Genomic DNA, 57,671 nt, shown 5'->3' on the forward strand with positions numbered 1-57,671 from the left:
GCCCTACTCAACTGTGCGGAGGTGGGACGACGAAATCGAATTCTAACGAATTACCGATTTCTGTCCCACTCTCTTTTTATAGTTTATTCCTCTTGGTTTGATGACGATGAACATGATAAGACATTAATCCGATTCCTAGGAGAATCAGGAGGCCCAGTCCAATCATAGGGTATAAGAGAAGATTGTTGCTTTCTTTCAATAGTGACTCCGTATCGTGCTTGGTATCAATCGTATTAAAGCTATCTCCTGCCTTTTCAATGATATCCTGTTTTAGAGCTTTGAAGGATTTGACAAGGTTTTTATCAGAGTTTAGCTTACTATTCGCAAGCTTGCTAGTGAAATCAACTAATTGTTTGGTTTGTTTATCCGTTATAGCGCCATTTAATTGGTAAGTTTCTAGAATCCTTGTTACCAGCTTTTGAAAATCTTTTTTCTCAAGCTTTTTATCTTGATTGCTTCCCTTTAGCGCTGCGATTTTAAGATCGATGACGGCTACATTGAGTTTATCTTCATGGAAGTTATTTTTACGGGCATTTTCTTTATAGATAGCTGCAAGCAGAGATAATTCTTCTTGGGCAAGTATTTTGTTTTCATCAGAAATTTTACTACCGCTTTGCTCAAGGGAGTATGCAACTGCTGCAAGAGCACTCAGGCCTGATGCTTCTGTTGGAGAGGCAATTGTGATATCGGCGTGTTCGAGCCCAAGAGTGGTCAGTGCATTGCGATGCATATCTGCTGTTACTTCTGTGATATTTTGAGGAGTGACAATGTGCACGCTAACTGGTGCTTTTTTGGCTTGTTTCTGTAGTTTAACGGAGGAAGAATGATCTCCATTCTCATCGAACCTAAAACTTGTATAATCAGAAGGGTTCATGGTTTTCCATTCCTTCTCTTGTTCCTCGTTATACATCAAGAGACTGAGGGTTTGCTCGACTTCGAATTCATTCAATGATGATCCGATGACATAGTCAGGTTGCTTGTATTTTTGATCAATAACTTTCTGAATGCTTGAGTTGGCAAATGCCGTCGAAGAGCTTGCAAGAAGTGCAAACCAGCTAGCGATAAAGATTCCAATAAATTTCCTGACTGGTTTCATACTTTTTCTTAACTCCTTCTAGGATATTAATACGCTATCGGACAATAAAAAGGAAGCAGATTTTATCTCTTTGCCTCCTTTTTAGTTTACCCTTTTTATCTTAAGACTGGCTTACAGCTTCTTTAAAAACAGATGACAGTTTGATCTATAAAAAGAGAGTGGGACAGAAATCGGTCATTCGTTAGAATTCGATTTCGTCGTCCCAGCTCCGCACAGTTGAGTAGGGCTTTAAAAGATGATGAAATCAGCATAGTAGAGCCCACTCAACCACTGCATCTTGCTCGATAATCCAAAGGCAATTAAGAGGCTAGGACTTTTGTCCCAGCCTCTTAAAGTGCTGTTTATATTAAAACCAAGAAAATAATTTCATGATGAACTGATTCATTTCAACGAGACGTGAATAATAATAATTTCCCCCATTAACGTAGAGCTCTGAGCCGTGTAAAAATGAGATAGGATGGAGATAAAGATAGGTCTTACCTGTGACATTTCCAAGACTCGGTGCAACCACTTTTTTTGAATATTGACGGGCTAATTCTAGCGTATTTTTTCCGCCATTTTTAGCTACATATTCAATGTAATCCTGTCCAAAATTATAAGCTTGGACAGCGGTCCAGGGATCAACCCCCTTCTCTTTTGCTATTCTCAGATTCTCAGAGAGCGTTTGAATCCCCTGGCGAATACTTTCTTTGTTATTGGTGATAGAATTTGTCTGGCCTGTTGCACTTTCACTGGCCTGCATGACATCATCTTCCTTGCCCTTGGTCTCGGTATAAATCATGGCAAGGATCAGATCTTCATTGGTACCAGTGTCTTCCTCAGCCAGTACTTCACGCACTAAGGTGCGATAAGTCATGACCTGCTTGACATCCCGGTGTATCTGATAGCCCTTGTATATGAAAAAGACGAGCAAGAGGCAAAAGAAAATTTTTATTATTCGTTTCATCATTATTTATTCTGAATGTCCTCTATATTTTTGATGAGGATCGAGTAGGTCCCATTCTCATTCTGGATAAACTCTACCGATTCAGCATCTTCGTAAACATGGTTAGGAACTAAAAGCTCAATCCCGTTTGAAAGGGAGAGTTTTTGGTTCTCAAATTTTTTTAATTGGCGACTGGCATCTATTTCATCAAATCGAACAGGATCAGGAATGGACTCTTTTACTTGATCGACAAAACTGAGTCGAGCTGTTAAATTGTTATCAAACAAATCATTCGCTAATTTCTCTGGAGATAGCTCATTCTCTTCTTCCAGTTGGTTGAAAATAGCTGATTTAACCTTGGATTGGAACTGAAAATCGTCTTGTTGGAAATTCTCAGCAATCCGTTGGGCAGTTTTCTCTATTTCTTTGATTGACTTTTTAGGAGAAATCTTCGGTTGGGCCTGGAGGAGATTCTCAGAGAAATAGTTCAAGAACGTTCCGTTGTACTTGATCCGTTTTTCAATCAAGTGGTACTTACGGCTTTGAAGATTGATGACCAAGGCTTCATCGGCACCCGTACCAAAACCAGGCAGATTGTTTTGCGTCAGCTTGATCGGATTATCCACTTCGCCACCTAAGTGTGTCAAGGTTTCACGCAATGCAATTCGGAGGAAGGCAAAGTGGTCCACCCCTTCTTTTGAGAATTGAATAAACACCAAATCATTGGTTTTTTGATTCTCAGAGATAACAAATTCTTCCTTCCAGCGGTTCGCAACTACTACTGAAGTTTCTAGCAGATCATCCGAAATCATCTCAAGAAAAGGGTTGTCCTCTTCAAAAATACCGGTCTTGGCCTCATCGGAGTATACCCGTTCAATCTTTTTGCGCAAATATTCCTCAATTTTAGGTGTGATATTGAGGAATTTGTCCGCCAGGTAGAGATCGGTATCATCTGGGCTAAATTGATGAATGATGGCTTTTTTTACATAAATGTCCATAAAATGGTTTAGTCCTCGTAAAGTGGGAAGGCATCTGTCAAGGCTTTGACTTGAGCACGTACTTCTTCTAATGCAGCTGGGTTATCCGCATTTTTCAATGCTTTGATGATCAATTCAGCTACCGTACGGCTTTCTTCTTCTCCAAAACCACGGGCTGTGATAGCTGCTGTCCCAATCCGAATCCCACTGGTCTTAAATGGTGACAGGGTTTCATATGGGATGGAGTTCTTGTTGAGGGTAATGTTGACCTCATCTAGTATGTTTTGAGCCACTTTTCCATTTTCAACGACTTTCGTCACATCGACAAGGAAAAGGTGGTTCTCTGTTCCGCCTGAAATGACACGGAAATCTGGATCTTGCAAGAAGACATCAGCCATAGCCTGGCTGTTTTTAATCACGTTAGCTGCATACTCTTTAAAGGCAGGATCGAGGGCTTCTTTGAAAGCAACAGCTTTGGCTGCAACGACATGCTCTAAAGGTCCTCCTTGAATACCAGGGAAGATGGCAGAATTAATCTTTTTAGCCAAGTCTTCATCATTGGTCAGGATCAAGCCACCACGAGGTCCACGAAGGGTCTTGTGAGTGGTCGTGGTCGTGATATGTGCATAAGGAACTGGGCTTGGGTGAAGGCCAGCGGCTACCAAACCAGCAATATGGGCCATATCGACCATGAGTTTGGCTCCTACTGCATCCGCAATCTCACGCAATTTTGAGAAATCAATGATGTGAGAGTAGGCTGAAGCACCTGCTACAATCAACTTTGGCTTCACTTCTTGAGCTTGTTTCAAGATAGCATCAAAATCCAAGAGTTCAGTTCCCGGATCTACACTGTAAGATACAAAGTTGTAGGTTTGACCTGAGAAGCTCACAGAAGCACCGTGAGTCAAATGTCCACCGGCAGCTAGATCCATCCCCATAACCGTATCTCCTGGCTCAATCAAGGCCATATAGGCAGCACAGTTAGCCTGACTACCTGAGTGGGGTTGAACATTGGCAAACTTAGCCCCAAAGATTTCCTTAGCGCGTTCGATGGCGAGGCTTTCGACGATGTCTACGACATCAGTCCCACCGTAGTAACGACGTCCCGGATATCCTTCTGCGTATTTATTGGTCAGGATAGACCCTTGGGCAGCCATAACCGCCTTGGAGACGACGTTTTCAGAAGCAATCAACTCAATGTTATTTTGCTGGCGCTCTTCTTCTTTCGCAATGGCATCCCATAGAGCTGCATCATATGCTTTGTAATCTTCTTTGTCAAAAATCATAGGTCTTCTCCTTAAATAAATTTTATAAAACGTTTTTGTAGCTTGTCACAGGTATAACCGACCTGTTCGTAGAAGGCATGAGCGCCAATACGATGTTCTGCAGAGTTTAAACGTATAAACTTGTAGCCACGTTTTTCGGTTTCCTGTTCTAGTCCTTCAAGCAAAGCTTTTCCGATTCCCTTCCCTTGACTTTGAGGTAAGACTGCTAAGGCCAAGATATTAAATCCAGCATTGGAATAGAGGGATTCGTAGACTTCAGCGTGGACATAACCAAGTAAATCATGATTGGTTGAATCCTCATAGCCTAGTAGGAAGTGATGGGGGTCTTGAGACAACTTGGCTAGTTGTCTAGCCGTTTCCTCTGGACAAAAAGCATAACCTAAAGCCTCTTTGTTAATCTCGTAAATAGATGCAGTATCTGTTGGTTTCAAAGCACGTAGCATATCATGCCTCCTCAAAAGGGATTGCAGGTATCTTGGTAAGGATATCTTCTCGTGTAATCGCTCCTTGACGTAGAATCTTCACCTTGTCGCCAGATAAGTCTAAAATAGTCGAATCTTGACCAGTTAGAAAGCTATCGTCTTCAAGTCCTATCACTCCATGACCAAGTTCCTTAAGAATCTGCTGACACTGGGTTCCACTAGCTTTCCCAGAGAGGTTGGCAGAAGGTCCGATCAAGGGACCTGTTTTACGAATTAATTCCAATGTTTTTGGATGAGCTGGCATCCGAAAACCAACCGTAGCCATCCCAGAATTAATCCAAGCTGGTACCTCCTCATTGGCTTCGAGAATAATGGTTAAGGGTCCTGGTAAAAAGGTTGCGATTAGTTTTGATAGATAAGGTGGTTGATTTTTCGAATAAAATCGAATGTCTTCTTCACTGGAAATATTGAGGTTCATAGCCTTCTCACGAGGGCGCTGCTTTAGAGTGTATACTCGATCAACCGCTGCTTCATCCAGTGCCTTTGCAAAGAGGCCATAGACAGTCTCAGTCGGTAAGACAACTGCACGTCCTGCTTCTAATTCTTTCTCAATGTGATCCATTGTCTACTACTACCATTCTATCTTGTCCAAATTGGTCTTTCAGAACGCGAACTCGTTTGTTAGGAAACGCTTCTTGAAAGAGCTCTTTTACTTTGGCTCCTTGCTTATAGCCAATTTCTAGATAGATCTTTCCGTCTGGTGTTAAAACACTTGGTGCTTGCTGGGCAATCTTTTCGTAGATAGCATATCCATCACGATCCGCAAAAAGAGCTAAGTGGGGTTCAGAGGCTAAAACATTGGCTCCGACTTCTTCTACATCATCATGGGAGATATAAGGAGGGTTGGACACAATCAGGTCATAGGGACCTGGTAGCTGCTCCAAAACATCTGACGACTTAAATTCAAGGAAAGCTTCTAACTGCTTGGCATTTTCTTGAGCCAGGGCTAAAGCCTCTTCTGAGACATCACTAGCTTGAACCTGCCAGGTAGGTCTAGCAAGGGCTAGGCTAATAGCAATAGCCCCACTACCTGTTCCGATATCTAGAACTCGTAAGGCTTTCTCATCGTTTTCTTCAAGAATAAGAGCGACCAATTCTTCCGTTTCAGGTCGTGGAATCAGCACACGCTCATCAACTGTAAAAACATGACCAAAAAATTCTGCGCTGCCAATAATATATTGGGCAGGGACGTGATGTTTCAGCTGCTCAAAGATGGATAGAAGCAAGGCCTGATCCTCTACTTTTACTTCTGTTTGCAAGGCAAGGACAAAGTCTGTAAAGGTCCAGTTTTTTAAAGCACGATACGCGAAGGAGAGGCTTTCTGGTTCCTCTCCAATGGCTATTAATTCTTCTTCATACTGGGCTAATAATGGTCCCAACAACATTATTTGTTCAACTCTTCTAGTTTTTGTGTTTGATCATACAAGACCAAAGCATCGACCACTTCATCTAATTTACCAGATAAGATGGTATCCAGTTTTTGAAGGGTCAAGCCAATCCGGTGATCGGTCACACGGTTTTGAGGGAAGTTGTAAGTCCGGATCCGCTCTGAACGGTCACCAGTCCCGATAGTAGACTTCCGCTCAGCGTCTTGCTCGTCTTGGGCAATCTGAGCAAAGTGGTCAGCCACACGCGCACGGATGATCTTCATGGCTTTTTCGCGGTTCTTTTGTTGCGTCCGTTCTTCCTGCATCTCGACCTTGATATTGGTTGGCAAGTGAACGATACGAACGGCTGTAGCGACCTTGTTGACGTTCTGTCCACCCGCACCAGATGCGTGGTAGATGTCAATCCGAAGGTCTCTTGGATCAATGTCATACTCGACTTCTTCGATTTCTGGCATGACCAGAACTGTGGCAGTTGAAGTATGGACACGACCTTGGCTTTCTGTCACTGGAACCCGTTGCACCCGGTGGGCACCAGATTCATACTTGAGTTTCGAGTAGACTGATTGACCAGAAACCATGGCTACGACTTCTTTGATCCCACCAACGCCATTGTAGGAAGCTTCCATGACTTCAAAGCGCCAGCCTTGGCTTTCTGCATATTTTTGGTACATCTGCAAGAGGTCACCAGCAAACAATTGGGCTTCGTCTCCTCCAGCTGCCCCACGGATTTCCAAGATAATGTTCTTGTCATCGTTTGGATCTTTAGGAAGAAGTAAGATCTTCAATTTTTCTTCGTACTCTTCTTTTTCAGCCTTAGCATCTTTTAGCTCTTGCTTGGCCATTTCTTCCAAATCCGCATCGCCGCCTGCTTCCTTAATCATTTCTTCAGCGTCGACAATGTTTTGAAGGACTTGTTTGTACTCTCGGTAAGCTGTTACCGTGTCACGAGTAGAAGCCTCTTCTTTTGAAAGCTCCATAAAGCGTTTGGTATCAGAGACCACATCTGGGTCACTCAGTAATTCTCCTAACTCTTCGTATCGGTCTTCTACAGCTTGTAGTTGATCATAGATATTCATGTTGTCTCCTTAAGATTAATGTTCTTGGTGAATGTCTGGGTTAAAATAATGTTTGCGGCAAACCGAGATATAGGTCTCGTGTCCACCGATTTGGATCTGCTCTCCATCGTAGACGGGTTTACCCGCTTGAGTGCGCAAGACCATGGTTGCTTTGCGGGAACAGTATTGGCAGATGGTCTTGATCTCTTCAATCTTGTCAGCTAGCAAGAGCAAATGTTTGGAACCTTCAAAGAGTTCATTGCGGAAATCATTTTTGAGACCAAAAGCCATGACGGGCACATCTAGTTCATCTACAACTCTAGCCAAATCATAGACATGGTGTCGTTTCAAAAACTGTGCTTCATCGACCAAGACACAGTAGGGTTTCTCTTTCAGGCTTTGGATATAACCGAAGACGTCTGTATCGTCTTCGATCGCAATGGCTTCCCGTTTCATACCAATCCGGCTAGAAACAACTCCAAATCCATCGCGCGTATCGATTGCTGAGGTCATGATAACGACGCTTTTTCCTTGCTCTTCATAATTATGGGCTACCTTCAAAATTTCGATGGTCTTACCAGAATTCATCGTCCCATATTTATAATATAATTGTGCCATTTTCCTTCTATTCTCTCTAAAATGTGTTTCATTATATTATAACACGGGCCGTAAATTAGGGCAACTTATAGAGAGCTTCTCCATTGGGTGATTGCTCTTCTAATAAGGAGATTCTGAACCCTATAAAGTCTCATTTCTCTTGTTCGCTCTAGCAGAATATTATTTGTATTTTGCAATTTGAGAATAAAAAAAGCGTCTATCATTTCCCTGACAAAATGACAAACGCATCGTGAGAGACCACTTCTCACAAATTAATTATACCATAATACCTGGAGTTATGTAAGTGGATAGTACTAAATATTGGTAAAAAATTTTTATACTCTATTTTAACCTTTCCATTAGGTGATTCGAATCTTACTAGTCTGCTACTTTTCATTCAAAATATGATAAAATAGACCTAAGATAGATAGAGGAGGTGGCCCGATGCCATTTGTACGAATTGATTTATTTGAAGGACGCACATTGGAACAAAAGAAAGCTTTGGCCAAGGAAGTAACCGAAGCTGTTGTTCGGAATACAGGTGCTCCCCAATCCGCCGTTCACGTCATCATCAATGATATGCCTGAAGGAACTTACTTCCCTCAAGGTGAGATGCGAACTAAATAAATGAGAACAACCAGAAGACTATTCTGGTTGTTTTTGTTTAAGAAACTTGGTATTTCTTCTGAATTTGCCAGAGACGCAGCTGGTAACAAATACCACTAACGACAATGCTAGAAATTAAGCCAATCCAGTAAGCATACGGACCTAGGTTGGTGACATGGTCTAAAAAGATCCCCAATGGAATAGAGACACACCAGTAGCTAAAAACTCCGAGCAAGAAGGGAACGGTAGTATCCTTGTAACCGCGTAGAATCCCTTGAATCGGTGCTGCGACCGTATCCGCTATTTGAAAAAGGAGGCTATAGGTCATGAAAATAGCTGTCTGGTGGATAAATTCCGGATCATTGCCATAGAACCCTGCTACTTGATAGCGATAAAAATAGAGGAAGGTAAGGGTAAAGAAGGCAAACCCAAAGGCTGTCCATCGTCCAATCCGGCAATATTGACGAACAACATCGGGACGACCAGCCCCAATCTCGTAGGACACAATAATAGCCATGGTATTGGAGATGCTAGCTGGAAAAGCGTACATGAGAGTTGAAAAATTCATGGCCGACTGGTGACTGGCAATGGTCATAGATGGGAATTTAGCCATGAGCAAGCCCACTACAGAAAAGATGATGACTTCTGCAAACACAATCCCACCAATCGGTAAGCCCAAGCGAATCGTCTCTTTCATCTCTTTGAGATTGATAGGTTGAACCTTCCATAGTTGGTAGATGGCTACTTTCGGATGTTTGAAAAGGATCAAAAAGGCAATGATGAGGAGGACCCAGTAGGCCAAAGATGTTCCTAGTCCCGCTCCTGCTCCTCCTAGCTCAGGAAGACCAAAAGCTCCATAAATCAACATGTAGTTAAAACTAGCATTTAAAGGTAATAAGAGCAACATAAGGTACATGGACAAACGAGTAAGTCCCAATGTATCCAGCAAGGAACGGACCACACTAAAGAGTAAGAGAGGCAAAATTCCTAGAGAGAGAAAGGTTAAGTAATGGGTTGCAATCCCCTCTACGACACTTTCTAAACCAATTTTACTTAAGACTATCGGAGCAATCAGCAAGACAAAAGCGATCAAGAGGACAGCCATCATGAAAGAGAGATAAATGAATTGATAAAAATCAGAAGCGATTCTTTTTTTATTCCCCTGCCCTAAGTGATGACCAATAATGGGCGTTAAAGCAGATACAATCCCGGTTAAAAAGGTAAAGAAGGGATTCCAAAGACTGGTGGCGGTTGACACGCCAGCTAAATCCAAGGTATTGTATTGTCCTGTCATGGCTGTATCGACAAAACTAGCAGAATAGTTGGCTAGTTGATAGACCAGGAGAGGGATAAATAGACTGATAAACAAACGCAAGCGCTCTTTAAAATGATGGGTTAGATACACGGATGATACTCTCTTCTTGTCAATTTGAAATTTTCTCTTACCACTCTACTATATGTCACCTTAAATGTCAAAAAAATAAAGAACTGAAGATCAAACTGATCCTCAGTTCTTTAAGATTACTTTTTGTTGCGGTTCAAGATGGCGTTCAGAATGATTGCCAAGACGCTGGCAACGACAATTCCATTTGCAAAGAACATTTTAAATGCACTTGGAAGGCCGTTAAAGAGAGTACTATTGTTCAAACCGACTCCTGCTGCTATCGATACAGCCGCGATGAGGAAGTTGTGCTCATTGTGTTCGAAATCGACACGAGCCAGAATCTGCATCCCCTGAATAGATACAAAACCAAACATAACCAGCATGGCTCCACCAAGTACTGGACTTGGAATGATTTGTGCCAAAGCTCCAAACTTAGGAAGGAGACCAAGGAGAACGAGGAAACCAGCTGCATAGTAGATTGGAAGACGGGTCTTGATACCAGACAATTTCACCAAGCCTACGTTTTGTGAGAATCCAGTGTAAGGGAAGGTATTGAAGATACCACCGAGAAGTACGGCCAACCCTTCAGCGCGGTAGCCATTACGGAGGCGCGTGCTATCAATTGGATCTTTTGTAATATCCGAAAGTGCAAGATAAACACCAGTCGATTCCACCATTGAAACAGTTGCGATGATACACATCATAACGATTGAGGTGATTTCAAACTTAGGAGCTCCAAAGAAGAACGGTGTTGGAACATGAAGAATAGGGGCCTGATCCACGGGCGTGAAGTCCACCAAGCCCATAGAAGCTGCAATAGCTGTCCCAACGATCAACCCAATCAAAATAGAGATGGATTTGATAAAGCCTGTCGTATAGATATTAACCACGAGAATGATGAGAATGGTAATCACGGCCAAAAACAAACTTTGAACCGTTGGTTCTGCTGCATTGTTTCCCATGTTCCCAATTGCAACTGGAATCAAGGTCAAACCGATTGTGGTAATGACAGATCCTGTCACAATAGATGGGAAGAGGTTGGCGATTTTAGAGAAGAATCCTGAGACCAGAACGACGTAAATCCCTGAAACAATCAAGGCACCAAACATAGCCCCACTACCATGGCTAGCCCCAATCATGCTAAGAGGTGCCACAGACTGGAAGGCCACCCCGAGGACGACCGGAAGACCAATCCCGAAATGTTTGTTTAACTGCAATTGCAGGAAGGTGGCTACCCCACACATAAAGATATCTGTAGAGATGAGATAGGTTAGTTGCTGGGCATTATATCCCAAAGCGCCCGCAATCATAATCGGTACTAGAATAGAGCCCGAATACATGGCTAATAGGTGCTGCAAGCCTAGAATGGCTGCCTGTGAATGGTTTTCTTGTTTTTGCATTAGATGTCTGCCTCCTTAAATACAACCTGACCATTTTCAAAACGGTCCAAACGAGCAAGTGAAACAACTGGGTAGCCGAGTTCTTCTAGTAGTCCACGGCCATCCTGGAAAGATTTCTCGATGACGATACCGACGGCTTCTACACTGGCACCAGCTTGTTCGATGATCTGGATCAAGCCCTTAGCTGCTTGGCCATTTGCTAGAAAGTCATCGATGATCAAGACGCGATCATCTGGTGTTAAAAACTTGCTAGCAATGGAAACCGTACTGGTCACTTGCTTGGTAAAGGAATAGACTTCTGCTGTCAAAATCCCTTCATTCATGGTAATATTCTTGGCTTTTTTAGCAAAGATCATGGGAAGTTCCAAAGCTTCTGCCACATAGAGGGCAGGAGCAATTCCGGAAGCTTCAATGGTCACAACCTTGGTCAGACCAGCATCTTTAAACCGGTCCGCAAAAGCCTTCCCAATTTCTTTCATCAACTGGTAATCCACTTGGTGGGTCAAGAAGGAATCAACCTTGAGGATATTCTCTCCCAAGACATATCCGTCTTTCAATATACGTTCTTCTAATAATTTCATGTTTTCTCCTAAACAGTATGGAACAAAAAATAGAGACTTACCAAGTAAGCCTCTAAAGAATCCAAGTATCCCTGGATCAATCTAAGACTTACTTATTGTTAGGTGTTCCGGCACCTTGTAGAGACCTTGCGCCAATCCGCAAGATAAATAAGTAATTGTAGTTTTAATGAGAGTCACCATTCCAGATAGAATTCTTTACGATGACATAATCGACATGCTTGAGATCAGCAACCTTGCGACCTCCAGCATAGGAAATAGAACTTTGCAAGTCTTGCTCCATCTCTGTCAAGGTATCTTGCAGATGACCTTTGGCTGGTAGGAGGATTTTCTTACCTTCAACATTTTTATAGGCCCCTTTTTGGTACTCGGAAGCAGATCCATAATACTCTTTAAAGGATTCCCCGTCGACTTCAACGGTTTTACCTGGGCTTTCAATGTGTCCTGCAAAAAGCGAGCCAATCATGACCATGCTAGCACCAAAGCGAATGGATTTAGCAATATCTCCGTGCGTCCGAATCCCCCCGTCCGCAATAATCGGCTTGCGAGCTGCTTTTGAACACCAACGAAGGGCTGCTAACTGCCAACCGCCAGTACCAAAGCCAGTCTTCACTTTGGTGATGCAGACCTTACCAGGACCGATCCCGACCTTGGTAGCATCCGCTCCAGCATTTTCCAACTCACGAACGGCCTCTGGTGTTCCGACATTTCCTGCGATGACAAAGGTATCTGGCAACTCCTTCTTGATATGCTGGATCATTTGGATCACACTATCTGAGTGACCGTGAGCGATATCGATGGTGATGTATTCAGGCGCATCGTCCTTGAGTTGAGTCACAAAGTCGTACTCATAGTCTTTTACTCCAACTGAGATAGAAGCAATTAAACCTTGATCGTGCATGCGTTTGATAAAAGGGATTCGACCAGCTTCGTCAAAGCGGTGCATAATGTAAAAATATCCCCCTTTAGCCAGTTGCTCGGCCACATCCTCATCGAGGATAGTCTGCATGTTGGCAGGTACGACTGGCAACTTGAAAGTGTGATTACCAAACTGAACTGACGTGTCAGCTTCTGCACGACTTTTGATAATGCACTTGTTAGGGATTAATTGAATATCTTCGTAATCAAAGATTGGAAATTCGTTTAACATACGGATTGAAATCTCGTTTCTAAATTTTAAATCGTGATGGTTCATCACTACGCCTTCCGACGTTTCCATTCAAGATTATAACAAAGATACGGAGTCGATTCAATTAGAATGCTGATTATCTAAATAATGTTCGGAAATTACTAGACGATTGTTTAGAGGAGTTTCTATATATGAGTTATTTATGAACAAACGCCAATCCAATTGATGATTTCTTTACTGACAAGATTAGGGACTGCTGTATAAAAATCGTGACCGAGATCCTTTAAGAGTACCTTCTTGATAGAGGGATCTAATGTCTCAATGGCTTGAGCTCTCCAAGTGGGTTCTTCTTCGTAGTTAGGAGCGATGAATAAAACGTCAGTATCTGAGAGTGGAGCTTGAATAGATCGAAGGTCCCGTCTGAGTTTCAGTAAGGGAAGAACAGCTTGTGGATCTAGATCCAGTTCATAATGATAGAGGTCAGAATTCCAACGATAACTGGCTTGGATGGCTTTTATAGTCGCTGGCAAAGGATTGTCCGTATCTCCAAGTTCACTTGCAACAGCTTCCTCTAGAGATGAAAATACCTGGTGCTTCAGATAGGCGACTGTCTCTTCAAGTTCCTGCTCTAGTGGTAAGATCTGGTCCATGTCAAGATAGCCACCGTCAAGGAGAACCAGGTGGGTCATTTGTGGTATTTTCGATGCTAGGTAGCGAGCCAAATCTCCACCTAGTGAATGGGCTATGATACAAGTATTTTCATTAGTATCCGCATGGGCTTCAAACCAATCTTCTATATCTTTAGGAGATTCCAGGTTCACCTTATAGGGGTCTAGATACGTGATGGGAAATGGAAAACAGTGAGCAAATTCGGTCATATGATTCTCGTTACTTCCAAGTCCTCCGATAAAGTAAAACCTCATCCTTTCACCTCTATTTCCTTGATGATTCTGGCCGGATTACCTGCTAAGACTACATTATCCCCAAAGGATTTTGTCACCACAGCTCCTGCTCCGACGACGACATTATCGCCTAGGGTAACACCTGGAAGAATGATGGCTCCTCCACCTGACCAAAAGTTATCTCCAATCGTTATTGGAGCACCATATTCTTTTCCTGCATTTCGTTCGTGTGGATCCAGGGGATGAAGAGGCGTGAGAAATTGGCAATTGGGACCGATCATGGCGTTCTTCCCAATCCTAATCGGGCAGACATCTAGCATGGTTAGGTTCCAGTTGGCATAAAAGTTCTCTCCCAAGTGGATATTCACCCCATAATCACAAGCCAAAAAAGGGTGTAGGGAAAGATTTTCCCCAGTGGACCCGAACCAACTTTTTATGATTTGGCTTCGTTTCACGCCATCTGCTTCTTGGTTAAAGGCAAATTGCTTGGTCCGAGCTTCTTGCGCCAACCTCCTCAATTCTGGATCCATGGGACTGTAGAACTCACCAGCAATCATCTTTTCATATTCAGTTTTCATCATCATCTCCCATTTAATAGTAAAAAACCACTCATAGTGAGTGGGCTTGTTTCTCTCTTAATGGTACATCAGGAAACCATCGAAGAGCTCAAATATTTTTCCTATCGCTCGGAAAACAAGAGCCGCAACAAGGGCAACCAGCAAGAAGTAAGCTACAGCAAAAATCACACTAATGATCATCATGACACACTCCTTTTTAATGTACTTTTTCCACCCTCTATTATACTCCTGGCCTATTTTAGATTCAAGGAAAACGCTATCAAAATTTGATTTGTTTTCAATTTGTAATTTACAAAAATTTTCAGACTGTTCAAAAATAACAAAAAGCAGGATTCTTACTCAGATATCGTTTTAAGTCTATCCTCCTGCTTTTGATATGATGGAAAATGAAAGAAGACAAGATCGTTCTGTCAGAAAATATCATGAAAAGAAAGCGATTATTTTTCGAGTTTATCAGTCTTTTCTTTCTCCTCTTCTTTTTCAGTGGCACCATTGTTGACGGCTGACTTGAATTCAGAGAACATTTTTCCAAGTGAGTGACCCAACTCAGGCAAACGCTTTGGTCCAAAGATTAAGAGGGCTCCCAGGATAATAATAATCAGACCTGGTGCTCCGATATCACGTAAAATTCCCATATTTATCTCCTTTTTTGTATGCGGTTATAGATAATGCAACTGATGCCTAAACTCACTTCATAGAGTAAGATAAGAGGCACAGTCATTGCTAGATCACTGATAAAATCAGCAGGGGTCAGGATGACTGCTAGTACTAGCAATAGAAAGTAGGCTATTCGGCGATAGCGCCTTAACCAGTCTGGCGTTAAGATATGGATCGAGGTCAAAAAGGCTACAAGAACCGGCAATTCAAACAAGACACCCAGAGGAACAGTCGTATGAAAGACGAAGGTCAAGTAGTTCTGTGCCGTTAACTGAATGGTAAACTGACCTTGTCCCAACTTCAAGAGTACCTCTAAGATAGCTGGACTAACCAGATAATAGCCGAAGAATAAGCCTAGTAAGAAACAAATCAAACTAGCTGGCACATAGAGCAGAATAGCTCCTGCTTCTCCTTTTCTCAAGGCTGGCTTTACAAATTGCCAGACTTGAAAGAGAGTGAAGGGCAAGGTGATGGTAAAAGCCATTAAACCTGCCAAATGCAGGTAGATGCTTAAAATATCGTTAGGTCCAAGTACTAAGAGTTTTTCCCGAAAGCCAGCTGTCAAGTAGGCATAAAGCTGATCAGAAAACAATAGGGCTCCACAAAAGACAAGGAAAAAACAAAGGATGCAAGCGATGAAGCGCCGTCTAAACTCGCTTAAATGCTCTACAATCGTGAGCCTTCTATCTTCATTTTTCATGCTGCTTCACCGTCACAATCACAATTATAAAGATAAACAGCATCTGACAAGCTACCACTTCCCAGCTTGGGTAAATCCCTGCCCAATCAATGGTTGGGAAATTACTCAAGATATGGTTGGGAAGCATATTGGTTAATTGGAGCGCGTGTAGGCTCACCCCTAGCATCTTAAAGGCCAGGGCATAGATCATCCAAGTCAAGAGGAAGAAAATCTTATGTGGCTTGACCAGATGACTTGCCTTGGTCATGAGAATGGCAAGAATGGCTAAAACTGCAAGAGCTAAGCCGATCCCTAGGAAGAAATCAAAGGAGCGAATACGAGATAAGATCCCTACATAGAAAAGGATGGTCTCGGCTCCCTCTCGGAAGACAGCTAAGAAACTGAGAGCAAACATCGAAATGAAACTTCCAGTTGCAGTCACAGCCTTCATCTGCGTCTCCATGAATTGGTTCCATTTTTGAACAGAGGACTTGCGATGCAGCCAAATCCCAATGACAATCATCATCCCTACTGCGATGATCCCCACTGCCCCTTCGATCACTTCACGGTTGGAAGCTGAAGTCACAGCTGGGAACAAATATTGAAGAGCAACTGCAATGGCGGCACTGGCAAGGATTCCCAGAAGAGCTCCTGCATAGACCCATTTCAGTCCTTTGGTCAATTTAGCTGACTTGAGAACTGTCACTAAGGCCATGACAATCAATAGCGCTTCGACTCCTTCACGCAAGAGGATCAACATGGCGTCAACCGCCGAATAGGAGGCAGTGGTATCAATGGCAGACAGATCCCTAATCAGGGTTTCTAGCTGCTTTTGATACTTGCTTTCATTCCCCTTGACCATAATGACTGGACTTTGGCTTTCCACTCGGGTATAGAGAGAGGGATTGGTCGTGCTTACGTCCCCTTCGATCGTTGGCCAAATGGTAATGAACTCTTTCATCACTTGACTAGCTTGACTAGTGTCATTGGCTTGGAAGAGACTCAGAGCTTTCTTGAGGAGCTTGATTCCGTCCGAAAGCGTCAGATTGCTACTTGTCTCCTCTATCTTTTCCCCACTGATAAATTGATCCAGCACATTCTTTAGGTCATTGTAAGAAGATTGGATGGAGTCAAAGTTTGTAGGCTCTGTTTCGATCGCACTTCTCAAGAAGGAGATAGCTGTTTCTACCTTTCCGTAATAAGCGGTACTATGATCTCTGACAACCGCTTCATTCCGGGTCCAGGTATTGTTTAAATCAGCGTAGGCCTTACGTGTTGTTTGGAGATCCTTTGCTGTGATCGCTTCTTGAAGCTTCTCAAAGTAAGGTTGTAAGCGAGTTTCAAGCTTCTCTTTTTCAGCATCCAGGTCGACTGGATTTTGCTCTTTTTCAAAGGCTAGCAAGGAAGCGGAAACTGTCACCAATTGTTTTTCTGTGATTTCGCCCTCCAAGTCCAGACTTTTCTGAACTTCCTTTCCTGCCTTAGAATCATGATTGTCTTTCTTCAGAAACTCTTCTTTTATCTCTGCTACTAGCGTGTGAGCCTTCTCTTGATCCTTGTCCCGAACTGCTGTCGTCGCGTCGGTAATTTTGATAAAAAGATCGCTATAAGATTCTGCTTGGACAGGCGATACGATGAAAAAGAGACAGGCTACAAAGACAACTAGAAGTTTATTCAAATAAGTCTTGACCAATGTAGCCTCCTTTCTTCACACCTCCAAAGCAGGCAAAGAGGCCACTGCCAATATGGGTCACGTATTCATTCATCTTATCGACTGCCCCAAGATTGGTTTGAATTTTTACAAAGCTGTCTGGATCCTTTTGGAAGGCAATAAAGAGTAATCCAGCATCAAACTGCCCCGTTTTCGGATCAATCCCATCAGAGTAAGAATAAGAGCGACGCAAAATGGGTAGATCCACTTCTTTGGCCAAACGGACATGTGAGTCAACTGGTAAGAGGGAAAGATCTACTTCGTCAAATTCGTTTTGCTTCCCAAACGGTGCACCACTTTCCTTATAGCGCCCAAAAGTATTTTCTTGCTCCTGTAGGTTGGTACGATCCCAGGTTTCCAGGTGCATGATGATCCGGCGGACAGCCATATAAGAGCCATTTTTCATCCAGTCTTGACTATCAGCCCAGACCACCTTATCAAAATCTTTCTCTGTCGTGACATTGGCAGTCCCATCTTTAAATCCAAAGAGGTTTCTTGGGGTTTCCATACGATCGCCAATAGCAGCAAAGCCTGATTGACTCCACTTCATAGTCACCTTATTGCGTCCTTTGCGGATTAGGTTGCGTACGGCATGAAAGGCCACCTGCTCATCATCTGCACAAGCCTGGATAACGATATCACCACCCGTATACTGCTCTCTCAACTGTTCCTTAGGAAAAGCTGGTAAATCTCGGAAGAGTTTAGGACGTTTCTTCTCAAGTCCTAATTTTGTCAAAAAACTAGCCGAAACACCAAAGGTTAAGGTGAGGCGATAAGGATTTAGTCCAACTGTTTCACCTGTATCACTTGGTGGCAAGAGAGCGTTGAATCCATCTTTTTTGACTAAGTCTCCGTTGACCAACTTCTCACTATAGTCCGTCCAATCCTTAAATAATTGGATGATCTCTTCTTTATCTTTTGTATGGAGGTCTAGCACCACAAAATAAATGTTTTTTTGCATGGGGGTTGTAATCCCCGCCTGGTGCTTGCCATAAAAACTAATCTCTTCTTGACCGTCCGCGATATTCTTGGAATCTTGCTCCTTATTAGCGAAAAAAGCAGAAGCACCGGATAGACCAAGTGCTAAGCCTGCTCCCCCAATACCTGCTTTTTTCAGAAATTCGCGACGATCCATTTTCTTTTCAAAAAATTTTTCGTCTTTTGTCATTGTTATTTACCGTTTAAAATGATTCCCATTTGAGAGAGAGGTTCCCCTAATTTCGTTACTGCTTCCGCTAGTTCTTTGGTATCCTCTTCTGTTAGATCTGTATATGATTTATAGTTGGATTCATCCGTCATATGTTTGTCTAACAAGTCATTCACAGCCTTGAATTCTGTCTCAAGAGTTTTCACAAGCTTGGCATCCTTCTTCTCGATGAGAGGTTTGAAGAGAGCAAAGATCTTCTCAGCTCCTTCAATATTGGCACGGAAATCGTAGAGATCTGTATGAGAGAAGATTTCTTCTTCACCAGTGATCTTTTGTGTAGCCACTTCATTCAAGAGGTCAACCGCCCCTGTCAACATCATATCTGGCGTTACTTCTACTGTCGCAATCTTAGCTTTGAGCTCTTTGATATCATTGACCAATTGATCTGCATATTTTTCAGTACCTTTGGTTGTATTTTCTTCCCACAAGATGCGTTCGATACGATGGAAGCCAGACCAACCTTCTTCTGATTTGTTTTCGTCAACATAGTCAACAAGTCGGAAGTCAATCTTGACATCAGACTCTCCAAAGCTTTCAGCGATTGGTTCAGAACGTTCATAAGACATACGAATCAAAGGATAGACCTTCTTGGCTTCTTCTAGATCACCACTTTTGAGGACTCTTTGAAATTCCTCTGTATCTTTTAACAACTGATCGATTTGGCCTTGCACAAACTCCTTGTATTCGCTTGTCGCCTGATCCAAGGCTTTTTGGTCCTCTTTAGACAAAGTCACTGACGAAGAGGAACTGTTTGAGGTGGTTTTATTTGAGGATGAATTGGCACATCCTGTTAATAAAGCAACAGATAAGAGTGCTACTGCCAGTTTTTTCATGGTTCTTTTCTCCTGGATTCGTTTTTTACGTGGTCTATTATAGCAAAGATTTTCTCATTTTTCAACAATTGTCAGAAAACTTTAATAAAAGAATTAGAGGAGTAATTCTTTCACCCGACCTATGTCTGTCTCTTTTACTACAAGGTAGATACTATCTCCAAGATAGAGACGGGTGCTGCCATGCACTGTACTGTTTTTACCATTATGCTGGTAAGTAGTGATTAGAAGGTCTCTCGGCAGGTCCAAGTCGCGTACTTGACGGCCTGCTATTTTCTCTGATACAGGAATTTCGATCAAGGTTAAGACATCCGAACCACTGGTCACCTCGGGTATCAATTGTTCCAGCATAGCCTCATAGACAGGGGCTCCTTTTAGTAGATCCATGGTAATGTAGGCTGTCAAAGTAACCAAGCCTATCGGCATCAAGGTTCGAATATCTCCGACCATTTCGGTCACTAGAATCATAGCCGTTAAGGGTGCTTTTGAAATGGCACTGAAATAACCACTCATCCCCAAAATGACAAACAAAGGTAGTTGATTGGACTGAATGAGACCGAACGGCAATAACACCGCAGCAACCAAGGCTCCTAAAACTGATCCAAGAGCTAGGATAGGAAGGAAGATACCACCAGGAAGACCACTACCGTAACTGATCATACTCCAGATAAATCGCACCCCAAAATAAAAGACGAGCGTCTGGATACTAAGTGGGACATGGGCTAAATTCAAAACCAGCTGATTGCCACCTCCAAGTAAGTGAGGGAAATAATAACCAATAGGTAAGATCAAAAGAAAGGCAAAGATTGGATAATAGGGTGCAGCTACCTTGAAATAAGCACCGAGCTTTTGATAAACACGACCAACATTTAAAACAGCAATTTCATAGAAAAAACCAGTCCCGCCCAGAAAAACACCCATGACTAGGAAAATCCAATAGCTGGATAAATCGATATGGGGAATGTGATCTGGCATATTTAGAACAGGTGTTTGACCGAAGATGTTAAGGGAGACAAAGTTTGCGACCAAACTAGCAGCCAAGGTAGATACCCAGAAGACCCGAGAAAAATGATGGTAGACTTCTTCTACTACAAAGAGAAGACCCGCAATTGGTGCATTAAAGGCTGCCGCCAAACCCGCAGCGGCCCCGCTAGCAATTAAGGCCCTTTCTTCTACTGGACTAAGAGTAAGTTTTTTAGCCAACCCCTTGCCTCCCATAGCGCCAAGCTGGATACTTGGTCCTTCACGACCTAACATTAAGCCACTTGCAATTGAAAGAATTCCTAAAATGTATTTTTGCCAAAGGGTAGTCCACCAGTCTATTTGAAGTAAACCTTTTAATTCTGCTTCCACTTGGGGAATACCGGAACCCTTTACGTTTTGGTTCTTTTTGATCAGTTGGCTAGCTAGTAGAATAATTAAAAGATACATAGAGAGAATGATGATCCAATTGATCGGACTTCTTCCTAGATCCTTATACAGCCCCTGCACAAAATGAAAGAAATGTTCAATAAAAAAGCGAAAACTCGAGACGATCGCGCCAACTACGAGACCAACTAAAACACCTCTACTAACCTGAGTTAAAATAGAACTTGAGCTCGCTTGAAATTCTTTTTGGATTTGCTGACTTTGTTTCATAAATTCACTTAAACTCCAAGATTAATTGCCTTTATTATACTATTTTTCACGGCTCTTGAGTATGAGATAATCAAAAAAACGCCCTAACGAGCGTTTTTTGACTTTATTATTCAGCAGTTAAAGCCGCCATTGTGATGTAGTTGTATGGTTTGTTGAAGTGTGGCAAGAAGAATAAGTCAGTCAGTGCCAACTTATCAATCGTCACGTGTTCTTGAATAGCAAGTGAGAACATATGAATTCCCATTGAGATTGCACTATCACGTGATACCATTTGAGCACCAAGGATTTGACGGTTGTCTTTATTGTAGACAATCTTGATTGCGACTTCATGGTTATCGTGTTTGATAAATTCAGGTTTTTGAAGATCGTTGAATCCTGTTTCGCCAGCATTGAAACCAGCAGCTTTTGCTTTTTCAAGTGTCAAACCAGTCGAAACCATGTGAAGACCGTAGATTGAGATACCATTAGAACCTTGAACACCGATTCCTTCCAATTCATGACCAGTCGCGTTGTAAGCTCCAACAATACCTGAACGAACAGCGTTAGATGCAAGAGCGATGTAACTCATTTCATCACGTGCGTTATCGTAGATAGTCGCACAGTCACCTACAGCGTATACACCAGGAAGTGACGTTTCTTGTTTCTTGTCTACAAGGAAGGCACCGTTGCGGAAGAGTTCGATCTTACCATCAGCAAGAGCTGTGTTAGGACGGAAACCAACAGCAAGAATAACCATATCCACGTCGAATGTTTCTTTGTCAGTTACCAAGCGTTCTACTTTACCATTTCCTTCAACTGCTTGAACAGTTTGTCCAAGAGCCAAACGGATGTTGTGGTCTTCCAAGTTTTTAGCCATAATGTCTGTGAAATCTTTATCGTAGTATCCGTTCAAGACAGTATCCACGATATCAACTAGGACAACGTCTTTTCCAAGACGCTCGAAAGCTTCAGCTAACTCAACACCGATGTACCCGCCACCAACTACGGCAATGCGGTTCAAGTGTTTGCTATTGTCTTTCAATTTTTCAATCACTTCTTCAGCATTTTGGTATAACTTAACAAATTGTACGTTTTCAAGAGTTGCTTTGAACTCACGGTTACCTTTAACAATTTCAACACCTTCAATTGGAGGCAAAATTGGTGTAGAACCAGTAGCAAAGATCAACTTATCGTATGATTCTTTGTGTTCTTTTCCTTCAACTTCTGCAGTAACAACTTTGTTATCGTAGTCGATTGAAAGTACAGGTGAGTTCATGTAAATTTTCGCACCTTTAGCTTCAAGCGTTTCTTTATCAGAATAGAACAAGCCTTCAGGACCGTCGATTTGCTCACCGATCCAAAGAGCCATTCCACATCCAAGGAATGAAATATTTGAGTTTTGGTCAAATACAACGATTTCATTTTCGTTTCCAAAATTATCCAACATTGTGTTGATACATGCAGTTCCAGCGTGGTTAGCACCCACAACTACGATTTTACTCATAGAAAAAATCCTACCTTTAATTTTATTTACCTTACAATTATAACATGAATATGATATCGTTTCCAATTATTTTGCTTACAATTTGTGATATTTTTTTCAAATCTTTAATCACAAGCCTTGAAAAATGTCAACAAATTTGCTTAAAGGGATTGTGAAAACGATCTCTTTTTGATATACTGTAAGTAAGTGAAAATAGGAAAGGATAGATTTTCAGTGGACCTAAGCAGTCAATCTGAACGCTTGATGGGAACAACGATTACTGTATCGATCCTGCACCCACAAGCAGATAAGCTTCTAACTCGATGCTTTGAGCTTCTCCGGTCTTATGAACACCGTTTCAGTGCCAATGATACAAGTTCTGAACTCATGGAGGTCAATCATCAAGCAGGTATTTCAGCCGTTCAAGTCCATCCAGATCTTTTTGAGCTCATCTCTTTAGGTACCCAGCACAGTCAGGCCCGAAATAGCCATTTAAATATTGCAATTGGTCCTCTTGTTCAGACCTGGCGAATTGGATTTGCAGACGCTAGGCGTCCAGACCAGAAGGAAATTGACCAAGCCTTGTTGAAAATCAACCCTCAAAAAATTCAACTAGATCATAAAAACCACGCTGTCTATCTGACACATCCTGGTATGAAAATTGATCTTGGGGCTTTGGCAAAAGGTTACAGTGCTGACCTCGTTGCTAGATTTTTAAAAAGTCAAGGAATCTCAGATGCTTTAATCGATCTTGGAGGCAATATTCTAACAGTCGGTCAGAATCCGATTAGAAAACAGCCGTGGCGAATTGGGATTCAAAATCCTGTTGAGCCAAGAGGGCACCACCTACTTGCTCTTTCAATCGAGAACAAGTCTATCGTAACCTCAGGAATTTACGAACGTCATCTAGAAGTCGATGGGCAGTCATTTCATCATATATTCGATAGCAAGACAGGCTATCCTGTTGAGACAGACTTAGCCAGCATTACTATAATATCTGACAAATCCGTAGATGGGGAGATTTGGACTACTCGACTGTTTGGGGAATCCCCTGCTTCTATTCTCAACATTGTTGAATCGCTCCCTGGTATCGATACCTTATTGGTTTCGCAATCAGGCAAGATCGCTTTTACAAGCGGGCTTCAATCCTATATATAATGTTACATCAGAAAGGAAATTTTTATGACAAAACTAATTGCGATTGTGGGGACCAACTCCAAACGTTCTACAAACCGTCAACTACTTCAATACATGCAAAAACATTTTGCAAACAAAGCTGATATTGAATTGGTCGAAATCAAAGACATCCCAGTTTTTAACAAACCGGCTGACAAGAATGTACCAGAAGCTATCTTAGAGATTGTTGATAAAATTGAGAAAGCTGATGGTGTCATCATCGGCACTCCTGAATATGATCACTCTATTCCAGCTGTCCTGATGAGCGCTTTAGCTTGGCTCTCTTACGGAGTCTTTCCTTTGTTGAACAAACCAGTTATGATTACTGGTGCTTCATACGGTACTTTAGGATCTTCACGTGCCCAACTGCAACTTCGCCAAATCTTAAACGCTCCAGAAATCAAAGCAACTGTTTTGCCAGATGAATTCTTGCTTTCTCATTCATTGCAAGCCTTCGACCAACATGGAGATTTGGTAGATTTAGAAGTCATTCAAAAATTGGATGCTATCTTCGATGACTTCCGTATTTTTGTAAAGATTACAGACAAATTACGTAATGCTCATGAGTTAATTCGCAAATCTGCTGAAAAATTTAACTGGGAAAACTTGTAGGATAGGAGACGATAAGAATGAAATTTGTTGGAATTTTAGGCTCAAACTATGATCAATCATATAACCGTAAACTCTTGGAGTTCATGCAACGCCAATTTAAGCTCAAATTTGAATTGGAAATTCTTGAAATTGATGAAGTCCCAATGTTTAACCAAGATGAAAAATGGGACGAAAGCTTCCAATTGCGTCTTTTGTATAATAAAATCACTCGTGCAGATGGGGTGATTATTGCAACCCCAGAACACAACCATACCATTTCGGCTGCTCTAAAATCAGTTCTTGAATGGCTTTCCTATGAAGTTCATCCATTTGAAAGCAAACCTGTCATGATTGTAGGTGCTTCTTACTACGACCAAGGGACTTCTCGTGCCCAAGTTCACCTTCGTAAGATTCTGGATGCTCCAGGTGTCAATGCCTATACCCTTCCAGGGAACGAATTCCTTCTCGGAAAAGCGAAAGAAGCTTTTGACGCAGATGGCAACATCATCAACGAAGGAACTGTAAAATTCCTTGAAACTTGCTTAGATAACTTTGTGAAATACGTAGGAGTCGTTTCTAAATTGAAAAAACCAAAACCAATTGAACCAGAAGATTTGGATTGCGGAAAACCAATCGCTACTACTATTACTGAGGTTGATCCGGATGATCCAGATTGGGTAGAAAAAGTTGCAGAAATTACAGGGGCTGTATCTGGTGATACATACGTCAAATTGGACCACGGTATCCTGACTGTTAATCAAATCGATATGTTCTTGAAAGCTATGCCTTTCGAATTGACATACGCTGATGATAACAACCAGTTCCTCTACTACAACAATGCCCACCAAGATCCAGATACCATGTTTGCGAAACGCGTGCCACCTCAATCAGGTAGCCGGATGTCAACCGTTCACGGTTCTCTTCCACCAGCACGTATGAAAAACGTTGAATGGGTCATTGGTACTCTTCGCAACGGAAACCAAGAATATGTTCGTACCATTGTTCCAGGCTCTCCTGAAGGCGTGATCAATACTCACAACTATCAAGCTATGTACTATCCAGATGGTTCATACGCTGGTATCAACGAAATTGTCTTCAACTTCAAACCATGGTTGGACTGGTACCTTCAAACAACTGGTCAACGTCTTGTAGGCGGTAGCGGACCATTTGCTCCTGCTGGCGGCCATGGGGATGCAGACGCTACTTCAGGTGCTTCAGATGCTGGAGGACACGGTGACGCAGCTGCTGATGCTACATCTGGTGCAAGCAACTAATAAAAAGAGAGTGGGACAGAAATCGGTAATTCGTTAGAATTCGATTTCGTCGTCCCACCTCCGCACAGTTGAGTAGGGCTGTAAAAGCTGATGAAATCAGCGTAGTAGAGCCCACACAACCACTGCGTCTTGCTCGACAATCCAAAGATAATTGAGAGGCTAGGACTTTTGTCCCAGCCTCTTTTATTTCAACTCTTTGATAATCTTCTTAGCATCTTCGTTTGAAATTGCCCCTAATTGAACATGTCCAATCTTTCCTTGGCTATCAATAAAGACTTCCGTAGGGATTGAACGGACTTGGTAATTTATAAAGGCAGATCCATCCGGATTGTACAAAACAGGAACTGATTGATAGTCTTGTTGGGCAAACCATTCAACAAACTCTTCTTCTGTTTTTTCCCCTTGCATCCCTGGTGCCATAACGGTAAGAATCTCAAAGTCCCGGTCCTTTTCTTCGACCAGTTTATTCAGTTCAGGCATACTTTGTCGGCAAGGACCACACCAAGTCGCCCAGAATTTCAAGTAAACCTTTTTGCCTCTATAGTCTGAAAGTTTGACTGTATTCCCCTTCATATCCTTTAGCTCGAAGTCACTAGCTTCTTTTCCTACTAAAGGATGTTTACTTGTGCTAGTATTGGTCATTGATTGATTATCCATGGATTGATTGTTCATGCCGCTTTCGGACTGATTCATAGAGCAAGCAGTCAGAATGGATAGAGAAAGAAGCGAAAAACAGGCGTATTTAATAACTTTCATAATGAGTAAACCTCCATTTAATTTATGAAAAGATAGCAGACAAGCTATTCAATTGTCCCAAGAGTAACAAAATCCCCATAATGATGATGATCAAGCCACCAATCTTCTTCAGTAACAAGAGATGGGGTTTTAAACGATTAAAGTATGGGAGAACAATCCCAGATGCTAGAGCCAAAAGTAAAAACGGAATGGCCATCCCTAATGTATAGATAAAAAGATAGAGAGCACCCATGAGGGCATCTTGACCATTGGATGCTGCTAAGGCAAGTACAGAGCCTAGAACCGGACCGATACATGGCGTCCAGCCAAAGCTAAAACCAAGCCCAAGCAGAAAAGCTGAAAGTAATTCATTCTTGTGCTTGTTGGCTCCGAAATCCATTGTTTTTTGCTTTTCTAAGAAGTTAAAGTGAAAGACTTCCATCTGATGAAGGCCAAGAATAATAATCAGCGCTCCCATCAAGTATCGGAACCAGTTGGTGTACATAATTTGCCCAAGTAGACCTGCCCCGAAACCAATAATAAGGAAAATAACAGAAATCCCTGCGATAAAACACAAGGTCTTTACAAGACCATGCCAGCGAATCTTCTTCCCGAAAATCTGAATGGATTTTTCCTGATCACTTCCTAGCAAAACCCCGATGTATACCGGAAGCAAAGGAAAGACACAGGGAGAGAAAAAGGAGAGAATCCCTGCCAGAAAGACAGTGAAGGAGAAAACGATTTGATTCATAAAACACTCCGTATATTGATATGCTACAACTAGTATAACATTCCAGCTCCTAAATTAAAAATTTCTGCTACGCTTTGATTTCTAATCGATCATTTAGAAACTAGTTTCATAGCCAAACAAAAACTCCAAAGCATATCACTTTGGAGTTCAATTGACGACTTATTATTCTTCTGCGCTTTGTTTATTTGGCAAGAAAAGAGAGAGGACAATACCAACTACTGCTGGGAGTAACCATGGAAGGGACTGGGCAGCAAATGGTAAAGTTTTAATGACGTTTGCCAGACCTGTAAGTTTGAAGGTGCTTGCAAGAACATCTGCAATCGCCACCAAGCTAACTAAGAAAATAGTCAGTTGCATTCCTGGTTTTGATAGTTGAGTAAATTTGTTTACAATCACAATCAACACTATAGTAATGGTGATTGGATAGAGGATCATCAAGACAGGCAATGAATAGGCAATAATGGCGCTCAAGCCAAGATTGGCAATCGCAAAACCAATCAAAGTGAAGACTGTCGCATAGACCTTGTAAGAGATTTTAGGGAAGGTGTTATGGAAGAATTCCCCGGTTGACACGATCAAACCGGCTGTTGTCGTGAAGCAAGTCACCGTCACCATACCCGCAAGGAAGATTTGAGCAGCTGGTCCAAAGATAGCCTTGGTTGCTTCTGAAAGGACATAGACCCCTTTATTGGCATCAGATGCCATTACTTTTGCTGGAATTGGGAAATGATTTCCAAGGTAACCCAAGCCAATGTATAAAATACTAAAGCCAATGGCTACAACAATCCCAACGATCCAGATGGTTTTAATGTATTCTTTCTTGCTGGTGAAACCAAGTTGATTGAGGGTAGTTACCGCAATCACACTAAAGGCCACTGAAGCGAGGGCATCCAAGGTGTTATACCCTTCAAGGAAACCTTGACCAAAGGCAGAGGCTTGGTAGGCTTCTGTTGCAACTTGTGGCGCGTGTCCGCTGTACTTGAGAGCACCTAGGACAACCAATACAACAATCAAGATAGCAAAGACAGGAGTTAAAATCCGACCAATACTATCTAAGATTTTAGAAGGGTGAAGGGCAATCAAATAGGCTAAACAGAAATAAACCAAGGTGAAAACGAAGAGACTAAGTTTTCCACTTGAATTTCCTAACAAGGGCGCAATCCCAACTTCGTAGGAAACGGTAGCCGTTCTCGGAATGGCAAAGAAAGGGCCAATAGAGAGGTACAAGGCTACTAGATAAACGATAGCAAACCAAGGGGCGATTTTACGTGAAATCTCATGAATATAGCCTTTAGGATTGAGCGTCCCAATGATCAAGGTAATAATCGCAATTCCTACTCCTGATAAGACAAATCCAGCAATAGCTGGCCAAAAATGGCTACCCGATTGGGCACCTAGCGCAGGTGGAAAGATCAAATTCCCTGCACCGAAGAAAATACCAAATAACAGCAAACCTGTTAAGGAACCTTTTCGTAACATATGTTCTCCTTTACATTTTTCAATCCTATCTAGTATAACAGCTTTCATGCTTCGGAGCAATCATTTTTACTGAATTTATCTTATTTAACAGAAAGCTTTTCGTATGAACAACAAATTCTTTCTCCTCCTATCAACATAGCCTCTTATTCTCAATTATGATACACGAGAAACAGTTGGTCTAGTGTCCTTGTACTGGAACTGGCATGCTACTTTCTTAGCACTTCTATTTCTGCCTCGGTTCTTTTCACAAGTCATGCGACTAATTGAGTTCATGTTCAACATCTAAACTAAAGAGAGTGGGACAGAAATCGGTTATTCGTTAGAATTCTATTTCGTCGTCCCACCTCCGCACAGTTGAGTAGGGCTGTAAAAGCTGATGAAATCAGCGTAGTAGAGCCCACTCAACCACTGCGTCTTGCTCGACAATCCAAAGACAATTGAGAGGCTGGGACTTTTGTCCCAGCCTCTTTTTTCTAATCTTCACTAAAACGTCTGTATTGAATGCGAAAATCAAAATAATTCTCTTCCTGAAGTTTACGGAAGATATCACGATAGGCTTCCTCATCAAAGCCTTCTCCTCGATAGAGGATTTCAAAACTAAGCCCTTCATATTCAAGAAAGGCATTGGCTGTTTTGAAGCCGTTCCGCAAATAGAAGTCCATTCGAGCCCGTCGTTGTTCTAGATTGTCACATTCTTCATCCAAGCGCTCAACTTCTAACAACATGGTCCGATGGTAAAATTCGATTAATTTTTCAATGATTTCTTGGCCATAGCCGTGACTTCGCAAGTGAGGCATAATGGCAAAGAAGCTGACATAAAAGGCCTTGGCATTTGAAATAGCAAAGGCAAATCCAACAAATTCTTCCTCATTGTAAAAAGCAAAAAAATGAGCATCATCATTGTCTGTATAGCGTAAAAACTCAGATATAGGAATCCGTTCCTCTTCAGGGAAAGCCTCGGTATTCAACCGCTCGACCTTATCCAGATCTGGGAATGTTTCAGTGATTAATTGGCTTGTTAAGCGCATAAAGCCTCCATTTCTGCTACGATTATAGCAAATAAAATAAACATCTTCAAGAAATCCGTCTTCTTTCAAAAGCAAGTATGTAGCTTAAAAAAGGCTGGGACAAAAGTCCTAGCCTCTCAATTATCTTTGGATTGTCGAGCAAGACGCAGTGGTTGTGTGGGCTCTACTACGCTGATTTCATCAGCTTTTACAGCCCTACTCAACTGTGCGGAGGTGGGACGACGAAATCGAATTCTAACGAATTACCGATTTCTGTCCAACTCTCTTTTACGCTATTATTCAGCTTCTTCTTTTTTGGAGAATTGGCTCATGTACAAGTCGTAATAAAATCCTTGTGCAGCCAAGAGGGACTCATGATTTCCTTGTTCGATGATTTGACCCTCTTTAAGAACTAAAATCTTATCTGCTTCTTGGATAGTAGACAAGCGGTGAGCAATGACAAAACTAGTTCGCCCTTTCATCAAGTTCTTCATAGCCTTTTGAATCAAGAGTTCCAGACGCGTATCCACTGAAGAAGTTGCCTCATCTAAAATCAATATCTTTGGATCAGCTAGAAGGGCACGCGCAATGGTCAACAACTGCTTCTGCCCCAAAGAGATATTACTAGACTCCTGGTTCATCTCCATGTTGTAGCCTCCCGGAAGGGTCCGGATAAAGTGGTCAACGTTGGCAGCCTTGGCAGCAGCGACAATCTCTTCATCTGTCGCATCCAAGTTTCCAAAGCGCAGATTCTCTTTAATGGTCCCTTCATAGAGCCAAGCATCCTGAAGAACCATCCCAAACTGCTTACGATAGTCTTGGCGAGATAGGTCACGGATATCATGACCATCCACTGTAATAGCCCCCTTAGTCACATCGTAGAAACGCATGAGGAGGTTGATGAGGGTCGTTTTCCCTGCTCCTGTCGGTCCGACAATAGCCACCATCTCACCAGGATTAACCTCTAGGTTAAAATCACGGATCAGCGGTTTATCTTCCACATATTGGAAGTCTACATGATTAAAGCTAACCTGCCCTGTCAGTTCTTTGTCCAGAGATTCATTTTTACCGAGCACTTCATCTGGTTCATCAAGGACTTGGAAGACCCGGTCTAGTGAAGATTTGGCACTTTGCAAGATGCCAGCTAACTGGCTCAAATTTTGAATAGGCTGATTGATCTGCCAGACATACTGAACAAAAGCCTGCATATTCCCAACTGTAAGACGACCGGCAAGAACTTGAATAGCTCCGATAACGGCCACCAAAAGATATGTCAAATCAGAGATCGCATTAAGAACTGGCATCATCAGTCCAGAAATAAAATTCGCTTTAAATCCAACTTGTTGGAGACGACGAGTAATGTCACGGAATTCTTCTTGCGATGATTCTTCACGTACATAGAGTTTTAAGACGTTAAAGCCACTCAAGTTTTCCTGAACAAAACCATTTAGAGCCCCAAGGACATCTGCCTGCTCTTTAAAATAAGGCTGGGATTTCTTCATAATAAACTGGGCACCGAAGAAGGTGATCGGAATAGAAGCAATCACGATTAACCCCAAAGTGAGGTTAAGATAAAGCACCATAGCAATAACCAAGCTTAAGGTGAAGATCGCATTAACAATTTGAAGGAAAGACTGTTGCAAGGCATTGGAAACCGTTTCGACATCACTAGTAAAGCGACCGAGAAGATCTCCAAATTGGTGCTGATCAAAGTAAGAAACGGGGATACGATTAATTTTTTCGGATAAGTCATTACGCATATCCTCAATCATGCTTTGAACAGCATTGGTCATGAAGTAATTCGAATAATATGAACCGAGTTCATACAAGACTCCACGGAAGAGATAGACAACCATGACCCAGCCGACATAGCCAGCATTAATCTGAGCTCCTGCAACTCCTCTAGCCATATCTGTCAGGTTAGCAGTTAATTCAGTAATGGCGAGTCCTAGAATATAGGGTTCGATGACACTCATGACCACACTCAGAATTTTTAGAAGAGTAGCGAGAATAACGGCAAAGCGATAAGCTTTTAAGTAGCCCCAAAGGCGTACAAAACTGGAACGTTTTTCTTTCATTTTCTCCTCCCTCCTATTCTTCTGTCAATGATTGATTATTCAACTGTGAGCGGGCAATCTCACTGTAGATTTCATTGGTTGCTAGGAGTTCTTCGTGGGTTCCACGACCAACGATTTCTCCATGATCCAAGACAATGATTTGATCCGCATCCATAATGGTCCCAACCCGCTGGGCTACGATTAAAACGGTCGCATCTCCAGTTACTTCTTTTAGACGTTTTCTCAGCGTGGCATCTGTCTTATAATCCAGAGCAGAGAAGGAATCATCAAAGATATAGATATCCGGCTCCTTAACAACTGCACGTGCAATCGATAAACGTTGCTTCTGACCTCCAGAAAGGTTGCTACCACCTTCTGCTAAATGAGTGTCAAACTGCTCCTCCTTACTCTCGATAAATTCCTTGGCTTGGGCTACATCTGCTGCCTTATCTAACTCCTCAATACTCGCATCTTCCTTACCATAACGGAGGTTTTCAGCAATGGTACCTGTAAAGAGCAAGGCCTTCTGTGGGATAAATCCAATCTTATGGCGCAAGGCTTTAACATTAAAATCACGCACATCCACGCCATCGACCAAGATTTTCCCTAAAGTAACATCATAGAATCGAGGAATGAGCTGAACGAGAGAGGATTTCCCAGAACCGGTCGATCCGATAAAGGCAATGGTTTCACCCGGTTTAGCCTTAAAGGAAATATTGTGAAGGACTGGATTCTCTGTTTCACCAGGATAGGCAAAAGTGACATTGTCAAACTCCAGATAACCCTTGGTTTCTGTCTCAGTAACCCCATTTTCATTCGGATCAATGGAAATTGGCATGTCCATGATTTCTTTCAAACGATGACTAGACACCGCTGTTCGTGGGTACATGGTGAAGAGATTGGCTAGGAAAAGGAAAGAAAGCAAGGCATGGAAACTGTATTCGATAAAGGCGACAAGATTCCCAATTTCTAAGCTCCCATCCCCTAGAGGATCCAAGGCAAACCACACAATAGCTACAATCATAGCGATGATGATTTGAACAAAGAGTGGCTCCGTCAAACCAGTCAGTTTAAAGAGTTTATTAGAGTTGTCCGCATAGACTGCATTGGCTTTGCCAAACTTTTCCTCTTGGAATTCCTCACGTGCAAAAGCACGAATGACACGAAGCCCTGTAAGATTCTCACGGGCATATTGATTGAGCTTATCTAGGGTTTCCTGCTGCTTCTCTGACAAAGGCTTGGTCTTAACAGCTACATACCAGACCACCACGGCCAAAAAAGGCATCGAAATCGCCACAATCCAGGCAAGAGATGGACTCGTTTGTAAAATCAAGAGAATACTCGACACCATCATGATGGGAGTAATGACCCCAAGTTTTAACATCTGGTCAGAAAATTGCATTAGGACAAAAGCATCAGACGTCATCCGTGTCACTAAAGAAGAAACGCCAATCTTTTCATACTCATGGTGAGAATATTCCTGAAGCTTCTCATAAAGATCATTCCGCATATCCATAACCATGGTTGTAGTAATCTTCCCAACCGCATAGGCCAGAACGATTCGACCAAGAATTCCGACGATGATCACACCAAACATAACCCAGGCCCAGAAATAAACACGCTCTATATCTCTCGGATTGATTCCCTCATCAATCATACGGGCCAAAACAGTTGGCAAACCGAGATTAACAATCACAAAAAAGATGGCTGCTGTAAAATTCAAGCACAACCATTTTGGATATTTTCTCAAATAAGACCAAATATATCCCATACCTTTCTCCTCCCTATACAATAAAAAAGCACCGTCAAGTACTTTTTAAATGATTCTAGAAAGCTCACACGCCTTCTTCACAGTAACCTCATTATATCAGAACCCTAGGTGGCTAGCAAGGAAAAGAGCTAATGAAAACCATGAAGAAAAAAGAGGATAGCCTCAGCCATCCCCTCTAGATACGATTATTTCTGACGTTTGAATTTTGCATCTTTGAAGAAAGCAAAAACTTCATAATCACTAGATTCTGCTTTTGATACATCCAAAGTTAAAACATCACCATCAATCTTATACTTGACTTTATCTTTACCACCTTCTGCTGATTCAAGAGTTTTAGCATTTTGATCAGCTTTCAGGTCAATTGTTTTCTTTTTGCTTTCACCAAGAGCTTTCATTTCGATAATCATCTTAGCTTTTGTATCTTTAATTTCAATTGTCATTGTCAAATCAAATTGATCAATCACCTGCTCAAGTTGTTCCTCACTAGCCCCTTGCTTTTTAAGGATGCTTTTAATTTGATCCTTCTCAGCTTTATAGACATATTTCCCATTATCGCTAGTTGTAGAACCACAAGCTACAAGGAAAATCGCACCAACTGCCAACAAAGCAGCAAAGACAAGACGTTTAAAGTATTTCATCAGAAATCTCCCTTTATTTGTTGATAAGGACTATTCTATCAAAAAAATAGAGGTCTCACAACATAATAAATTAGTAAGAACTGGATAAGAATTGGGAGTAACCGTTGGGAATACACTGTTCTACAGCGTTTAAGAGTGAAAGTACGCTGAATGATTTAAAGACTTTTTTACAGTACCATACTTCTTTCGTGAAAAAATAAAGAAGATAGCAATACTATCTTCTTTTGAAACTATAGACTACTCCTGCTCATTCCCAAACAAACTAACTGAGGCAGAACTGCGTTCCTGTCTTATCCTTAATTTCAAGTTCAACTTTTACCTTTATTCGATTAACGAAAAGACTAGGTCCACTATTTGTCCCCCTTCTTTTTCACCCATTTCTAAGATTTCTTCAGATATAGGATCAAATACAAAGAACTAAATTCAAAATTGTACACAAAAAAACCGAGGTTTAGACCTCGGTTTTCATTTTGATTGGAAACTCTATTATTTAAGAGTAACTGAAGCTCCAGCTTCTTCCAATTTAGCTTTGATTTCTTCAGCTTCAGCTGTAGCAACACCTTCTTTAACAACTGCTGGTGCACCATCAACAAGTTCTTTAGCTTCTTTAAGACCAAGACCAGTGATTTCACGTACAACTTTGATAACGCCGACTTTCTTGTCGCCTGCAGATGTCAATTCGATATCGAATGAATCTTTAGCAGCACCAGCGTCAGCAGCACCAGCTGCAGCAACAGCTACAGGAGCAGCTGCAGTTACACCAAATTCTTCTTCGATAGCTTTTACAAGGTCGTTCAATTCAAGGATTGAAGCTTCTTTAATTTCAGCAATAATGTTTTCAATGTTCAATGCCATTGTTATTTCCTCCAAATAAGTTTTAAATTTTTTTATTTATAATTTTTGTAGCTAGGCTACGCTGCGTAGCTTAAGATTAAGCTGCGTCTTCTTTGTTGTCTGCAACCGCTTTGACTGCAAGAGCAACGTTGCGCACTGGCGCTTGAAGTACAGAAAGGAGCATAGAAAGAAGTCCTTCGCGGTTTGGAAGAGTTGCAAGAGCAAGAATCTCTTCTTTAGATGCGACAGCGCCTTCGATTGCACCACCCTTGATTTCAAGTGCGTCAGCGTTTTTAGAAAAGTCGTTCAAGATTTTCGCTGGAGCGATAACATCTTCGTTAGAAAATGCTACTGCAGATGGTCCAACAAAAACAGATGCAAGATCTTCAAGACCAGCTTTTTCAGCTGCACGACGTAAGATTGAGTTTTTGATCACTTTGTACTCAACTTCGCTTCCACGAAGCTCACGACGAAGAACTGTATCTTGTTCTACTGTCAAACCACGAGCGTCCACAACGACGATTGATGCAGCAGCTTTCATTTTCTCAGCTACTACGTCAACTAGTTCCGCTTTCTTAGCAATAATTGCTTCACTCATTAGTGTGTTCACCTCCGTAATTATTTTGCTTGGGGAATTTTTCCAAAAGAAAAACGCGCCCAAACCTAGACACGAAAGTACAATACGCTTCTTTTTACATGATACGTTTTGTCCTCGGTAGGATCTTTATGAGTCGAGCTCCCCTACTGTCTTAGGCAGTTTTTTCAAACCGTTATTTAGTGTATCACATAAAAAAAAAGAATGCAAGTATTTTTGCAAACTTTTTTTAAAAATAGTTAATCTTTATAGATAGTCTTGGTACGATTGAGCCATGCATAGGCTAAGCCCATGATCACTCCTCCACCTACCCAGTTCCCTACAAAGGTGACAGCATAATGACGAAGCACATTGAAGAACTCTAAGTGAGGCAAATCTTTCGAAATAGAGTTAAAAGTAGCTAATGAGAAAGAAGCAAAGTTTGCCGCGATGTGTTCATTGGTAAGGAAAACAAACATATAAATAGCTGACAAAGCCATCAGAACTTTCGCTGTTTCATCTTTAAAGAATAAATAGGACAAAATAGCTATATTAACAAAGATGTTGGCAATAATCCCTTCAAAGAAGACCAATTGATTAGAGCGTTGCAATTTCATCTCTACAACCGAACCAAGGAAGCCCTTTGGATTCAAATTAGCAAAAGCACTTGTCTGACTGAAGAGAAATGCGAGTAACAAGGCACCAACTAGATTAAAAAATGTGCAATAGAGTAAAATTTCTAAAGCTTTCTTCCAATCAATCTTCTTTAGATAAACACCAGCTGTCAGGTACATCATATTTGAAGTCGTTAACTCACTATTTAAGAATAGTAAATAAACCAATCCCCACGCAAAAATAAATGGGAATAAGAAACGACCAGAACCTGGCAAGAAAGTGTTGAGAAGATCTGCCCCCACAATCCCTACAGCAGTACTCATTGTCAAAAACGCACCCGCGAACATAGAGCGAACCGCATAACGAGCTTTAGATGCCGTATACAATTCTTCCTTCTTCTGACATGCTGCTTCTACCTTAAGAACAAAATTTGATTCTCCCATCTGAATCTCCTTATATATTGAATTTGTGAACTTCTTCATTATATCATAGAATAGACTTTCTGAAAAGGTTTTCAGAAAAATTTAAAGTAAAAATCCTGAGTCCCACAAGAAAAATAAATAAATCGATTTAAAACGATAAAATAAAAAAACAGACTTTGAGAGTCTGTTTGAAATTCAATTTAAATCATATCTTACAAGAAACGATTCGCCCAAGCGATATCCAAGTTCAAGATTTCTTGAGTTGTATATTGTTGGCGATAAGGGTTGTAGACAGTACCTTCATAGCCACCATACACACTAGGTGAATCATACTGAGTAAGGTTGTAAGTTTCAATGATATGGTTCAATTTTGCATAGTAACTAGTGTCAGTAGCATAGATACCAGTTAAAGCAGCTGTTGCATCCTGATAGCTTGTTGTATTGCTCTTCCAAGCTCCTGCAAAATGACCTTGTTTCAAAACCGCAACGTAGTCTTGCAATGATTCATAGTAGCTAGGGTATGAACGGAAAGCATCATTGATGGTATAGGCATTTCCAGCACCGTCATCTTCCCAAGTTTGCATCACTGCAGATTGACCAGCATAGCTCCCTTTAATACCAAAAAGGTTATAGTGTGGATACGATGACAAACCAGATTGACCTGAACCACTTTCTAAAATGGCTTGAGCAATCATAACAGATGCATACAGATCATTTTCTTGACCAAGTTGGCGAGCAGATTCACCGATTTGTGAGATGAAGGCTTCTGTCGGATCTGCATATTGAGAATATGCTTCATCATTTGCTCCAACGTTTCCTACGTGCTCACTCATGGCTGCTGCTACTGTTCCTGCAGCTACCAGAGCTACTAAGGATCCAATCAATTTCGATTTATTTAGTATTTTTTTCAATGTGATAATCTCCTAATGTTTTAATGAAAACTCTTTAAGATGATTATAGCACAGAAAAGCATTAAATTGTTGAGTTCAATATTACGTTTTAATTACAATATCGAGATAAATCAAACAAATAAATAACAGATCAGTAATAATACGATTTATTCCGAGAAACTAAAGTTAAAAATTACATCCCAAGCTTCTTCTACTCCAGTTTTATTGACCGATGAAAAGATGATAAAGGTATCTGTTTTATCAAAATCCAATTTCTTCTTGATCATGGATTCATGCTTGTTCCATTTTCCTCTTGGAATTTTGTCGGCTTTCGTCGCAACCAAGATAACAGGGATCTCGTAATATTTTAAAAACTCGTACATCTGGACATCATCTGCTGAGGGTTCATGACGAAGATCTACCAAGCTGACAACCGCTCTTAAATTTTCTCTCGTTGTCAGATATTCTTCAATCATCTTGCCCCATTTCTCGCGTTCTTTTTTGGAGACACGGGCATACCCATAGCCGGGTACATCGACAAAACGAAGTTTGTCATCGATATTGAAAAAGTTTAACAACTGTGTTTTTCCTGGTTTTCCAGATGTACGGGCCAAGTTCTTGCGATTTAGCATGGTATTTATAAAAGAAGACTTGCCGACATTTGATCGACCGGCAAGTGCAACTTCTGGGATATCATCTTGAGGATAATGGCTTTTATTAGCAGCACTCAAGAGGATATCCGCATTATGAGTATTTACTTTCATAGAATTTCTTTCTAGGCAGTTTCTAAAATTGGTTTTTCAGTTCCGTTAACTGCTTCTTTGGTGATCCGAACCATTTTGACGTCTTCTTGACTTGGAACTTCAAACATCACATCCAACATAGTTTCTTCGATGATGGAGCGTAGTCCGCGAGCACCTGTCTTGCGTTCAATAGCCTTACTTGCAATTTCTTCAAGCGCTTCGTCATCAAATTCTAATTCAACATCATCAAAGGATAAGAGAGCTTGGTATTGTTTCACCAAGGCATTTCTTGGTTCTTTCAAAATACGGACAAGATCTTCAACTGTCAGTTGCTCCAAAGCAGCAAGAACTGGAAGACGACCAATTAACTCAGGAATGATACCGAATTTTTGGATATCTTCTGCAATGATTTCTTGCATATAAGAGCTGGATTCATCAATGGCTTTGTTGTTTTGGCCAAATCCGATAATCTTTTCACCTAGACGTTGCTTTACAATTTCTTCAATCCCATCAAAGGCTCCACCTACGATGAAAAGAATGTTTTTGGTGTCGACTTGGATCATCTCTTGTTGTGGATGCTTGCGTCCTCCTTGAGGTGGCACGCTGGCAACAGTTCCCTCGATGATCTTCAAGAGGGCTTGCTGTACCCCTTCACCAGACACATCACGGGTGATAGAGACATTCTCGCTCTTCTTGGCAATCTTATCGATTTCATCAACATAGATGATGCCTCGCTCTGCACGTTCAATATTGAAGTCAGCTGCTTGCAACAGCTTAAGAAGGATGTTCTCAACGTCTTCTCCGACGTAACCAGCTTCTGTCAAGGCTGTTGCATCGGCGATAGCAAATGGTACGTTTAAGCTCTTAGCAAGCGTTTGAGCCAAGAAAGTTTTTCCGGAGCCTGTAGGACCGACCATCAAAATGTTTGATTTTTGTAGATCTACATCGTTGTCTTCTTCACGATTTTCGTGGAAGTTAATCCGTTTGTAGTGATTGTAGACAGCTACTGCTAGCGCTCGTTTAGCACGATCCTGACCGATGACATAGTGGTTAAGGATATTGAGGAGTTCGATTGGTTTTGGAACTTCTGAAAGGTCTGACAAGACTTCCTCAGCAAGTTCTTCTCGAATGATTTCTTGAGCTAACTCAACACATTCATTACAGATAAAGGCATTGTTCCCAGCGATAATCTTCTGTACTTCGTCTTGGTTTTTCCCGCAGAAGGAACAATAAACCATCATATCGTTTGATTGATTTGTAGGCATTTTCTTCTCCCGATTCTAAAGTCTGTTTGTAATTTATCTAAATAAAGTCATATAAAAGGCGTGAATAGAATTCACAAGATTAGTAAAGGCATTTAACAAGAAGAGCGTGGCTAAGCCATAGCGCTTTTTCCGAAAGGTCTGGGAAGCACATACTAGGCAAATCACGCATAAAACAGCTGTAAAAAAGCCAAAAATACTACGTTCCATGAACTAGTCTTCCTTTCTTTCAAAATGTCTAATGGTAAAGTCGTAAGGGTTTTTTTCATCTTTTTCAATTGTCCGCTCGTCTAGTAAGCGAAACTGATCCCACTGGAAGTCTTCTGGGAAGTAAGTATCACCTTCCAATTCGGCATCGATGACAGTCTGATAGAGCTCCTCTAGATAAGGCTCGAAAAGACGAATGACCTTCTCACCACCGATAATAAAGAGCGACAAATCCTGATCCTTATACCAGTTTAAAACGTCCTCAACTGAGGTTTTTAACAAAACTTTTTCATTCTCTACATCATATTTGTCATCTCTAGAGAGAATGATATTGGTCCGATTTGGGAGGACCCGTTTGTTTAAACCTTCGTAGGTAACTCTTCCCATGAGAATCGCATGGCCTGTAGTCGTTTGTTTAAAGTGCTGCAATTCAGCTGGTAAATGCCAAGGCATCACCTGGTCCTTGCCGATTACCCCATTCTTTGTCTGAGCCCAAATGCCAATTACTTTCTTACTCATTTTTACATCCTTTACACTGATACTTCTATTTTATCAAATTTTTCAAGAAAAGACTGTTTCCAACTATTGCTTCCTTGAGCAAAACTTCTTATTTTTTCCGTCAAAAAAACCGCGATTTCTCGCGGTTTTAATGAGGCAAATCCTAGATCTTAGTCTTCTTTTTTGCGTTTAGCAAGTCCAAATAATGAGAGACCTGTCAAAGCGCTAAGAATAGCAAGACCAGTTTTTGAACTTTCCTCTGTACCAGTTTCAGGAAGAACTGCTGTTTCATCAGATGGATTGATGAATTTAGTTTCCTTAGTTTCTGGAACTGGTTTTGGATCTGGTGTTGGAACTGGATCCGGAGTTGGTGCCGGTGTTGGAACCGGTGTTGGAGTTGGTGTAGGAACCGGAGTAGGTGTTGGGGTTGGAGTTGGTGTAGGAACTGGTGTTGGTGTCACCGTCTTCTTGTAGATGTGTTGAGTATTACCGTTCTCATCTACAATTGTCTTCACAAACTCGTAACCTGGAATATCTTTCTTCGGTTGCTCACCATCTTCTGTTGGATAACCAGGAATTGGATTTCCATTTTCATCTACGTGTGAAGTTGTAACTTTCTCGTAGACGTGCTCTGTATCACCGTTTGGTAATTTCTTCGTTTCAACGAAGCGGTAACCTGGAATTTCAGCTTTTGGTTGTTCACCATCAACTGTCGGATATCCTGGGATTTCTTTGCCTTCTTTGTCAACAAACTTAGTCACAGGAAGAACAGTTGGAGTGTAAGTTGCAGAAGCTTTCGTTCCGTTTACGTCTTCACGAACAACTGTCACTGCTGGTGCTTCACCAACAAATTCTGGTTCTGGTGTGAAGGTTACTGTTCCATCTGGTGCCACAGTGTAAGTACCAACACCTTTAATTGTCTTAGTTGTTGAACCATCTTCAAATGTTGCTGGAACTTCATCATTCATTGGAACATTTGGATTACCAGGAGTAAAGGTTGGTTTACCTGTTTGGGTTTGTCCCTTGTTACCAATTGAAGTTACTGATTCTGCAGTTGGAGTCACAGGAGTTACTGTTGGTGTGTACTTAGCTTTCACAACAGTACCATTCTTATCTTGGCGTTGAACCACGATACCTGTTGCAGTACCAACAAATGATTTTTCTGGTACGAAGGTTACAGTTCCGTCTGGCGCAACTGTGTATGTACCTTCACCTGGAACAACCTTAGTAGTTGAACCGTCAACAAATGTTGCAGGTACATCATCATCCATTGGTACTGCAGGATTTCCTTCTGTGAAGGTTGGTTTACCTGTTTGAGTAGCACCTTGTACATCAGTAGACGTTGCAGGTTCAGCTGTTGGTGTTACTGGTGTTACTGTTGGTGTGTAAGTTGCAGTAACTGGAGTACCGTTCTTATCAACACGTTTAACTGTTACACCTGTACCTGTTCCTGTGAATGATTTTTCTGGTACGAAAGTAACTGTTCCATCTGGTGCTACTGTGTAAGTTCCTTCACCTGGAATTGTCTTCGTAGTTGAACCATCTTCAAAGGTTGCTGGAACTTCATCATCCATTGGGATTGCAGGGTTACCAGGTGTGAAGCTTGGTGTACCTGTTTGTGTTTTACCTTGGATATCTGTAGATGTTGCAGGATCAGCAGTTGGAACAACTGGAGTAATCTTAGGAGTGTAGGTTGTTTCAGCTGGAGTGCCATTTGCATCTTTGGCTTGAACCTTAACTGGAACGACTTCACCTGAGTATGATTTATCAGTTGGTGTGAAGGTTACAACACCTGTTTCCTTATCAACTGTGAAAGTACCGATTTCTTTACCTTCTGGAGATTTAGCAACGACTGATTCAGCTGGTTGACCATTTTCATCAAGAAGAGTAATAGTATCCTTGTCGATTGGTGCTACTGGATCACCTTCTGTGAAGGTTACAGTTCCTGTTTGTACCACACCTTGAGGTGCTTCTGATTCAGCTGGTGTTGCTTCTGGTGTTACCGGTGTTACAGTTGGTGTGTATTTAGCTGTAACTGGAGTACCGTTCTTATCAACACGTTTAACAGTTACGCCTGTACCTGTTCCTATGAATGATTTTTCTGGTACGAAAGTTACTGTTCCATCTGGAGCAACAGTATAAGTTCCTTCTCCTTCAACTGTCTTAGTTGTTGAGCCATCTTCAAAGGTTGCAGGTGTATCATCATCCATTGGGACGTTTTCATTACCTGGTGTGAAGGTTGGTTTACCAGTTTGGGTTTGACCTTGTTTGTCAGTTGAAGTTGCATCTTCTGCTGTTGGTGTTACAGGAGTTACAGTTGGAGTGTAGGTTGCAGATGCTTTTGTTCCGTTCTTATCTTCGCGGACGACTGTCACGGCTGGTGCAGTTCCTACGAATGATTTTTCTGGTACGAAAGTAACTGTTCCATCTGCTGCTACTGTGTAAGTACCAACGCCTTCAACAGTCTTAGTTGTAGAACCGTCGTCGAATGTTGCTGGAACATCTTCGTTGATTGGTACACGACTGTCACCTGCAGTAAATTCAGGTTTACCTGTTTGTGTAGCACCTTGAATGTCTGTTGTTTCTGCTGGTGTTGCTGTTGGTGTTACTCCTACAACTGTTGGTGTGTATGTCGCAGATGCTTTTGTTCCATTCTTATCTTCGCGGACAACTGTCACGGCTGGTGCAGTTCCTACAAAGTTTGGTTCTGGAACGAATGTTACTGTACCATCTGCTGCTACTGTGAAAGTACCAACGCCTTCAACAGTCTTAGTTGTAGAACCGTCGTCGAATGTTGCTGGAACATCTTCGTTGATTGGTACACGGCTGTCACCTGCAGTAAATTCAGGTTTACCTGTTTGTGTAGCACCTTGAATATCTGTTGTTTCAGCTGGTGTTGCAGTTGGTTTAACCGGAGTTACTGTTGGTGTGTAGGTTGCAGAAGCTTTTGTTCCGTTCTTATCTTCGCGGACAACTGTCACTGCTGGTGCAGTTCCTACGAATGATTTTTCTGGAACAAATGTTACTGTTCCATCTGGGGCTACTGTGTAAGTACCAACGCCTTCAACTGTCTTAGTTGTTGATCCATCGTCAAATGTTGCTGGAACATCTTCGTTAATTGGAACAGTCTTTTCAACACCGTTAACTTCAACTGTACCACCCTTGAATTCAGGTTTACCTGTTTGAGTAGCACCTTGGATGTCTTTTGTTTCTGCTGGTGTTGCTGTTGGTGTTACTCCTACAACTGTTGGTGTGTATGTCGCAGATGCTTTTGTTCCATTCTTATCTTCACGGACAACTGTCACTGCTGGTGCAGTTCCTACAAAGTTTGGTTCTGGAACGAATGTTACTGTACCATCTGCTGCAACTGTAAATTTACCAACACCTTCTACTGTCTTAGTTGTTGAACCATCGTCAAATGTTGCTGGAACATCTTCGTTGATTGGAACAGTCTTTTCAACACCGTTAACCTCAACTGTACCACCCTTGAATTCAGGTTTACCTGTTTGAGTTGCACCTTGGATGTCTTTTGTTTCTGCTGGTGTTGCGGTTGGTGTTACTCCTACAACTGTTGGTGTGTACTTAGCTGTAGCTGTCTTAATGTACTCCTTTTGAACCTTACCGTCTTTATTACGTCCAACTGGCGCTGACAATGTAACTTCCACACCTTTAGCTGTACCAGTAAAGCTTGGTTCTGGAGTGAAGGTTACTTCACCTGTTGTAGGATTAATGGTGTATGTTCCTTCCCCTTCAACTGTTACAGATGGCTCATCAATCGTGCGACCTGTAGCTGGATCTACCAACTTAGCTGGGTATTCTGCACTTGGAGTGATCGCAATCTTATCACCATTTAAGTTAGTAGCAGTTGTATTAAAGGTAGGTGTTTCTTTTTGAGTTGCCCCTTGAACATCAGTCGATGTCTTGTCAACCCCTTCGATTTCAATTGGAGTGACTGTTGGAACGTATTGGCCATCCATAGTATTCAACTGACCATTAATGTTTGGTTCTTGATCTGGGAATTTTGTTGACCAACCAGTGTCATAGCCATTGTTATCTGAACGACGGATAGAAATACCATCAGCTGTTCCTAGGAAGTTATCTTCTGGGATAAATTCAACGTCTACGTCTTTACCATTGGCAGTAATCTTGTATTTACCTTGACCTGGGACAACATAGTAACCATCTGCATCAAGAGTCGCACGGTTACCATCTTTATCAACGATGTATGGTTCTACTGTCTCGTCGATAACTGCCTTAGAATCACGTTCATACTTGTGTTCACCACGAGCTGTAAAGGTTACTGTAGCTGTTTGTTTAGTAGCTTGAGGAGCAGAAGTTTCCTTAAATTCCCCTTTTGGTGGGTGGGTGATTTGTGTCTTGAAGTCTTCTACTTCCCCTGAGAAAGCCATACCAGTTGGGTTTTCAATCTCGTTCGCTTTCTTAGCGATACGAACACGAGCACCTAACTCTTTAACGCTTGGGTCGACGTAAGTCTTGCTGTTTGCAAAGGTCAACTCAACAGTGCCATCTTGTGTGATTGTAGCGAGATTTGAGCGTTCATCCTCATCGAATTTACCATTTTGGTTAAAGTCTACCCAACCATAGATATGTGCTTCTGAAGCTCCATCCGTATGAGCTTGAACTGACATCTTGTAGTTCCCTGGGCGTGTACGGTCCATCTTGATCATCTCATTGGTTGTCCCTTTGAGGTTATCCGGAAGCAATTGGTTAATTCCTTCATCGGCCGTAGTTGTCTTATCATCACCGAACCAGTCTTGAGTCGTGTTTTCATCCATATCAGGACTCACGTTACCAAGATACGGTTGATTTACTTTAGCTCCAGTAACACCGTCAACAGTTGCAATGGTATGAACTGCCTTACCATATGACTCAGGAGCATCCCCTTCATCAAGTGGGAAGAATCCTAGCATTGCAGACTGTTTACCAGCTGAAGCAATATAAAGTCCCACTTCAGATGCTCCACGCGTCATTACGAGTGGAACTGTTCTATTTCCTTCAGAAATGTTTGGTCCAAAGATACCGGTTCCTAGACCACCCGTAACTTTGTCAGGATTTCCAAAGTACTTCCATGCTACTGGTTTCTTATCTGGTCCAGCTACAGGAGAATTATCACGAAGTTGTCTTAGGTTAAGGTTATTATATTTAGGCTTAGAACCAAAAAGATTCTCTGTATCTTGTGGTTCATAAGGAACAGAGGTGGCTGGTCTAGTAGTTTTCTTCCATTCCCCAATGTGCTGCCAACCTTGTCCATTGGTAGTGAACATAACAAATTCACCAGGGTTAGCAGACTCACCATCAGCCATAACAATAGCTGGCTTCACTTTCTTGCCACGGAAGGTTGCAGAGATTTCAAACTGAACTCCAATATTTCCACCATTCATAGCTGAACCCATGGTAGTCATCTTGGCTTTCGTATCAACATTTTCATGTTTAATTTCAGTCCAATTATTTTGAGGATTAGCGACAACGTCGGCTTCTTCGCCATTGTTAAAAGCGTTTCGAGCCCCTGTTGAAGTAACACCCTTTACATATCCATTTTTTGCATTTGGATCATATGTTGCTTTTTCAGCTTCTGTAGCCCCTTGCTCTTCCATCCGTTTTTTATAGATTTCAGTCGCTTGGAATGGTTTCAAAGATTTAACTTTTACAGTGACCACATAACCAGGCATGATTTCCTTGGTATAGGTAGCGCCAACTTGAAGAGATAATCTTTCTTCTATATCTTTATCAGGAAATTGGTCATTTTTAGGAACCATGACTTTTTTTGCCCCTGTCCAGTTGGCTACATCTCCAAAGTCCAACCAAGTAATCTGGCTAGTCATAGATTTGGCATCAATATCTGTTGTAAAGCCTGGTTTTTCTACTTTTGGAGTTGAAGTTGCGTCTTCAACGTCATCCCCAATCAAGCTTTCGTCATTAGCGTCTCCAACAGCACGACGAGTACGTTTACTACGTTTACCACCAGAAGTTTCTGCTGTCACAGCATTGTTTTCTGACGCTGGTGCTACGACACCAGCAGCCACTTCTTCTTTCTTATCTGTTGCAGTTGCTTCTGTTGCCTTATTGCTAGGGTTTGTTGAAGCTTCTGCTGCTGCAGGAATTGCTGCTACTGGTTTTTCTTCAGTTGTAGCTGCTGTCGTTGGTTCTGTCGCTGCAACTGGTGCAACACCTGCTGCAGTTACTGGTGCTTCAGCTTTATAAGTTATAGCTGAAGTTGGAGCTTCACTTGTTGTAGTGGGTGCTTCAGTTGTCGTAGAAGCAGCAGCTTCTGTTGTTGTAGCAGGTTGAGCCCCTTCTTCTGTAGCCTTTGCAACAGTTGCTGGGTTCTCTGCGTTTTCTTCGGCTGCTACGCTAGACGCTGTACCAACCATAACGAGTGTTCCTAAAAGGACAGAGCAAACACCGACATTCAATTTACGAATCGAAAATCTGCTAATGCGATCATTAAATAAATCTTTGCCCATATTTTCCTCCATAATTTTTTACAATTAATAAGCTAATTTATTGGCCTATATTTTAAACCTTATATATTCTATCAGATTAGTTAAAAATATCAAAGTGAAATGACTCAAAAAACTAATCATTTTTAAAATTTTTGATGATATTACTAATCATTAAATTTAAATAATAGGAAGTATGGTTCATTTTTATGAAAAAACTTAAACTTTCTTCCTATTTATATAGTTCTATATAGTGACTTTTTGTTTAAAGCCTAAATAGCCAAATCAAACTTCAATTGAGGTTTGACTGGATCATAATCTTCCAAAACAAAGTCCTCGGCTTTAATCTCAAAGAAATTTGTGCCATCTGGTACATTCAATACCAAACGAGGCTGGCAATCAGATGGCTCGCGTCGAAGTAATTCTTCTGCCTGTTCGAATTGGTTATCATAGATGTGGAGGTTGTTAATAAAGTAAAAGAACTTGCCAACCTTCCAGCCAAAATGCTTGGCAATCATCATTTGAAGAGCCACGTATTGCATGGCATTGATATGGTGCGCTACCAACATGTCATTCGAACGTTGGGTCAAGGTCGCATCCAGATAGATTTCCCCATCGACACGACGTACATCAAACATGGTTTGAAAAGCACAAGGCAAGAGTCCTTCTGACTCTTCAAAGGCTTGGTAGTCCCATAGAGAAATGATATTACGACGATTCCAGGGATTGGCTTCCAGCTGTTTGAGAATTTTGTTGATGATGTCGTGCTTTTTAACGACAGCACCATAACGCTCTCCAATTGTTCCCGTATCTCCTACTTCCCAGTCATTCCAATAATGAACTTGGTACTTGTCGTTTAGGAGTTCCAGACTATTGGACTGGTCCTGGTAGATCCAGAGCAACTCTTTGATGGCTGACTTGATGGCAATAGGACGAAGAGTCGTAATAGGGAACTCGCCCTTGGCTAGATCAAACTCCATAAATGCCCCAGTGATGTACTTGGAATTGGCAGTTGTGCCATCCTTGTACTTGGGCCGAGCTTGCTCAGACCAGACGCCTTCTTCCATAATTCTTCGAATATTTTCTTTAAAAAGGATATCTGCTTTTGTCATTCAATCTCCTTAAATACTGTAATACCTACATTATAACACAGGATAAATAAAAAGAGTTCTAAATAATTCAATTTAAAACTCTTTCTGCATGATTCTATTGTAGGACAAGTGATGCAGCACCAATCACACCTGCATCATTTCCAAGATTAGCAAGCACCAATTGGGTTGACGTACGGACTTGTGGGAAGGTATTTTCATCAAAGACCTTTTGAACCCCATCCAAGAGGAATTGACCGGCTGCTGATACACCACCACCAATGACGATGTTGGCTGGGTTCAAGACACTAGCGATGTTGGCACAAGCAATACCCAAGTATTGAGAGAAATGACGGTAGACAATCAAGGCCAACTCATCCCCTTCTTTAGCCAAATCAAAGACAGTCTTAGCTGTGACATCTTCACCATCGTCAATCAAGCGTTTCAACTCTGCATCTCCTGCATATTCATCTGCATAGCGACGAGTCAAATTGACAATCCCGGTTGCTGAGGCCACCGTTTCCAAGCAACCTTTCTTACCACAGGTACAATCAAATGGACGATCAAAATCAACTGTAATATGGCCAAGTTCTCCAGCAACACCACCTGCACCGTGCAAGAGTTTTCCTTCTGCTACGATACCGCCACCAACACCAGTTCCAAGTGTCATGAAGACGACATCCGGTTGGTTTTCACCAGCACCTTTCCAACGTTCACCAAGGGCAGCTACGTTGGCATCATTATCGATGAAGAAAGGAATTCCCAAGGCAGATTCAATATCTTTCTTGATAGGCTGTACCGTTTTCCAGTTAAGGTTATAAGCTCCAACGACCGTTCCTTCAAAACGCTCCACTGCACCAGGAGATCCCATACCGATTCCAATAAAATCTTCTGCGGATAAGTTCAACAACTCCAAGCGGTGTTTGATGGAAGCGATGATATCAGGAACGATATGGCTTCCTTCGTCAAGGATGTTGGTCTTGATAGACCACTTCTCTTGAATTTCTCCTTCTTGCGTCAAAATAGCGAATTTGACAGATGTTCCACCTAAGTCAATACCAATAATTTTTTTGGACATTTTACACTCCTTTGTTCCTATTCTCTTGACACTAGTATACCAAAATGTGAAAAGGGTTTCAATTGTTTTTCAAGATTTCTCTCAATTTCATTTACAAAAAAAGAACCTGTCTGTAAAAACACAGACAGGATTTTCTTACTCTTCGTTATGAAGCTTTAAAAAGAGTCTCAAGGATTGAACACCAATGACGAAGAAGAACAATCCCAAAATATGTAACAAGAAGACACTAATCGATAGAGGACTGACAATGAGAAACAATCCTATAAACAGTTGAATGAGTCCCCAAAAAGTAAACTTCTTGGATAATTCTTCAGATCGTTTGGAAAGGTAATGGGCCTTTTTCAAACTCAAAGCAGACTTATATAAGAGCCAAATACCGAGTGTGATCGGAAAGACAATTGGCAAGGTCTTGTAGCCATATAGTAAGAGATAGACTGCAAAGACTAGCGAGACCACACTTTGAAATAAATAGGGATCCGACAAGGTCGCTTGGGTCCGTAGACGGTAGTAACGTGATAAGCGCGAAACTGAAATCAAGAAAAAGCCCAGAGAAATCAACCAACTAAAGGTGGCAATTTTTTCGATTGGATTCACAAAGAGAATAAAACCAATGCCACAAAATAAAAATGATGACAATAACAGACTGTATTTGCTAATATGATGCATTCTTCCTCCTTTAGTTTTCTGCCAACTCACTCAAGTACTCATACCGTTCATACTTGGCTAAGAGCCGCTCGTTTTCTTCATCCATCTGACGTTGGAGACTGGCCAACTTACCGAAGTCAGAACCATTCTCATTCATCTCAGTCTCAATGGCTGCGATTTTGTTTTCAATATCTTCAATCTCACTCTCAATGGTCGCCCACTCCTGTTTTTCCTGGTAACTCATACGTTTCTTTTCTTCCCGGACTTTGACCACCTTTTCTTTTTCAGGTTTGCTACTTTCGGCAACCATTTCTAGCTCAAACTTTTTCTCATCTAAGTAATCCGTATAATTTCCAAAGAATTCGCGGATGCCACCATTTTCAAAAGCTAAAATTTTTGAAGCAACCTTATCTAGAAAATAACGATCGTGGCTAACGGTGATGACTGGCCCACCAAAGCCTTGTAGAAAGTTCTCTAACACTGTCAAGGTCGCGATATCCAAATCATTGGTCGGTTCGTCCAAGAGCAAGACATTAGGTTTTTCGATGAGAAGTTTCAAGAGATAAAGACGCTTCTTCTCCCCGCCAGAAAGTTTTTCAATCAAGGTGCCATGGGTCGAACGCGGAAAGAGAAATTGTTCCAGCAGCTCCGCAATCGATGTAGATCCTGCACTAGTCTTGACTTCTTCTGCTACCTCTTGTAGGAAGTTAATCATCCGCTTACTTTCATCTAAACCTTCGATCTGTTGCGAGAAGTAAGCAATTCGTACCGTTTCTCCGATAAGGACCTTGCCAGCAGTCGGTTGGAGTTTCCCCGCAATCAGATTGAGCAGGGTCGATTTCCCAACACCGTTATCACCCACAATTCCAATCCGATCCTTGTTTTGAACCAATAGGTTAAACTGTTGCAGAATCGGCCCTTGGTCATAGGCGAAGTCGACATCTTGAAATTCAATGACTTTCTTACCAATCCGACTGGTTTCAAAGGACATTTCAAAATCTGTTTCTGTTGTCTGGTCGGATAGGTCCTTCTTGAGGTCGTGGAAGCGATTGATCCGCGCCTGTTGCTTGGTAGCACGCGCCTGCGGTTGCCGACGCATCCAGGTCAATTCTTGCTTATAGAGCTGCTGCTTCTTGTGAAGAAGAGCCGCATCTCGTTCGTCCTGCTCAGCTTTCAAGCGGACATAATCCTGGTAGTTCCCTTGGTATTCAACTAGACCAGCACGATCCAGTTCAAAAATACGAGTTGAAATATTGTCCAAGAAATAACGGTCATGGGTGATGAAAAGAACGGTTTTCTTAGAGTTCTTCAAAAAATTGGTCAACCATTCAATGGTATCAATATCCAAATGGTTGGTTGGTTCATCTAACAGCAGCAAATCATGGTCTCCTAGGAGCACCTGTGCCAGCTGGACACGGCGACGCAAGCCACCCGATAAACTACCAACCTTAGCAGATAGATCCTGAATACCCAGTTTGGTCAGGACTGTTTTGACCTGGCTTTCGATTTCCCATGCATTGAGAGAATCCATCTCTGCCATGACTTTTTCCAGTTTAGCTTGCTGACTCTCATCATACTGGCTCGTCAAGAGTTCATACTGACGAATCAATTGGAGTTCTTTCACATCTTCTGACAAAACTGTATCAAGGACAGTTTTGTCATCATCAAATTGAGGTTCTTGGGTGAGATAGCCAATCTTATAATCATTCTTTGCAGAAAAAGGAGAACGATCTCCGTCATAGCCTGAACGACCAGATAAAACATCTAAGAGAGTTGTTTTCCCTGTCCCATTAACCCCGATTAGTCCAATCCGATCCAGCTCATGAATGATGAAAGAAATATCTTTAAAGACCGTTTTGTCCCCAACGGACTTGGTTAGTTTTTCAACGATAAAATCGCTCATGCTTCCCCCTTCTTAGCTTCAAGATAGTCGCTCAAAAAATCTCCAATCGCTTGAATGTCATTCTCTAATTCTCCATCTACAATGGCCCATTCAATGGCAGAAATCACTTGTCCTAGAGCTGGACCTGGTTTTAAGCCGTATTCCTTGATCAACATCCCACCATTGACTACAATTTCGTGCTTATCATGAATAACTAGAGAATCATACAATTCCTCAATAACTTGGAAATCTACAGGCAATCCATGAGCCTGACGTAGTTCTTCCGCTGATAAGAGCAGAGACTTATCATAGCGGTAGACGTCCCGACGATTTAAACGAGCCTTTTCTCGTAAGCGGTAGATTTCAACCAACTGCTCCACCTTCTTAGCGAAGTCACGAGATGTTTTCCATTTCTTGAAAAAAGCAGAAACCTTATTCTCATCTAAGGTCAAGAGTAAGGCAGCCCATGCTTGCTCTGAACTCGTAAAGTTATAGTCCATCTTCAGTTGGAAAAGTTTCTCTAGTGACGAACGACTATTCTGTAAGAGAGGAAGATACTGATAGCTATGACTAGCAATCAGCCCTTCTAAGCCCTTTCGCCAATAAGGAGCTAAGAGGAGCTTATCTAACTCAATAAAAACTCGCTCGACAGAGATCTTTTCTAGCAAGGGGGCGCAATCTGTCATAGCTTTAAAGGTCTCTTCTTCTAGATCAAAGCCAAGACTGGCTTGAAAACGAAATCCACGCATAATCCGAAGAGCATCCTCATTAAAGCGTTCTGTTGCCACTCCAACAGCTCTTAAAATTCGATTGTCCAAATCTTCCATACCATTGAACAGATCAATGATTTCCCCTTCTTCACTCAAAGCAAAGGCGTTGACAGTAAAATCTCGGCGCTTAAGATCTTCCTCTAGCGAGCGCACAAAACTTACCGAGCTGGGTCTCCGAAAGTCGACATAGACATCCTCTGTTCGAAAGGTGGTAATTTCATATTCCTGATGGCTCTCTAATACTAAGACCGTCCCGTGTTCAATCCCGACATCAATGGTCCGCTCAAAAATAGCCTTGGTCTCTTCTGGGTAAGAGGAGGAAGCGATGTCTACATCGTGAATTGGACGACCTAAAATAGCATCTCGCACAGAGCCTCCGACGAAATAAGCTTCATACCCAGCTTTTCGAATCTTTTCTAATATTGGCAAAGCCTCCTGAAATTCAGAAGGCAGTTTTTTTAATCTCATAATAGATGTTCTAAACCATAGACAAGCTCATGACGCTTGACTACTTCTTTTACTCCTAGATTAACCCCTGTCATGAAGGACACCCGATCATAGGAATCGTGGCGTAAGGTCAATCCTTCTCCTTGACTACCGAAAATCACTTCTTGGTGGGCTACCAGACCAGGCAAGCGAACCGAATGAATATGCATGCCTTGGTAGTTGGCACCGCGTGCACCTGGAAGGCTTTCTTCTTCATCTGGCGCTCCCTGCTCTTGTGGTTGACGAACCTGACTGATTAGCTCAGCTGTCTTCACAGCAGTCCCACTCGGTGCATCCTTCTTCTTATCGTGGTGCAACTCGATAATCTCTACATTTGGAAAGTACTTGGCTGCTTGCGCTGCAAATTGCATGAGCAATACTGCTCCAATGGCAAAGTTTGGCGCAATGAGGCCTCCAAGATTCTTCTCACGAGACAATTCAATCAAGTCAGTGATTTCTTCCGTTGTAAACCCTGTTGTCCCAACTACAGGCGCTAGTCCATGCTCCAAAGCAAAGCGGGTATGTTCATAAGCAACTTTAGGAATGGTGAAGTCAATCCACACATCCGCATCAAGGGACAAAATCCCTTCCTTGGTGGTAAAGATTGGAACACCTGCTAGTTCTTTTTCAGACGCATGGGGATCAATCAAGCCGACTAATTCTAGCTCAGGATCCTCTAACACCATGTGATAAGTTGCTTGACCCATTCGCCCTTTAAAACCTGCAATCACTACTTTAATCGGCATGTTTTCTCCTTATACTTTTGGTACAAAACTAATAGCAACGCTATGATTTCCTAAGTGTGTACCAATGACACTGCCAAAAGTCGCAAATGGAATCTCACCAGCAAAACCTTCTTGATGAAGAATATCGCGAAGTGTTTCTGCTTTATCCAGTGCATTCCCATGAATGATAATGATCTGATGGTCTTTATCCGCAGTTCCTTCTTTGACAATCTCAGCTAAACGTTTAATGGCTTTTTTCTCAGTACGAACTTTCTCATACACTTCAATCACGCCTTCCTCGTTAAAATAGAGGATGGGCTTGATGCTGAGAAGATTCCCAAGGATTGCAGCTCCATTAGAGAGACGGCCACCTTTGACCAAATGATTGAGATCATCCACCATAATATAGGCAGAAGTCCCATCGATTTGCATCTGAATATTGGCCAGGATTTCATCGAATGATCGACCTTCATCTGCCCATTTGATAGCTTCTTCGGCCATCCACCCAAGTGGGGCACTAGTAATCTTAGAATCTGGAAAAGCAATAGTTAGATTCGGGAACTCTTCCTTCAAATACTGGATATTCTGATAAAATCCAGAAATGCCAGAAGAAAGGAAAATCCCTAAAACATGGGTATAGCCTTTAGCTTCTAGTTGCATCAAGAGTTCTTCTAATTCCGCGATACTAGGTTGACTCGTTTTCGGAAGTTCAGACGAAGCTTCCATCTTTTGATAAAACTCTTTTGCTGTCAGGTTTTTACGTTCTACGTAAGATACTCCATCAATGACAACTGGAATATCTAGGACAAATAAATTATCGTGTCCTCTTGATTCATCTGATAGATAGGCAGAAGAATCTGTGATGACTGCTAATTTCATGCATTAAAACTCCAAATTGATTCCTGGTAAATCAAGGGCGATTTCAGTAACTTCATAGGTCAGACGGTTCAGCATATTCAAGCAAGGACGAGCTAATTCTTCTACTTCTTCTTTGCTGAATTCGCTTGGCTCGCTGACTAAACGATTGTGAATGTGGTTGATTTGGGTAATGGTCCCGCTGATGACAAAGCCATCAAAGACAATCATATAGGTCAAAATGACAATTAAAGAGGTTGTCTTTAACTCTGTATCGCGTTGAATCAATTGAAAGTTGACGTCTACTTTTGTCTCGGGAGTACCATTTTCTTTTTCCCATTCAAAGTTACGAGCATCATAATGATACTGGCTGACAAATTCTTTTTCACGTTGGATATCCATACTTGTTCTCCTAAAAATAAGCGTTATGAAAATTATACCACAAATTAAATCAAGATTCTATTGCAGAACTATGTCTTTTCACACTGTTTTCTATCACAGAAAGAAGAAAAGAGAGTGGGACAGAAATCGGTAATTCGTTAGAATTCGATTTCGTCGTCCCACCTCCGCACAGTTGAGTAGGGCTGTAAAAGCTGATGAAATCAGCGTAGTAGAGCCCACTCAACAACTGCGTCTTGCTCGACAATCCAAAGACAATTGAGAGGCTAGGACTTTTGTCCCAGCCTCTTTTATGTATATTTAGTTTTTAGGTTTGCGAAGCAAGCCGAACAAGATACCACTTACAACTGCACCGATCAATACAAACAAGATGTAAAGAAGTGGATTTGAAGTAAGGGCGATGACGAAGATTCCTCCGTGAGGAGCCATCAGTTTCAAACCTGCAAGACCAACAAGGGCACCTGTCAAGGCTGAACCTGCAATGAAACTTGGGATAGCACGAGCTGGGTCAGCTGCACCAAATGGAATGGCACCTTCTGTGATGAAGGAAAGACCCATAACAATGTTTGTCAAACCAGAATCGCGTTCTTCTTGTGTGAATTTATCTTTGAACAAGACGGTTGCCACAAATACTGCCAATGGAGGAACCATACCAGCTGCCATAACGGCTGCCATCACAATAGAACCACCTGAAGCAACAGATTCAGCGAGTGTACCTGTAGCGAAGACATAAGCAGCTTTGTTAACTGGTCCACCCATATCGACAGCCATCATACCGCCAACGAGAAGTCCAAGAAGGACAGCTGAGCTACCTGACAAGCTTGAAAGGAAGTTGTTAAGACCAGTATTGATAGCAGCCATTGGAATATTGATGAGGAACATCAAGAATCCTGTCAAACCAACACCAAGTAATGGCAAGAGAAGGATAGAGCGGATCCCATCGAGTGAGCGTGGAAGACCTGCAAGTGCTTTACGAAGGAAGAGAACGACTCCACCTGCAAGGAAACCACCAACCAAAGCACCAAGGAAGCCAGATGATACGGCTGCTGGTAATTCACCTTTAGCAGCACCGAAAGCGATGTTACCAAAGGCTGACCCTGAGCTAGCAATAGATCCTGCAATAAACCCTGCTACAAAACCAGGTTTTTCAGCGATGGAGAATCCGATGTAACCTGCGAGTACAGGAAGCATAAAGCCAAAGGCTGCACCACCGATTGTTTTAAATTGAGCTGCTAATTCATGGTATGAACCAAGTTGAGACAATTGATCTTGAGGAACTCCAAGAATTTGGTCAATCAAGAAGGCAAGGGCGATCAAGATACCACCACCGATTACGAATGGAAGCATTTGAGAAACCCCACTCATCAAGTGTTTGTAGAAGGCTCCACCCAAGCTCAATTTTTCTTGGCTAGCGCTAGCTTCTGCGGCATTTTCAGCGTGGAAGACATCTGCTTTGCCGTCTAAGATGGTTTGGATCAATTCTTCTGTCTGGCGGATACCGGCTGCGACTGGTTTAGAGATCAATTTTTTGCCATTGAAACGAGCCGTTTCAACTGCTTTATCTGCTGCAATGATCACTCCTTCAGCTTTGGCGATTTCTTCTGCTGTCAAGCGGTTGCCGACACCGGATGCCCCGTTGGTTTCAACACGGACTGTAACACCCATTTCTTCACCTTTTTTGATGAGGGCTTCTTCTGCCATGTAAGTGTGGGCGATACCTGTTGTACATGCTGTAACAGCAACAATCAGTGGTTTGTCAGATGAGGCTGCTTCTTTGCCAGCTTCTGCTTTTTTAGCTTCTTCAGCTGCAGCTTCTTGCTCTTCTGCGTCGAAAACTGCGATCACTTGATCAGGAGTGCTTACTTGGCGAAGTTTGTCTGCAAATCCTGGCTTCATCAAGTACTTAGACAATTCAGCAAGAGCTGCCAAGTGAGTGTCGTTTGCCCCTTCTGGAGCCGCGATCATGAAGAACAAGTCAGTTGGTTGACCATCAAGCGATGCATAGTCAACACCCTTATTTGATTTTGCAAACAAGACCGTTGCTTCTTTGACAGCTTCGTTTTTGCTGTGAGGCATAGCAATCCCTTCGCCCAAACCAGTGGAAGTTTGCGCTTCACGGTTCATGATGCCAGCTTTGAAAGTTTCAAAATCTGTCACCACACCATTGTCAACGAGCGATTGGACCATCTCATTGATTACGCCCTCTTTGTCTGTTGCTTGAAGATCAAACAACATCACGTTTTTATTTAAAACGTCTTGAATTTTCATAGTTTTTCTACCTCTACTTTTTCATAAATTTCTTTGATATAGTCCGCTGTCGCCAAATCATCGGAGAAAGTGGTCGCTGTTCCACAAGCCACGCCCCATTTGAAGGCTTCGATGACGTCTCCTGTCATTGCGAGCTTCCCAGTGAAGCCTGCCACCATGGAATCACCAGCCCCGACTGAGTTCTTCACTTGCCCTTTGATAGGTTTTGCGAAGTAGGTACCACTTGGACTGACTAGAAGAGCTCCATCGCCCGCCATGGAAATAATGACGTTTTGTGCTCCTTCGGCCAAGATTTCTTTGGCGTAGCGTTCAATTTCTGGCAATTCCGTCAAGGTCACTCCAAAAATGGCTCCCAATTCATGGTTGTTTGGTTTGACCAATTGGGGGTTGAACTCCAAGGAGTCAATCAAGGTTTGCCCTTCAAAGTCGCAAACCACTTGTGCGCCTGTCGCACGGGTTGCTGCAATCAATTGTTTGTAAACAGCATTTCCAAGTGAAGATGGGGCAGAGCCTGCAAAGACTACCACATCATCTGCTGATAAGCTCGATAGGATGCTAAGCAATTCTTGCAACTGAGCTTCCGTCACTTCTGGACCGTTGCCATTGATCTCTGTTTCCTCATCGGCTTTGATCTTGACATTGATCCGTGTATCTTGGTCCACGGTCACAAAGTTGGTTGAAATAGCTTCGCTCGTAAGGACATCTTCGATGAAGCGTCCGGTAAAACCACCGATAAACCCAGTTGCTGTGTTCTCGATATCGAGTCGCTTCAAGACACGACTGACATTGATTCCCTTACCACCGGCGAATTTATCTTCCGAAGCCATCCGATTGACCGCCCCTGTCTCTACATGATCGAGACGGACAATATAGTCAATGGCAGGATTCAGTGTTACTGTATAAATCAAACCTCTATAACCTCC

At 42.0% G+C, this 57,671-nt stretch carries 53 protein-coding genes, 1 riboswitch and 1 other annotated feature (1 of these 55 running past the window's edge); of the genes, 4 read left to right on the forward strand and 49 right to left on the reverse strand.

The window, feature by feature from the left end; genetic code table 11:
- Positions 1–76: 76 nt before the first annotated feature.
- From I2D56_RS01435 to I2D56_RS01475, 9 genes are all read right to left on the reverse strand, one after another.
- On the reverse strand, positions 77–1,096 hold the full coding sequence (locus I2D56_RS01435; protein ID WP_023023262.1) for a DUF1002 domain-containing protein: 1,020 nt from the start codon (positions 1,094–1,096) through the stop codon (positions 77–79).
- 346 nt (positions 1,097–1,442) lie between these two features.
- Entirely contained in the window at positions 1,443–2,045 is a 603-nt protein-coding gene (locus I2D56_RS01440) for a lysozyme family protein (protein WP_042507458.1), read from the reverse strand.
- A complete protein-coding gene (locus I2D56_RS01445) occupies positions 2,045–3,019 on the reverse strand; it encodes a nucleoid-associated protein (protein ID WP_023023264.1) in 975 nt (324 codons plus the stop codon). Before I2D56_RS01445 ends, I2D56_RS01440 begins: the two co-directional genes overlap by 1 nt.
- Positions 3,020–3,027: 8 nt before the next feature.
- Positions 3,028–4,284 (reverse strand): serine hydroxymethyltransferase, encoded by a 1,257-nt coding sequence (gene glyA / locus I2D56_RS01450; RefSeq protein ID WP_195347814.1) that lies wholly within the window; start codon positions 4,282–4,284, stop codon positions 3,028–3,030.
- Positions 4,285–4,295: 11 nt separating this feature from the next.
- Complete coding sequence (locus tag I2D56_RS01455) at positions 4,296–4,727, reverse strand: GNAT family N-acetyltransferase (RefSeq protein WP_023023266.1); 432 nt, start codon at positions 4,725–4,727, stop codon at positions 4,296–4,298.
- A gap of 1 nt (position 4,728) precedes the next feature.
- Positions 4,729–5,328 (reverse strand): L-threonylcarbamoyladenylate synthase, encoded by a 600-nt coding sequence (locus tag I2D56_RS01460; protein ID WP_195347815.1) that lies wholly within the window; start codon positions 5,326–5,328, stop codon positions 4,729–4,731.
- A complete protein-coding gene (gene prmC / locus I2D56_RS01465) occupies positions 5,315–6,151 on the reverse strand; it encodes a peptide chain release factor N(5)-glutamine methyltransferase (protein WP_129299269.1) in 837 nt (278 codons plus the stop codon). Before prmC ends, I2D56_RS01460 begins: the two co-directional genes overlap by 14 nt.
- Positions 6,151–7,230 (reverse strand): peptide chain release factor 1, encoded by a 1,080-nt coding sequence (prfA, locus tag I2D56_RS01470; RefSeq protein ID WP_195347816.1) that lies wholly within the window; start codon positions 7,228–7,230, stop codon positions 6,151–6,153. The genes prmC and prfA overlap by 1 nt, the downstream gene beginning before the upstream one ends.
- Positions 7,231–7,245: 15 nt before the next feature.
- Positions 7,246–7,827, reverse strand: coding sequence for a thymidine kinase (locus tag I2D56_RS01475; RefSeq protein WP_023023272.1), 582 nt, complete (start codon positions 7,825–7,827; stop codon positions 7,246–7,248).
- 423 nt (positions 7,828–8,250) lie between these two features.
- Here I2D56_RS01475 and I2D56_RS01480 point away from each other — a divergent pair, with 423 nt between their 5' ends.
- Entirely contained in the window at positions 8,251–8,433 is a 183-nt protein-coding gene (locus I2D56_RS01480) for a 4-oxalocrotonate tautomerase (RefSeq protein WP_001117401.1), read from the forward strand.
- 37 nt (positions 8,434–8,470) lie between these two features.
- Here the strand turns inward: I2D56_RS01480 and I2D56_RS01485 are convergent, their stop codons facing one another.
- The 14 genes from I2D56_RS01485 to nox form a co-directional block, all read right to left on the reverse strand.
- Positions 8,471–9,817: an MATE family efflux transporter gene (locus tag I2D56_RS01485; RefSeq protein WP_042507459.1), complete on the reverse strand. Its 1,347-nt coding sequence runs from the start codon at positions 9,815–9,817 to the stop codon at positions 8,471–8,473.
- Between the two features lie 116 nt (positions 9,818–9,933).
- Entirely contained in the window at positions 9,934–11,196 is a 1,263-nt protein-coding gene (locus I2D56_RS01490; RefSeq protein ID WP_023023275.1) for a nucleobase:cation symporter-2 family protein, read from the reverse strand.
- Entirely contained in the window at positions 11,196–11,777 is a 582-nt protein-coding gene (locus I2D56_RS01495) for a xanthine phosphoribosyltransferase (protein WP_023023277.1), read from the reverse strand. Before I2D56_RS01495 ends, I2D56_RS01490 begins: the two co-directional genes overlap by 1 nt.
- Positions 11,778–11,852: 75 nt before the next feature.
- A riboswitch (purine riboswitch) is annotated at positions 11,853–11,948 on the reverse strand.
- On the reverse strand, positions 11,941–12,924 hold the full coding sequence (guaC, locus tag I2D56_RS01500; protein WP_023023279.1) for a GMP reductase: 984 nt from the start codon (positions 12,922–12,924) through the stop codon (positions 11,941–11,943). (Overlaps the previous riboswitch by 8 nt.)
- A 179-nt stretch (positions 12,925–13,103) precedes the next feature.
- Positions 13,104–13,781, reverse strand: a complete 678-nt coding sequence (locus tag I2D56_RS01505; protein WP_229038962.1) for an alpha/beta hydrolase — start codon at positions 13,779–13,781, stop codon at positions 13,104–13,106.
- A gap of 41 nt (positions 13,782–13,822) precedes the next feature.
- On the reverse strand, positions 13,823–14,383 hold the full coding sequence (locus I2D56_RS01510; protein WP_195213907.1) for a sugar O-acetyltransferase: 561 nt from the start codon (positions 14,381–14,383) through the stop codon (positions 13,823–13,825).
- Positions 14,384–14,440: 57 nt separating this feature from the next.
- Positions 14,441–14,566, reverse strand: coding sequence for a hypothetical protein (locus I2D56_RS09840; RefSeq protein ID WP_267472022.1), 126 nt, complete (start codon positions 14,564–14,566; stop codon positions 14,441–14,443).
- Positions 14,567–14,820: 254 nt separating this feature from the next.
- Positions 14,821–15,018, reverse strand: a complete 198-nt coding sequence (locus I2D56_RS01515; RefSeq protein WP_195213906.1) for a twin-arginine translocase TatA/TatE family subunit — start codon at positions 15,016–15,018, stop codon at positions 14,821–14,823.
- Positions 15,019–15,020: 2 nt separating this feature from the next.
- On the reverse strand, positions 15,021–15,740 hold the full coding sequence (gene tatC / locus I2D56_RS01520; protein WP_195213905.1) for a twin-arginine translocase subunit TatC: 720 nt from the start codon (positions 15,738–15,740) through the stop codon (positions 15,021–15,023).
- A complete protein-coding gene (locus tag I2D56_RS01525) occupies positions 15,730–17,412 on the reverse strand; it encodes an FTR1 family iron permease (protein ID WP_195213904.1) in 1,683 nt (560 codons plus the stop codon). The genes tatC and I2D56_RS01525 overlap by 11 nt, the downstream gene beginning before the upstream one ends.
- Entirely contained in the window at positions 17,390–18,598 is a 1,209-nt protein-coding gene (efeB, locus tag I2D56_RS01530) for an iron uptake transporter deferrochelatase/peroxidase subunit (protein WP_195213903.1), read from the reverse strand. Before efeB ends, I2D56_RS01525 begins: the two co-directional genes overlap by 23 nt.
- Before the next feature lie 2 nt (positions 18,599–18,600).
- A complete protein-coding gene (gene efeO, locus I2D56_RS01535; RefSeq protein WP_195213902.1) occupies positions 18,601–19,470 on the reverse strand; it encodes an iron uptake system protein EfeO in 870 nt (289 codons plus the stop codon).
- 93 nt (positions 19,471–19,563) lie between these two features.
- Positions 19,564–21,105 (reverse strand): ClC family H(+)/Cl(-) exchange transporter, encoded by a 1,542-nt coding sequence (locus tag I2D56_RS01540; RefSeq protein ID WP_195347817.1) that lies wholly within the window; start codon positions 21,103–21,105, stop codon positions 19,564–19,566.
- Between the two features lie 106 nt (positions 21,106–21,211).
- A complete protein-coding gene (nox, locus tag I2D56_RS01545; protein WP_195347818.1) occupies positions 21,212–22,588 on the reverse strand; it encodes a H2O-forming NADH oxidase in 1,377 nt (458 codons plus the stop codon).
- A 213-nt stretch (positions 22,589–22,801) separates the two neighbouring features.
- Between nox and I2D56_RS01550 the strand changes: the two genes are divergently transcribed.
- The 3 genes from I2D56_RS01550 to I2D56_RS01560 are packed head-to-tail and all read left to right on the forward strand — an operon-like array spanning position 22,802 to position 25,608.
- Entirely contained in the window at positions 22,802–23,725 is a 924-nt protein-coding gene (locus tag I2D56_RS01550; RefSeq protein WP_195213900.1) for an FAD:protein FMN transferase, read from the forward strand.
- A 24-nt stretch (positions 23,726–23,749) separates the two neighbouring features.
- Positions 23,750–24,355, forward strand: coding sequence for an NADPH-dependent FMN reductase (locus I2D56_RS01555; protein ID WP_123160261.1), 606 nt, complete (start codon positions 23,750–23,752; stop codon positions 24,353–24,355).
- 17 nt (positions 24,356–24,372) lie between these two features.
- Positions 24,373–25,608 carry an NAD(P)H-dependent oxidoreductase gene (locus I2D56_RS01560; RefSeq protein WP_195347819.1) on the forward strand — a complete coding sequence of 412 codons (1,236 nt, stop codon included), beginning with the start codon at positions 24,373–24,375 and terminating at the stop codon, positions 25,606–25,608.
- A gap of 183 nt (positions 25,609–25,791) precedes the next feature.
- Here I2D56_RS01560 and I2D56_RS01565 read toward each other — a convergent pair whose 3' ends face one another.
- From I2D56_RS01565 to I2D56_RS01690, 26 genes are all read right to left on the reverse strand, one after another.
- Positions 25,792–26,364: a TlpA family protein disulfide reductase gene (locus I2D56_RS01565; protein ID WP_154852940.1), complete on the reverse strand. Its 573-nt coding sequence runs from the start codon at positions 26,362–26,364 to the stop codon at positions 25,792–25,794.
- Between the two features lie 22 nt (positions 26,365–26,386).
- Positions 26,387–27,094 (reverse strand): thiol-disulfide oxidoreductase-associated membrane protein CcdA2, encoded by a 708-nt coding sequence (gene ccdA2, locus I2D56_RS01570; protein ID WP_023023299.1) that lies wholly within the window; start codon positions 27,092–27,094, stop codon positions 26,387–26,389.
- A 162-nt stretch (positions 27,095–27,256) separates the two neighbouring features.
- Positions 27,257–28,573 (reverse strand): branched-chain amino acid transport system II carrier protein, encoded by a 1,317-nt coding sequence (brnQ, locus tag I2D56_RS01575; RefSeq protein ID WP_154852943.1) that lies wholly within the window; start codon positions 28,571–28,573, stop codon positions 27,257–27,259.
- A gap of 473 nt (positions 28,574–29,046) precedes the next feature.
- The gene (locus I2D56_RS01580; RefSeq protein WP_123160266.1) at positions 29,047–29,601 is read right to left on the reverse strand and encodes a GNAT family N-acetyltransferase; all 555 of its coding nucleotides are present in this window, start codon (positions 29,599–29,601) and stop codon (positions 29,047–29,049) included.
- 275 nt (positions 29,602–29,876) lie between these two features.
- Entirely contained in the window at positions 29,877–31,658 is a 1,782-nt protein-coding gene (locus tag I2D56_RS01585; protein WP_123160267.1) for an ABC transporter ATP-binding protein, read from the reverse strand.
- Between the two features lie 13 nt (positions 31,659–31,671).
- Positions 31,672–33,408: an ABC transporter ATP-binding protein gene (locus I2D56_RS01590; protein WP_195347820.1), complete on the reverse strand. Its 1,737-nt coding sequence runs from the start codon at positions 33,406–33,408 to the stop codon at positions 31,672–31,674.
- A gap of 185 nt (positions 33,409–33,593) precedes the next feature.
- A complete protein-coding gene (locus tag I2D56_RS01595; RefSeq protein ID WP_023023308.1) occupies positions 33,594–34,046 on the reverse strand; it encodes a hypothetical protein in 453 nt (150 codons plus the stop codon).
- 486 nt (positions 34,047–34,532) lie between these two features.
- Entirely contained in the window at positions 34,533–34,901 is a 369-nt protein-coding gene (rplL, locus tag I2D56_RS01600; RefSeq protein WP_195347821.1) for a 50S ribosomal protein L7/L12, read from the reverse strand.
- A 76-nt stretch (positions 34,902–34,977) separates the two neighbouring features.
- On the reverse strand, positions 34,978–35,478 hold the full coding sequence (gene rplJ / locus I2D56_RS01605; protein WP_048691273.1) for a 50S ribosomal protein L10: 501 nt from the start codon (positions 35,476–35,478) through the stop codon (positions 34,978–34,980).
- A gap of 38 nt (positions 35,479–35,516) precedes the next feature.
- Positions 35,517–35,652 (reverse strand) — a sequence feature (ribosomal protein L10 leader region).
- 62 nt (positions 35,653–35,714) lie between these two features.
- A complete protein-coding gene (locus I2D56_RS01610) occupies positions 35,715–36,512 on the reverse strand; it encodes a formate/nitrite transporter family protein (RefSeq protein WP_195347822.1) in 798 nt (265 codons plus the stop codon).
- A 191-nt stretch (positions 36,513–36,703) separates the two neighbouring features.
- A complete protein-coding gene (locus I2D56_RS01615; RefSeq protein ID WP_195347823.1) occupies positions 36,704–37,402 on the reverse strand; it encodes a glucosaminidase domain-containing protein in 699 nt (232 codons plus the stop codon).
- Between the two features lie 146 nt (positions 37,403–37,548).
- The gene (gene yihA / locus I2D56_RS01620; RefSeq protein WP_023023313.1) at positions 37,549–38,145 is read right to left on the reverse strand and encodes a ribosome biogenesis GTP-binding protein YihA/YsxC; all 597 of its coding nucleotides are present in this window, start codon (positions 38,143–38,145) and stop codon (positions 37,549–37,551) included.
- 11 nt (positions 38,146–38,156) lie between these two features.
- The gene (gene clpX / locus I2D56_RS01625) at positions 38,157–39,389 is read right to left on the reverse strand and encodes an ATP-dependent Clp protease ATP-binding subunit ClpX (protein ID WP_195347824.1); all 1,233 of its coding nucleotides are present in this window, start codon (positions 39,387–39,389) and stop codon (positions 38,157–38,159) included.
- Positions 39,390–39,599: 210 nt separating this feature from the next.
- Positions 39,600–40,112: a dihydrofolate reductase gene (locus tag I2D56_RS01630; RefSeq protein WP_048788787.1), complete on the reverse strand. Its 513-nt coding sequence runs from the start codon at positions 40,110–40,112 to the stop codon at positions 39,600–39,602.
- 149 nt (positions 40,113–40,261) lie between these two features.
- A complete protein-coding gene (locus I2D56_RS01635; RefSeq protein ID WP_195347825.1) occupies positions 40,262–46,576 on the reverse strand; it encodes a CshA/CshB family fibrillar adhesin-related protein in 6,315 nt (2,104 codons plus the stop codon).
- A gap of 248 nt (positions 46,577–46,824) precedes the next feature.
- Positions 46,825–47,664 (reverse strand): thymidylate synthase, encoded by an 840-nt coding sequence (locus I2D56_RS01640; protein WP_195347826.1) that lies wholly within the window; start codon positions 47,662–47,664, stop codon positions 46,825–46,827.
- Between the two features lie 94 nt (positions 47,665–47,758).
- Positions 47,759–48,718, reverse strand: a complete 960-nt coding sequence (locus tag I2D56_RS01645; RefSeq protein WP_023023318.1) for an ROK family glucokinase — start codon at positions 48,716–48,718, stop codon at positions 47,759–47,761.
- Positions 48,719–48,853: 135 nt separating this feature from the next.
- The gene (locus I2D56_RS01650) at positions 48,854–49,384 is read right to left on the reverse strand and encodes a DUF308 domain-containing protein (RefSeq protein WP_120701906.1); all 531 of its coding nucleotides are present in this window, start codon (positions 49,382–49,384) and stop codon (positions 48,854–48,856) included.
- 10 nt (positions 49,385–49,394) lie between these two features.
- A complete protein-coding gene (locus I2D56_RS01655) occupies positions 49,395–51,266 on the reverse strand; it encodes an ABC-F family ATP-binding cassette domain-containing protein (protein WP_195347827.1) in 1,872 nt (623 codons plus the stop codon).
- Positions 51,263–52,483 carry a CCA tRNA nucleotidyltransferase gene (locus I2D56_RS01660; RefSeq protein WP_195347828.1) on the reverse strand — a complete coding sequence of 407 codons (1,221 nt, stop codon included), beginning with the start codon at positions 52,481–52,483 and terminating at the stop codon, positions 51,263–51,265. The genes I2D56_RS01655 and I2D56_RS01660 overlap by 4 nt, the downstream gene beginning before the upstream one ends.
- Positions 52,480–53,247 (reverse strand): 4-hydroxy-tetrahydrodipicolinate reductase, encoded by a 768-nt coding sequence (gene dapB / locus I2D56_RS01665; RefSeq protein WP_195347829.1) that lies wholly within the window; start codon positions 53,245–53,247, stop codon positions 52,480–52,482. The genes I2D56_RS01660 and dapB overlap by 4 nt, the downstream gene beginning before the upstream one ends.
- Before the next feature lie 9 nt (positions 53,248–53,256).
- Positions 53,257–54,105 carry a DegV family protein gene (locus I2D56_RS01670; protein WP_195347830.1) on the reverse strand — a complete coding sequence of 283 codons (849 nt, stop codon included), beginning with the start codon at positions 54,103–54,105 and terminating at the stop codon, positions 53,257–53,259.
- A 3-nt stretch (positions 54,106–54,108) separates the two neighbouring features.
- Complete coding sequence (locus I2D56_RS01675) at positions 54,109–54,483, reverse strand: DUF1149 family protein (protein WP_006596301.1); 375 nt, start codon at positions 54,481–54,483, stop codon at positions 54,109–54,111.
- A 297-nt stretch (positions 54,484–54,780) separates the two neighbouring features.
- Entirely contained in the window at positions 54,781–56,748 is a 1,968-nt protein-coding gene (locus I2D56_RS01680) for a PTS fructose transporter subunit IIABC (RefSeq protein ID WP_123160277.1), read from the reverse strand.
- On the reverse strand, positions 56,745–57,656 hold the full coding sequence (gene pfkB, locus I2D56_RS01685) for a 1-phosphofructokinase (RefSeq protein ID WP_023023333.1): 912 nt from the start codon (positions 57,654–57,656) through the stop codon (positions 56,745–56,747). The genes I2D56_RS01680 and pfkB overlap by 4 nt, the downstream gene beginning before the upstream one ends.
- Positions 57,653–57,671: the end of a DeoR/GlpR family DNA-binding transcription regulator gene (locus I2D56_RS01690; RefSeq protein ID WP_023023334.1), read on the reverse strand. 725 nt of this gene lie beyond the right edge of the window; the window shows 19 of its 744 coding nt (coding positions 726–744); the start codon falls outside the window, past its right edge — the gene reads right to left on this strand; its stop codon occupies positions 57,653–57,655. Before I2D56_RS01690 ends, pfkB begins: the two co-directional genes overlap by 4 nt.

It is taken from the genome of Streptococcus australis, assembly GCF_015553625.1.
Lineage (GTDB): Bacteria > Bacillota > Bacilli > Lactobacillales > Streptococcaceae > Streptococcus > Streptococcus australis_B.

Bases quoted from the DNA above. Each gene is read 5' to 3' on its own strand.
- I2D56_RS01565 (WP_154852940.1), bottom strand. From the start codon at position 26,364: ATGAAAGTTATTAAATACGCCTGTTTTTCGCTTCTTTCTCTATCCATT.
- yihA (WP_023023313.1), bottom strand. From the start codon at position 38,145: ATGAAAGTAAATACTCATAATGCGGATATCCTCTTGAGTGCTGCTAAT.
- glyA (WP_195347814.1), bottom strand. From the start codon at position 4,284: ATGATTTTTGACAAAGAAGATTACAAAGCATATGATGCAGCTCTATGG.
- I2D56_RS01670 (WP_195347830.1), bottom strand. From the start codon at position 54,105: ATGAAATTAGCAGTCATCACAGATTCTTCTGCCTATCTATCAGATGAA.
- nox (WP_195347818.1), bottom strand. From the start codon at position 22,588: ATGAGTAAAATCGTAGTTGTGGGTGCTAACCACGCTGGAACTGCATGT.
- I2D56_RS01635 (WP_195347825.1), bottom strand. From the start codon at position 46,576: ATGGGCAAAGATTTATTTAATGATCGCATTAGCAGATTTTCGATTCGT.
- rplL (WP_195347821.1), bottom strand. From the start codon at position 34,901: ATGGCATTGAACATTGAAAACATTATTGCTGAAATTAAAGAAGCTTCA.
- clpX (WP_195347824.1), bottom strand. From the start codon at position 39,389: ATGCCTACAAATCAATCAAACGATATGATGGTTTATTGTTCCTTCTGC.
- rplJ (WP_048691273.1), bottom strand. From the start codon at position 35,478: ATGAGTGAAGCAATTATTGCTAAGAAAGCGGAACTAGTTGACGTAGTA.
- I2D56_RS01655 (WP_195347827.1), bottom strand. From the start codon at position 51,266: ATGAGCGATTTTATCGTTGAAAAACTAACCAAGTCCGTTGGGGACAAA.
- dapB (WP_195347829.1), bottom strand. From the start codon at position 53,247: ATGCCGATTAAAGTAGTGATTGCAGGTTTTAAAGGGCGAATGGGTCAA.
- efeO (WP_195213902.1), bottom strand. From the start codon at position 19,470: ATGAAAAAACTGGCAGTAGCACTCTTATCTGTTGCTTTATTAACAGGA.
- I2D56_RS01495 (WP_023023277.1), bottom strand. From the start codon at position 11,777: ATGAAATTATTAGAAGAACGTATATTGAAAGACGGATATGTCTTGGGA.
- efeB (WP_195213903.1), bottom strand. From the start codon at position 18,598: ATGACAAAAGACGAAAAATTTTTTGAAAAGAAAATGGATCGTCGCGAA.
- brnQ (WP_154852943.1), bottom strand. From the start codon at position 28,573: ATGTTACGAAAAGGTTCCTTAACAGGTTTGCTGTTATTTGGTATTTTC.
- I2D56_RS01640 (WP_195347826.1), bottom strand. From the start codon at position 47,664: ATGACAAAAGCAGATATCCTTTTTAAAGAAAATATTCGAAGAATTATG.
- I2D56_RS01585 (WP_123160267.1), bottom strand. From the start codon at position 31,658: ATGAAAGAAAAACGTTCCAGTTTTGTACGCCTTTGGGGCTACTTAAAA.
- I2D56_RS01445 (WP_023023264.1), bottom strand. From the start codon at position 3,019: ATGGACATTTATGTAAAAAAAGCCATCATTCATCAATTTAGCCCAGAT.
- I2D56_RS01595 (WP_023023308.1), bottom strand. From the start codon at position 34,046: ATGAAATACTTTAAACGTCTTGTCTTTGCTGCTTTGTTGGCAGTTGGT.
- I2D56_RS01440 (WP_042507458.1), bottom strand. From the start codon at position 2,045: ATGATGAAACGAATAATAAAAATTTTCTTTTGCCTCTTGCTCGTCTTT.
- I2D56_RS01555 (WP_123160261.1), top strand. From the start codon at position 23,750: ATGACAAAACTAATTGCGATTGTGGGGACCAACTCCAAACGTTCTACA.
- I2D56_RS01590 (WP_195347820.1), bottom strand. From the start codon at position 33,408: ATGGGATATATTTGGTCTTATTTGAGAAAATATCCAAAATGGTTGTGC.
- I2D56_RS01515 (WP_195213906.1), bottom strand. From the start codon at position 15,018: ATGGGAATTTTACGTGATATCGGAGCACCAGGTCTGATTATTATTATC.
- I2D56_RS01455 (WP_023023266.1), bottom strand. From the start codon at position 4,727: ATGCTACGTGCTTTGAAACCAACAGATACTGCATCTATTTACGAGATT.
- I2D56_RS01650 (WP_120701906.1), bottom strand. From the start codon at position 49,384: ATGCATCATATTAGCAAATACAGTCTGTTATTGTCATCATTTTTATTT.
- I2D56_RS01660 (WP_195347828.1), bottom strand. From the start codon at position 52,483: ATGAGATTAAAAAAACTGCCTTCTGAATTTCAGGAGGCTTTGCCAATA.
- I2D56_RS01475 (WP_023023272.1), bottom strand. From the start codon at position 7,827: ATGGCACAATTATATTATAAATATGGGACGATGAATTCTGGTAAGACC.
- I2D56_RS01645 (WP_023023318.1), bottom strand. From the start codon at position 48,718: ATGTCCAAAAAAATTATTGGTATTGACTTAGGTGGAACATCTGTCAAA.
- I2D56_RS01540 (WP_195347817.1), bottom strand. From the start codon at position 21,105: ATGAAACAAAGTCAGCAAATCCAAAAAGAATTTCAAGCGAGCTCAAGT.
- I2D56_RS01610 (WP_195347822.1), bottom strand. From the start codon at position 36,512: ATGGGAGAATCAAATTTTGTTCTTAAGGTAGAAGCAGCATGTCAGAAG.
- I2D56_RS01580 (WP_123160266.1), bottom strand. From the start codon at position 29,601: ATGCGCTTAACAAGCCAATTAATCACTGAAACATTCCCAGATCTGGAT.
- I2D56_RS01460 (WP_195347815.1), bottom strand. From the start codon at position 5,328: ATGGATCACATTGAGAAAGAATTAGAAGCAGGACGTGCAGTTGTCTTA.
- I2D56_RS01680 (WP_123160277.1), bottom strand. From the start codon at position 56,748: ATGAAAATTCAAGACGTTTTAAATAAAAACGTGATGTTGTTTGATCTT.
- prfA (WP_195347816.1), bottom strand. From the start codon at position 7,230: ATGAATATCTATGATCAACTACAAGCTGTAGAAGACCGATACGAAGAG.
- prmC (WP_129299269.1), bottom strand. From the start codon at position 6,151: ATGTTGTTGGGACCATTATTAGCCCAGTATGAAGAAGAATTAATAGCC.
- guaC (WP_023023279.1), bottom strand. From the start codon at position 12,924: ATGTTAAACGAATTTCCAATCTTTGATTACGAAGATATTCAATTAATC.
- I2D56_RS01490 (WP_023023275.1), bottom strand. From the start codon at position 11,196: ATGCAAAAACAAGAAAACCATTCACAGGCAGCCATTCTAGGCTTGCAG.
- ccdA2 (WP_023023299.1), bottom strand. From the start codon at position 27,094: ATGAATCAAATCGTTTTCTCCTTCACTGTCTTTCTGGCAGGGATTCTC.
- tatC (WP_195213905.1), bottom strand. From the start codon at position 15,740: ATGAAAAATGAAGATAGAAGGCTCACGATTGTAGAGCATTTAAGCGAG.
- I2D56_RS01675 (WP_006596301.1), bottom strand. From the start codon at position 54,483: ATGGATATCCAACGTGAAAAAGAATTTGTCAGCCAGTATCATTATGAT.
- I2D56_RS01560 (WP_195347819.1), top strand. From the start codon at position 24,373: ATGAAATTTGTTGGAATTTTAGGCTCAAACTATGATCAATCATATAAC.
- I2D56_RS01480 (WP_001117401.1), top strand. From the start codon at position 8,251: ATGCCATTTGTACGAATTGATTTATTTGAAGGACGCACATTGGAACAA.
- I2D56_RS01435 (WP_023023262.1), bottom strand. From the start codon at position 1,096: ATGAAACCAGTCAGGAAATTTATTGGAATCTTTATCGCTAGCTGGTTT.
- I2D56_RS01505 (WP_229038962.1), bottom strand. From the start codon at position 13,781: ATGACCGAATTTGCTCACTGTTTTCCATTTCCCATCACGTATCTAGAC.
- I2D56_RS01510 (WP_195213907.1), bottom strand. From the start codon at position 14,383: ATGAAAACTGAATATGAAAAGATGATTGCTGGTGAGTTCTACAGTCCC.
- I2D56_RS01630 (WP_048788787.1), bottom strand. From the start codon at position 40,112: ATGAGTAAGAAAGTAATTGGCATTTGGGCTCAGACAAAGAATGGGGTA.
- I2D56_RS09840 (WP_267472022.1), bottom strand. From the start codon at position 14,566: ATGATGATCATTAGTGTGATTTTTGCTGTAGCTTACTTCTTGCTGGTT.